Genomic DNA, 57,671 nt, shown 5'->3' on the forward strand with positions numbered 1-57,671 from the left:
TGCGGTAGGTCGGCGGGCTTCGCATGGCGCTTGGCAAAAGCGCCTGGGCGGAGTTGATGGCGGCCTGCACCTGGCGGGCGGCGTCATCGACGTTCTTGTCCAGATCGAACTGAAGAATGATTCGGGTCGAGCCCTGGGAGCTCGAGGAGGTCATCTGATCGATGCCGGCAATTTCACCAAGTGAGCGCTCAAGCGGCGTGGCCACCGTCGAGGCCATGGTTTCAGGGCTTGCACCGGAGAGGCTTGCGCTAACCAGAATGACCGGAAATGCCACGTTGGGCAGCGGCGCGACCGGCAGGCGAAAGTAGGCCAGCGTGCCGGCAAGGATAACGGCAAGCGACAGCAGCAGGGTGCCGATCGGACGCCGGATGAACGGCGATGACAGGCTCACCTTGCCACCTCATCGGTGGTGTCAGTGTGCTGCCTGCGCGCGGTAGGGTCGCCGCCGGAGAGTCGGTCGAAGAACAGATAGATCACAGGCGTCGTGAACAGGGTCAGCAGCTGGCTGACCAAAAGCCCGCCGACCATCGCGATGCCCAGCGGCTGGCGCAGTTCGGCGCCGTAGCCCGAGGCGAACATCAACGGCAGTGCCCCGAGAAGGGCGGCAAAGGTGGTCATCATGATCGGTCGAAAGCGCAGGCAGGCGGCCTTGTAGATGGCCTCGCTCGGGCTCAGGCCGTCACGGCGCTGCGCATCCAGCGCGAAGTCAATCATCATGATCGCGTTTTTCTTGACGATACCGATCAACAATATGATACCGACGATACCGACCATGCCCAGCTCGAATCCGGACAGCATCAGCGCCAGCAGGGCGCCGATGGCGGCAGACGGCAGGGTGGAAAGAATCGTCAGCGGGTGGATGTAGCTTTCATAAAGTATGCCCAGCACGATGTACATCGTGACCACCGCGGCAAGAATCAGCCACAGAGTGTTGGCCGTCGAACTCGAAAACGACAGCGCCGCGCCTCGGTACTCAAGCGTCGTTCCGCTATCGAGCCCGGCAGAGGTCTGGGCGGTGTCGATGGCCTCGAACGCCTCGGACAGAGAGTGCCCTGGGGCCACATCGAACGACATCAGTGCCGACGGGAACTGATTGGTGCGCTGAATGGACAGGGGGGTTGTCGTCTCATGGGCGGACACCACGGTGGTCAGCGCAATCCTCTCGCCATCGTCGTTGTTGATGTAGATGCGCGATAGGGCCGAGGGCCCCTGTTGATGAGCCTGGGTGGCGCTTAAAACGACCCGATACTGATTGGCCTGGGTGAAAATGGTGGAAATCAGACGCTGGCCGAAGGCGCTGTAAAGCGCGTTGTCGATGTCGGCCACGCTGATGCCGAGGCGGCTCGCCCGATCGCGGTCGATGGTGAGCATCAGCTTGCGCCCCTGGTTTTGCATGTCAGTCGAGACACTTGAGAAGGCGGGGCTTTTCTCGAGCGCGCCCATCACCCGGTCGACGTCACCTGCCAGTACGCTGCGGTCGCTGTTACTCAGTGTGAACTGGTATTGATTGCGGCTGACGCTGTCTTCAAGTGTCAGATCCTGCACGGGTTGCAGGTAGAGCGTGACGCCCGGTACGTCACGTACCGACTGCTCGAGCCGCGCGATGATGTCGCCGATCGAGGCGTCGCGGTCATGAATCGGGGTCAATTGAATCTGAAGCCGCCCGGTGTTCAGGGTGGTGTTGGTGCCGTCGATGCCTGAAAAGGCCGTGATGTTCTTGACGGCGGGGTCGCGGGCAAGCCGTGTGGCCAGCTGGTGCTGGCGGGCCTGCATGGCGTCAAACGAGGTGTTTTGGCTGGCCACCGCAATGCCCCGAATGACACCGGTGTCCTGAGTGGGAAAAAGTCCCTTGGCAATGGCCAGATACAAAAGCGCCGTGACGCCGAAGGTGGCCACGGCAACCAAAAGCGTGAGCCGTTGATGTCTGAGCACCACCGCGAGCGCGCGCTGATAGGCCTGGCTCAGGCGGTCGAACAGGGTCATGCGGTGACGGTCGTCGGGCGTGTCGTTTGCGACCTTTTCCGGGACGTGTTTCAGCATCTTCGAGCAGAGCATCGGCGTCAGCGTGAGCGAGATGAACGCTGAGATGACGATCGAGATGGCAAGCGTGAGTGCGAATTCCTGAAAGAGCCGCCCGACCACATCCCCCATGAACAGCAAGGGAATCAGCACGGCCAGGAGCGACACCGTGAGCGAGACAATGGTGAAGCCGATTTCCTTCGAGCCGATCAGCGCCGCCTCCCGTGGCCGCTTGCCCTGCTCGATGTGGCGCATGATGTTTTCAAGCACCACGATGGCATCATCAATGACGAACCCGGTGGCAATCGTTAGTGCCATCAGAGACAGGTTGTTCAGGCTAAAGCCCAGCAGATACATCACGCCGAAGGTGCCGATCAGCGACAGCGGAACGGCAAGGCTTGGAATGAGGGTGGCGGGAATATTGCGCAGAAACAGAAACGTCACCATCACCACCAGCGCCACTGCCAGCATCAGCTCGAACTGCACATCGCTGATCGAGGCGCGAATGGTCTGGGTGCGATCGGTCATGACCTGAACCTTGATGTTCGAAGGCAGCGTGTTTTCGAGTTTGGGCAGCAGCCGCTTGATGTTGTCGACCACCTCGATCACGTTGGCACCGGGCTGGCGGCGGACGTTCATGATGATCGCGGGCTCGCCGTTGGCCGAGGCGCCGAGATAGGCGTTTTCACTGCCTTCCTCGATCCGGGCGACGTCTGAGAGCCTGAGCGCAGCGCCATTGTCGTACTTGAGGATCAAATCGGCGTATTGCTCGGGAGAGGTCAACTGATCGTTGGCGTCAATGGTCAGCGTGCGGTAGGGGCCATAGAGGCTGCCCTTGGCCTGGTTGACGTTGGCGGCATTGATGGTGGTACGAACGTCTTCCATATCAAGGCCGTGGGCCGCGAGTTTTCGAGTGTCGACCCGAACACGCACGGCAGGCTGATGGCCGCCGACCACGGACACTTCACCCACGCCGCTGATCTGTGACAGCTTCTGCGCCATTCGGGTATCGACCAGATCAAAGACCCGGGTCAGCGGCAGAGCGCTTGATGTGATCGCAAGGGTTATCACCGGCGTGTCGGCGGGGTTGACCTTGCTGTAGGCCGGCGGCCGGGGCAGGTCCGTCGGCAGCAGGCTGTTGGCCTGATTGAGGGCGGCCTGAACGTCCTGTTCCGCCACACCGATATCGCTGTCGAGCCCGAAACGCAGTGTGATGATCGAGGCGCCGCCGGTGCTGGTCGAGGTCATGTTGTCGAGCCCGGAAATTTCTCCAAGCTCATCTTCAAGCGGCCCGGTCACGTTCGAGAGCATGACATCCGGGCCGGCGCCGGGATAAAGCGTCTTGACCTGAATGGTGGGGTAATCCACCTGCGGCAGCGAGGACACGCTCAAGAGTCGATAGGCCAGAAGCCCCGCGATCAGGATGGCGGCCATCACCAGCGACGTGGCGATGGGGCGCTGAATAAACAGTCGGGAAGGGTTCATGCGTCGGCTCGTTACTGGCTGTCGGACAGGATGGTGCCGTGCGCGTTACCATCGTCGCTGTCGTCACCGGGCAGCGCCTGGCTCACGACCTTGACGGCGGCGCCGTCGCTCAAGCGGTCGACGCCATCGACCACCACGGTATCGCCGGCCTTGATGCCGCTTGCGATGGCCGCCTGATGGTCATTGCTTGCACTGAGGGTGACGGGGCGGCGCTCGACCGTCGCATCCTCCTTGACCCGGTACACGAAGTTCTGGCCGTCCTTGGTCTGGATCGCTGTTGCCGGGACGATAACCGCGTTATCAAGGCGCTCGAGCGTCAGCGTGACGTCGACAAACTGATTGGGAAACAGTGCACCGTCCTCGTTTTGAAAAAGGGCTCGCAGACGAAGGGTGCCGGTATCGGTGTCGATGGCGCTGTCGAGGCTTGTGACCTGGCCTTTGGCGATCACCTCGCCATCCTCGCTCAAGGTCGCCATAAGCGGCCGCGCTTGATCAAAGGCCTCGGTCAGTTGGGTTCGGTACTTCGATGGCAGCGCAAATACCACCGAGATGGGGGCGCTTTGGGTGATGGTGGCAATGGGGTTTTCGTCCCCCAGCTGCACGATATTGCCGGGGTCGACGTTTCGAATACCGAGCCGGCCGCTGACGGGCGCTGTGATGGTGGTGTAACCGAGCTGAACCTCTGCATTCTCGATGCTTGCCCGGTCGGCGCGGACCGCGCCCTCATAGCGCTTTACGGTCTGACGCTGGGTGTCGAGATCCTGCTGGGACACGTAGCTGCCACCGGCCAGTTTCTGAAAGCGGGCAAGGTCCTTGCGGGCGGTGTCGAGCTGGGACTGGTCCTGAGCGAGCTGGCCTTTCGCCTCCTCAAGCTGTGCCTGATAGCTTCTGGGGTCGATGCGGGCGATCACGTCGCCCTTGGCCACTTTTTGACCTTCCTGAGCCTCGATCGACAGCAGCTCGCCTTCAACACGAGGGCGAACCTCGACCGTGTTGAGCGAGGTGACCGTACCGAGCGCGTCCACGGTCACCGGGAAGGTGCCCTGGATTGCGTCCTGTGCGGCGACCGAGGTGGCCGGGCGCGTGGGCGGTTGGTCGGAGTCCGAATCAGCGTCGCCGGGCCAGAGCCAGATGCCAAGCGCGATCAAAAGCAAGGCGACCGCAACGAGGGTGAACCAGAAGGCCGGTGAACGGCGGCGGGACGGCGATGACGGGTTGGACATGCGACTCTCTACCAATTGTAAAACACGGGACGTGCGCAGATAACGGCAGCAAGGCACGCTTTTTGCACTTGGATGCCCTCAAGGGTAAAGAATTGGCATGGAAGAAGGAAACGCGAACTGAGTAAATTCTGCGCAAATTGCCGAAAGCCGCGATAACCGGCCCCTTCAAACGGGGCCGGTGTGGCGCAGGTTACTGTTGAGGTGCGATTTACTGTTGAGTGGTGGTTGAGTGGGGCGAGGGGGTGCTCTTGTCGAGGGCGAAGCCGTCGAAGGCGAAATCGTCCACGGTCAGCATATCGAGCACTTCCGCTTCGAACGCGTGCATGAAGCTGCCTTCCTCGTCGGTCAAAAGGCCACTTGCGATGCCTGCTTCGATGCGCTCCTCGGGGTGCAGCTTGTTCATCGGCAGCTCGCCCTTGGCGTAGGCCTTTTGAAGCTTGCGGTAGATCGGCTCGGCGCGCGGCATCTCTTCGAGCAGCTTGTTGTAGCGCTGCAGCGGGTTATCCCGGTTGCCGTCTTCCCATGTGTCCCAGGTCAGCTCGGTCAATCGGCTGCGCAGTGGCGTATCACTTGAAATGGCCTGTGCGATGCTCCGGGCGTCGTCATCCTGCGGCGGGCGATGGCGACGGCCACGCGGGAAGATAATGACCTTGAGCGCGCGGGCCATGGTTCGGTTCGGCAGATTGGCGAGAAACTCGATCAGCGCCTTTTCGGCCAGATAGAACAGGCGCATGAGGCTGAAGTCCAGAAGCGTTCGCTCGCCGTCGACCAGCGTTCGTTCGTCAGCCTGTTTGATGACCATCGATGCCAGATAGAGATTCGACAGCACGTCGCCAAGCCGGGCCGAGAGCATCTCGCGGCGCTTGAGCTGGCTTCCAAGTGAACCCATGGCTGCATCGGCGCACAGGGCGAAGGCCGAGCTCAGGCGGTCGATGGCGCTGACGTGCGGGGCAAGTACAGCGTCGAATTCCCGATGCTTCCGTGAAATCCCAAGGCCCTGGATCAGGCTGCGAGCGGCGTTGCCGGCGACGAACCCGAGGTGGCTGAAGACGGCGCCATCGAAGCCGATCAGGTCGTCCTCATCCTTGGCGGCCAGTTCTTTCAGAACGTAGGGGTGGCAGCGGATGGCGCCCTGGCCAAAGATCATCAGACTTCGGCCCATGATGTTGGCGCCCTCGACCGTGATCAAGACCGGCGTGGCGGCAAAGGCAAGGCCGATGTAGTTGCGCGGGCCGAGCGTGACGGCGCGGCCGCCGTGGACGTCCATGGCGTCGATCATGATCTCACGCGCCATTTCGGTCAGATGGGTCTTGAGAATGACCGAGGGCACTGCCGGCTTTACGCCGTGATCGATCATGTTGGCGGTGTGCATCACCGCGGCCTGGGCGATGTAGGCGCGGCTGGCGATTCGGGCCAGCGCTTCCTGAACGCCTTCCATTTCCGCGACCGGCTGATTGAACTGACGGCGAATGCGGGTGTAGCCGCCGGCGAGGCCGACCATGTAGCGGCCTTCACCGCTGGAGCCTGAGGGCAGGGTAATGCAGCGTCCGATCGAGAGGCACTCGACCAGCATGCGCCAGCCCTGGCCGGCCATGTCCGGGCCGCCGATGATCCAGTCAAGCGGGATGAATACGTCCTTGCCGCGGATCGGACCATTCATGAAGGGGCTGCCGATGGGGTGGTGGCGCCGACCGATCGCCATACCCTCGGTTTCGCGAGGGATAAGGGCGCAGGTGATGCCGATGTCTTCCTGCTCACCGAGCAGGTGGTCGGGGTCAAACATTCGGAACGCGAGCCCGACGACTGTCGCGATCGGGGCAAGCGTGATCCAGCGCTTGTCGAAGGTAAGGCGAATGCCCAGGCGTTCTTCGCCGTCGAACAGTTGTCGGCAGACAACACCGACGTCCGGAATGGAGGTCGCATCACTGCCTGCACGGGGCCCGGTCAAGCCAAAGCAGGGAATTTCCCGGCCATCGGCCAGGCGGGGCAGGTAGTGATTTTTCTGCTCGTCGGTGCCGTACTTCATCAAGAGTTCGCCTGGACCGAGCGAGTTGGGCACGCCCACGGTCACCATCAGGGTCTCATCGATCGAGAGCTTTTGAAGCACCGCCGATTGCGCCCGCGCCGAAAAGCCGAGCCCGCCGTACTCCTTGGGAATAATCATGCCGAAAAAGCGTTCTTTTTTCAGGTACTCCCAGAGTTCGGGAGGGAGGTCGGCCCGTTCACGTGAAATTTCCCAGGCATTGCACATGCTGGCGGCAACCGAGCACTGATTATCCAGAAAAGCCTGCTCGTCATCGGTGAACTCGGGCAGACGCTGTTCGCGAAGCCGCTTCCAGTCGGGTTGTCCACTGAACAGCTCGCCGTCCCAGAATACGGTTCCAGCTTCGAGCGCAATACGCTCGGTGGGCGATACCCGCGGGGCGACCTGCTTGAACAGGCGGAAAAGGCGAGGGGTCAGCCAGTGCCGGCGCACGTTCTTGAGCCCGCACACGGCAAGCACCAGACCGATGATCAGCCAGAGCACACCGATGACCCAACAATGAAGGATCAGGGCAAGGGCACCTGCACCTAAGAAAAGCGCCATCTGGGGTTTGGCACCGAGCTCGCGGGCCATCATCCAGAGACTGAGGCCAAGCGTTGCCACGAAAATGAGGGCGGTTGTCATAGAGCACTCCTTGGATCGAATCAAACGACCGTTTGAATGCACTGTAGTCGAGGATAGACCGCGAAACCAGCCCTGCTAAAGATGTATAAAGTTTCTAATACGCGCAATCACGAGGCGTAAAAAAGCCCGCACATGGCGGGCTTGGTCGGCATGCTGACGGCATCAGCTTTGGCGCTTGGGCGTGCCGCGTGCCGGGCGGCCGTCGGCCTTGAAGTAGGGCGCGTCGGATTTCGGCAGCGGCTGGCGGCCACGCACCTTATCGGCGAGCTTTTCCGCCATCATGATTGTGGTGGCGTTCAGGTTGCCGGTCACGATCACGGGCATCAGCGAGGCGTCGATGACGCGCAGACCCTCCATGCCGTGCACCTGGCCATCGGCGTTGACGACGGCCATGTCGTCATCGCCCATTTTGCAGCTGCCACAGGGGTGATAGGCGGTCTCGGCGTGCTCGCGTACGAACGCATCGAGGGCCTCATCGCTTGTGACGTCGGCGCCCGGGGAAATTTCAGGGCCACGGAATTCATCCATCGCCGGCTGATTGATGATGTTCCGGGTCAGACGGATCGCGGCGCGAAACTCTTCCCAGTCGCGCTCTTCGGCCATGTAATTGAACAGAATGCTCGGCGCGGCGTGCAGGTCTCTTGAGCGCAGTTTGACGCGGCCACGGCTGTTGGAGCGCATTGAGCCTACGTGGGCCTGAAATCCGTGGGCTTCGACCGCGCTCTTGCCGTTGTAGCTGATGGCAATCGGCAGGAAGTGGTATTGCAGGTTCGGCCACTGTTCACTGTCATCGCTTCGAATGAACGCACCGGCTTCGAACTGGTTGCTGGCGCCGATGCCCTGGCCTTTTACCATCCACTCAAGCCCGATCTTTGGCTGGTTGTACCACTTGAGCGCCGGGTAGAGTGAAATCGGTTTCTTGCACTCGTACTGAATGTACATCTCCAGGTGGTCCTGAAGGTTCTTGCCAACGCCTGGCAGTGCATGAACGACATCGATGTCGAGTTCCTTGAGCCAGTCCGGGTCACCGACGCCTGAGCGCTGAAGAATCTGGGGCGAGGCAATGGCGCCGGCGCACAGGAGCACTTCCTTGCGGGCGCGCACTTCGTGCTTGTCGCCTTTTTGCTCATAGGCCACGCCAACGGCGCGTTTGCCCTCGAACAAAATGCGATCGGTCGTTGCGTGCACCTCAATGGTCAGGTTATCGCGGCCCTTGGCCTGATCGAGGTAACCGCGCGCGGTCGAGGCGCGCCGCCCGTTCGGCGTGGTGGTGCGGTCCATCGGGCCGAAGCCTTCCTGCTGCTGGCCGTTGAGGTCATCGGTTTCGGGATAGCCCGCGTCGACACCTGCCTGAACAAACGCGTGAAACAGCGGGTTATTGCCCGCTTTCGGTGTGGCAACACTTACCGGGCCATCGCCGCCGTGATAGTCGTTGGGGCCGATGTCGCGGCTTTCCGCCTTGCGGTAGTAGGGCAGGCAATCGGCGTAGGTCCAGTCGGCAAGGCCTGGCTTCTGGGCCCAGTTGTCCAGATCCATGGCGTTGCCACGGATGTAGCACATGCCGTTGATCAGCGAGGAGCCACCAAGGCCCTTGCCGCGACCACACTCCATCCGGCGATTGTCCATATGGGGTTCCGGGTCGGTCTCGAACGCCCAGTTATAGCGCTTGCCTTGCAGCGGGTAGGCGAGTGCTGCCGGCATCTGGGTGCGAAAATCGAACCGGTAGTCCGGGCCGCCGGCTTCGAGCAGCAGAACGGTCACGTCCTTGTCTTCGGTCAGCCGGGTGGCAAGCACGTTGCCGGCCGAGCCGGCCCCAATGATGATGTAATCGAATTCCTGGCGATCTGCCATAAAGGGATCCCTCTTTATCAGGTCGTCGGTTCGTTCAGACGAGTGTGGCCGGGGCAGCCGTGCTGCGCCGGCCTCATGGCGATGGGCTTAGAACGCGGATTCGAACGGGCCCATCTCGATCTGAACCGATTTGATGCGGGTGTAGTGGCCGAGGGTAACCAGTCCGTTCTCGCGTCCCACGCCGGACTGCTTGTAGCCGCCGACCGGCATCTCGGACGGAGAGTCACCCCAGGTGTTGACCCAGCAGATACCGGCTTCCATTTGGTGGATTACCCGGTGGGCGCGGTTGAGGCTTTCGGTGAAGACGCCTGCGGCCAGGCCGTACTCGGTGTCGTTGGCGCGGCGAATCACTTCGTCCTCGTCCTCAAAGCTCAGTACCGACATGACCGGGCCGAAAATCTCTTCACGCACGATGCGCATGTCGTCGGTGCAGTCGGTGAAGATGGTCGCCTCGACGTAGGCGCCCTTGGCGAAGTCGCCGTCGGTCATGCGGTTGCCGCCGGTCAGAAGACGCGCGCCTTCCTGCTTGCCGAGCTCCATATAGGACAGGACTTTTTCCATGTGCTCGAAGCTGACCAGCGGGCCGAAATTGGTCGTGGCGTCGAGCGGGTCGCCGGCCTTGATGTTCTTGACGCGCTCAAGCAGCTTTTCCTCGAACGCGTCCTTGATGCTGTGCTCGACAAACACGCGTGTGCCGTTGGTGCAGACCTGACCGGTCGAGTAGAAATTGGCCATCATGGCGCCATCGACCGCACGGTCGAGATCGGCGTCGGCAAACACCAGAAGCGGCGACTTGCCGCCAAGTTCCATGGTGACTTCCTTGAGCGAGGAGGACGCCGAGGACGACATGACCTTCTTGCCGGTGCCGACTTCGCCGGTAAAGGAGATCTTGTCGATGCCCTTGTGTTCGGTCAGCATCGCGCCGACGCGGCCATCCCCATGCACCACGTTGAAGACGCCCGCAGGTAGGCCGGCTTCTTCGAAGATATCGGCCAGTTTCATTGCGGTCAGCGGCGTGACTTCGCTGGGCTTGAAGATCATGGCGTTGCCGGTGGCAAGGGCAGGTGCCGATTTCCAGCAGGCGATCTGGATCGGGTAGTTCCAGGCGCCAATGCCTGCGCAGACGCCAAGCGGCTCGCGCCGGGTATAGACAAAGGAGTCTTCGCGCAGCGGAATCTGCTCGCCTTCGACCGCAGTGGCAAGACCTGCGTAGTACTCGAGCGCGTCGGCACCGGTGACGATGTCCACCGCGGTGGTCTCGCTCATGGCCTTGCCGGTATCGAGGGATTCGAGCTTGGCAAGCTCATCGTTTTGTTCGCGAAGCAGGGCGACGGCGCGACGAAGAATGCGTGAGCGCTCCATGCCGGTCATGGCACGCCAGACCTTCTGGCCTTCTCGGGCAGCGGCGACAGCGCGGTCGACGTCCTGCTGAGAGGCTTGCTGTACGGTCGCAAGCACTTCGCCGGTGGCCGGGTTGATCGTCTCGAAGGTTTCGCCGGATGTGGCGTCGACCCGTTCTCCGTTGATGTAGAGTTTCTGAGTCTCGAAAACGCTCATGAGATGCTCTCCTTTGAGGGATGTCGGTGGGCGGTCGCTGATGTGGGGCGAGTGCCCCTGTTGGCGGTCGACGCCGTTAGTTTTTCATCGATATAGTCGAAGGCTATGTGAATGGCGCGCTCGGCATTAAGCCCCTCTGGGGCAAGCGCACCTCTGAGCCACAGGCCGTCGATCAGGGCCGCAAGGCCACGAGCGGCCTCCTGGGCATCGCGCCGTGGCATATGTTTTCGGAACTGGCAGCAGAGGTTCGAATAAAGCCTGCGGTCGTTGACCCGCTGAAGACGCATCAGGTCGTCCCGGTGCATGCTGGTCGCCCAGAACGCGAGCCAGGTTTTCATGACCGAGCGGCTGACCTGGGTATCATCGAAGTTGGCCTCGACGATGGCGCGAAGATGCGCCTTGGCATCCGATGTGCCAAGCGCACGGCGGCGAGTGCTTACAGTGGCGCCGAGCTCTGCAAGAATAAACCGCATTGTGGCCTCAAGTAGGCCATCCTTGCCGCCGAAGTAGTGGCTGATGATGCCGGTCGACACGCCTGCGGTCCGGGCAATACGTGCGATGGTCGTATCGGCGAGCCCCGCTTCATCGATGGCCTGCATCGTGGCCTGGATGAGCTGGTGGCGCCGGATGGGTTCCATTCCAACCTTGGGCATGCGAACTCTCCTGAGCATCCTGCGGCTAAAAGGTGGTCGGGCTAAAGGATCAGTCTATCAATTTTTATTGAACATTCAATTAAAAAAGAGGCCTCCTTTCCGGCATACTAACGTCAAAACGGTCAGTGCAGTGGGGCACTTCGCCGTTCGTGTTTTCATCGCCTATTCGTTCGTATCTTCATCGCCTACTAGAAACCCTAGCAGACGCACGCCGTCTTTTTATGTGCGCTTATACATCGAGGGCTTGCACTATCGTATCAAGCGTGTAGAATGCGCGCCGTTGTTGGCTACGTAGCTCAGCTGGTTAGAGCACATCACTCATAATGATGGGGTCCCCTGTTCGAATCAGGGCGTAGCCACCACACTGACGTAGAAAAAAGGTTTCAAAAGCATAAGAGGGTTGACCTCTTCCTTGAAATCCTTATACTACGCCGCGTACTTAAAGGTTGTTCCCCGATAGCTCAGTTGGTAGAGCAAATGACTGTTAATCATTGGGTCACAGGTTCGAGTCCTGTTCGGGGAGCCATTTAACGTACACTGCACCAAGTTGTTCCCCGATAGCTCAGTTGGTAGAGCAAATGACTGTTAATCATTGGGTCACAGGTTCGAGTCCTGTTCGGGGAGCCACCTTCTAGATCGCATGATCTTTCTTGTTTTCACTGAGCCAACGTTTGTTGCGTCTCGGTTTTTTTGCGTTTGGTACTTTCCTCCTTTTCTATAACGTGCGGGTCATTTTCAATGACGCCGGGCGCGTGTTCTCTCGCCATTTTCATGGCTCATGACGCTTTCCTGATTCCTTTTGTCGCGAGACAGCTACGACCTTTGACTAAGTCGCTTCACGTAGCGTTTTCCGATTTGGTTATGATATAACGTTTTCGCGTTTTTCAGGGTTCATCGGGAGTCTTCTTTGACATCATCAGCATACGACTCGGTTCTCGAGGTCGAGGATCTTTGTATCCATCTGGGCGGTCGTATGGTGGTAGATCATCTGACCTTTCGGCTCGGGGTGGGGGAGCGCATGTGCCTGCTTGGCCCATCCGGGTCGGGAAAATCCCTTACCGCACGTGCGCTGCTTGGCCTTTCATCGCCTCGGGCGTCGGTTTCGGGCGCGATCCGAATCAACGGCATCGATGTCAGTGCGCGCAAGGCAATGCAGCGCCCTGAAACGGCTCGCGTCGGCATGGTGTTTCAAAACACCCAGGCGGCCCTGAACCCGCTGGTCACGGTGGGCGCTCAGCTGCGCGCCCCATTTATCCGTTTTCACGGCATGAGCCAGCGTGATGCCCAGCGGGCGGCGATTGAGCTGTTGGGGCGGATGAGGGTCGAGGCGCCCGACCAGGTCGTGCAACGAAGTTCCGGAGAGCTTTCCGGCGGGCAGCGTCAACGTGTTTGTCTCGCACTGGCGCTGGCCTGCCGACCCTCACTTCTGGTTGCCGATGAGCCGACCACTGCGCTCGATGTGCTCGCACAGGCGGACGTGTTGAGCCTGCTTTCCGAGTGCACCGGTACCGATGCCACGCCGTCACTGCTGTTCATTTCACATGACATGAGCGCCGCCGCAAGGCTTTGTGATCGTGCGGTCATTCTTGATGAAGGGCGTCTGGTCGAGGAGGGGGCGCTCGAAAAGATCATGGCTCGGCCTTCCCACCGGTTTTCGAAGTCATTGGTTGACGCGATCGAGCGTCACGCGGTGCCGGCCGCACGGAGCAATGGCCTCGAGGCGTTTTCGGGGTGTGCATGCCACATCTAGGCAGGCTTAACGATGACGGTTCGTTGCTCAAGGTCGAGGCGCTTGAGAAGCATGTCACGCTGCCGGGCCCGTTCTGGGCTAAAAAAGCGCGGCGGCGTACGCTCGATTCCGTCAGTTTCAGTATCTTTCAAGGCGAGCTCATCGGGCTGGCCGGGGTGTCCGGTGCCGGCAAGACCACGCTTTTGAACTTGATGCTGGGCCTTGACCGCGCCGATGCCGGGCACGTCATATGCGAAGGTCAGCTCATAAGGCCTGGCTCTGCGCGCGCGCTGCGCTGGTATCGACGCGCCGTTCAATACATCCCGCAAGACCCCGCGTCATCGCTTGACCCGCGCATGACGGTCAAGGCGTTGATTCGCGAACCGCTCAAACGGCTCAAGATCAAGGCCGATCATGCGGCCCGTATTGACGAGGCGCTCGAGCAGGTTGGCCTGTCACCGGAATTTTTGAGCCGCCGGCCTGATGAGCTCTCGGGCGGGCAGGCCCAGCGTGTGGCGATTGCCCGCGCCATCGTTGTGCGCCCGAAACTGTTATTGGCTGACGAGCCGTTAAGCGGGCTCGACCTGCCAATGCAGGCGCACATCACGGATGTATTGAAGCGCCTCAATCACGAGGCCGGCATCGGGCTTTTGCTCATTTCCCACGATCTATCGGTGGTATGCCGCTTGTGCCAGAGAACAATCATTCTTGATCGCGGCGCCATCATCGAAGACCGCCCGACGCCCGAGCTTTTTGATGCCCCGGGGCACGAGCGAACGATTGCACTGATCGATGCCGCAGCGGGGCACCGGTCAAGCGCAGTGAATGCCCAACCGTTTCCCTTTACGTGACGACTCTACAGGAGAGCAAGCCAAGATGTTTCGAGCCCATTCACTGTTTCGCAGTGCGTTGACCCTGCCTGCCATGGCGCTATCGGTTGCGATGCTTGCCGGCTGCCAGCAGGACGAGGCCGATGAGACTAAAACCGAGGCTCAGGCGGATCAGCGCATTCGGGTGGCCATGCTTCAGCCGCCGCGCTCCGGGCTCAACCCCTTGACCGACGATGCCTTCAAGCTCTCGCGCTGGAGTACAGCTGAAACGTTGGTGCGTCTTAACAAGCAGGGCGAGCCTCAGCCGTTTCTTGCAACGAACTGGACGCGGGTCGACCCGAACACCTGGCGGTTCGAGCTTCGAGACAATGTGCTATTTCACGATGGCACACCGTTGACCGCCAATCAGGTACGCGCTGCCTTGACCGCAGCCATTCACGCCTCGCCCAAGCCACGGATTCTCGATGGTGTATCGATGCAGGTCGAGGCTGACGGCGAGAACGCCGTGGTCGTTCGTACCGAGGACGCAGACCCGCTCGTGCCCAACCGGTTGTCCAGCCCGCAGCTCGCGATTCTGGCGGCCAAGGCTTATGGCGATGACGGGCGCGTCAACCCGATCGAGGCGGGCACGGGCCCGTTCGTACTGAAGGAAATCAATGGCACTCAAAGCGCTCGGCTCGACCGGTTCGACGGGTACTGGGGCGATAAGGCCAAGCTTTCTGGTATCGATGCCGATTACGTGCCGGACGGCACAGCGCGCGGTGCGGCGCTTCGCACCGGGGAAGCCGATGTGGTCGAGGCTGTGCCGGTCTCACAGGTGGCCTTGATCGATCAGGCGCTGGTGCACGAGGTGCCGATGCCGCGTACCAACACGCTTTATCTCAATACCCGCACCGGTGCGTTCATGTCACCGGAAATGCGTGCGGCAGCGCGGGAGGCGCTCGACCGGGCAGCAATCGTTCGCACTGTCTATGAAGGTCGCGCCGATGAGGCCAGGGGGCTGCTCGGCCCGGCGCTTGACTGGGCCGACGGCCTGCGCACGCCCATCGAGCGGCCACAGGCGGCGGACCCAGGCGGCGCGCAGATTACGCTTGGTACCTTTACCGACCGGGCAGAGCTTCCGGAAGTGGCGGTTCTTCTGGAGCAGCAGTTAGAGGCGGCCGGGTTCGAAGTGCAGCAGGAAGTGCGTCAGTACGCGCACATCGAATCGGACATGCTGGCCGGCAAGTTCGATGCGTTCATTCTCTCCCGCGCCACCATGCTCGATTCAGGCGACCCGGTAGCGTACATGTACAGTGATTTTGCCTGTAATGGGTCGTTCAATATTGCGCAGCTGTGTGATCCGCGTATCGATGCCGCGCTCGAACGCGCCGCTGACCTTGAGCCCGGCCCGGAACGGCGCCAGGCCATCATCGAGGCCGAGGCGGCAATCCTTGCAACCGATGCAGCGGTACCGATGCTGCATGAGCGGGTAATCCAGGGCGAGTCGACACGGGTGCGCGGTGCGGTGCGCGACCCGCGTGAGCGCGAGCTCATCAACGAGCACACCCGGTTTGTCGATAATGGCTCAGATTGAGCAACCCGCACTCGGTGTTGAACCGACAGCGCCCACGTCGCCCAAGGCGACGTGGCGGTTCGATGGCCGGGCATTGATTCCAGCGCTTTCAAGGTTTGTGACCCTGGGAGCTGTCATTGTGTTGGTTGGGCTGCTGCCATGGCTGTCCGGCCGTGATCCGGCGCTCAGTATCTTGCGTGCACGTGCGGGTGATCAGAACCCCACCGAGGAAGCGCTGGCCTCGATTCGGGCTCAGCTCGGACTTGATATGGGCCCCTTTGAAAAGCTTCAGAGTTGGCTGGTTGGCTTGATGCATGGCGATGCCGGGACGTCCTGGATTTCAGGCGGGCCTGTTCTACCCGGCATGCTGAGCGCCGCCCAGGTCTCTTTGGTGCTGATGGGGTCAGCGCTTGTGGTTGCGCTGGTAACGGCCGTGCTGATCTGTCTGCCGGCCATGAAGCGTGGGCTTGCGGGAGAGCCATCCTCCAGCTCGGGCGCCGTCGGTGCGGCCATTACGGCATTGCCTGAGTTTCTATTGGCCTCCCTGTTGCTCGTGGTGTTTGCGGCATGGCTTCAGTGGTTGCCGCCCTACGGCTGGGGTGAGGTTCGACATGCAGTGCTGCCGGCGCTTGCGCTTGGGCTGCCGGCCGGCGGATTATTGGGGCGGCTCTTCAGTGACGCGCTGACCGCGGCCTTTTCAGAGGCCTGGGTCGCGACCTGGCACACGGCCGGTTTCACTCGGCGCCAGATCGGCAGGGCTGCGCTCATGCGAACGCTTCCAAGTCTCATGCCGCAGATCGGGCTTGTCATTGTCGGGCTGACCGGTGGCGCCATTGCGGTGGAGCAGGTGTTTTCCATCCCGGGGCTTGGGCGGGCAACGCTTGGGGCGGCCTCGGCGCAGGATCTACCGGCGTTGCAAACGGGCATTCTGATTCTACTGGGCCTTGCGGTCATGCTTGGTGGCGCGGCCAATCTCGTTCGAACGCTTTTATTGGGGCGGGCGCTTCAAGCCGGTTCGATGCCGGTTGCCCCGGAGGCTGGCCTCGCTGGCCGCGGGCGCTGGGTCGTGCCGGCGCTTGCCGCTGCGCTCCTAGTGATTGTGGTGGTTGCCGGACTCGGGCGAGACCCGATGCTCTCGAATTACCTGCGCCTTCAGCCGCCAAGCCTTGCGTTGCCGCTCGGGGCTGACGGTACAGGCCGGGATATTTTAGCGCGCATCAGTCACGGGGCGGTGTCGACCATCGGCATGGCGCTGGTCACACTCTTGATCACATTCGTGGTCGGGGTGTTCATCGGGCTGATGCCGCGCGTTGCGGCCGGGCCGATCGAGGTCACCAATGCAACGCCACCAGTGATCGCCGGGCTGATCGTGGCCGGTATCATGGGGCCGAGCGCGAGCGGGGCGGTGCTCGCCGTGACCGCCGTGACCTGGGCGCCGCTGGCGGCGCATACGTCTGCGCTGGTGACAGAGGTGATGGGTCAGGCGCACGTTCGAATCACGCCCATGCTTGGGGTCGGCCGGTGTCGTCTCGTTAGTCGCTATCTGCTGCCGGCCATCATCGTGCCGGTGTTTCGCCATGCGATGCTTAGGCTTCCCGGTACGGCGCTTGCGCTGGCGGCGCTTGGCTTTCTCGGTCTCGGGCCGCGTCCGCCAGAGCCTGAATGGGGGCTTTTATTGTCGGAAAGCATGCCGTACCTGGAACGCGCGCCGTGGGCGGTTCTGGTGCCATCACTCGCGCTTGTGTTGATGTCGGTGTTGGCGGTGTCCCTCTCTCTTATCGGTCGTCGGCGCTAGTTTCAGTCGGCGTCAGGCGCCGAGCGCTGTTTTCTGCCTTTCTTATGCTGAAACCGTCACAGCGTTCTGGCGGCCTGTACTGTTTCAGCGTATAACGCCTCCATTGTGCCCCGTGCGCCTCAAGGCGAGGCGTATTCCGTCATACCGCGTCCTGCACGTTGAATGGATCGGCATCGTTTGATTCGCCATTGTGGCTATACTTGGATGATCCTCTCCTCGGTCTTTTCATTTCATCCTGGAAGGGTAAGCGTTATTGCATCGATCTTGGCGCCTGGCTTGAAGGGTGTGCCGCGTGGCCGGGGTATTGAGGGTGTGTGGTTATTTCAATGTTGTTTTAAAGAAGGTGGTCCAGGGGCGTATGTCTCGAGAACATACCTTGTCAGCCAAGGAAAAGTGGGCGCTGGACGCCCAGCTGGGTGAGCTGCTTCGAGGAATGGAGCGCACGCATGAGGCGTCGAAACAGGGGTTTCAACAGCGCCTTGAGGCGCTGATGGCCCACTACAAGCTGAGCCGAGATGATGTGCTTGGTATCGTGAAGTGGATCGAGTGTCATTGATCGGATGCCGATCAACGAAAAAAGCCGCTGACGTGTCAGCGGCTTTTTTGTGGCTCTACGCCAGACCGTTAGTGCTTGAGCATGGTGCTGTAGTCAAGCAGGATCGCGGCGCTTTCATTGAGCTCGGCCTGGTCGATCGGCGTGTCGTCCTCTTCCTGATCACGGCTGTCGGTCCAGTCGGCGATCTCTTCAAGGCCGAGTGCTCGGCGGCGCTGGTTCTCGAGTGAGAGCTGTTCTGCTTCGCGCGCGTTCATTTCCTTCTGCCGCTGTTCCTTGTTGAGGCTGACGGAGTTGGTCTGTTCGCGGAGTTTCGTGGCGAGCTTGGCTTCCTGTTCCAGATAGCGGAAGTTGGGGTTGGTGCTGACCCGCTCCTGGTGAGCCTTCTCAAGCGCGGTCAGATACTGGCCCGGGTCGCCGTAGCGGCGGTAGTTGACCGAGCGTACCGTATCCCAGGGCAGAGCGTTATCGAGTGCGCTTTCACCAATGTCGCTTTTGTCCACCAGACTCGGGAAGCTGATGTCCGGCATTACGCCCTTGAGCTGGGTGCTCTTGCCGGTGATGCGGTAGAACTTGGCGCGAGTCATCTTGAGCTCGCCGTGACTGAGATCCGACAGGGTCTGAACGGTGCCCTTGCCAAACGTCTGGGTGCCGATGATCAGCCCGCGGCCATAGTCCTGAATGGCGCCGGCAAAGATTTCAGACGCCGAGGCCGAGAGCCGGTTCACAAGCACGGCCAGCGGGCCGCTGTAGGCCACGCCCCGGTCGGTATCACCATAGAGGCTGATGCGCCCGCGTGCGTCACGGACCTGCACGGTGGGGCCGCGATCGATGAACAGGCCGATCATCGAGTTGGCTTCCTGCAGGGCGCCGCCACCGTCGTTTCGAAGGTCGAGCACGATGCCCTGAACGTTCTGGGCCTTCAGTTTGTCGATAAGCTTGTGCACATCGCGCGTGGTGCTGCGGTAATCCTTCTTGCCGGCTTGCCAGGCTTCGAAATCGACGTAGAAGGCGGGCACCTTGATCACGCCGATCTTGACCGGCTGACCGTCTCGCTCGAGTGTGATGACCTGGCTCTGGGCCGCCTGATCTTCCAGCTTGACCGTGTCACGCTTGATTTCGATCACATGCGTCTGCGTTACGTCCACGGCCTTGGCCGGGATGATTTCAAGGCGAACGGTCGACCCCTTGGCGCCGCGAATCAAATCGACGACGTCATCGAGGCGCATGCCGATCACGTTGGTCATGTCGCCGGTCTTGCCCTGGCCGACTGCAACGATGCGATCGGCGGGTTTGAGATCACCTGCCTTGTCGGCGGGGCCGCCCGGCACCAGGCTTGCCACCTTGACGTATTCGCCCTCGTTTTGAAGCAGGGCGCCGATGCCTTCCAGCGAGAGTTTCATCTGGATATCGAACGATTCGCCCTGGCTTGGCGAAAGATACTCGGTATGCGGATCGACCGAGCCGGTCGCGGCGCTCATGATGACGCTCAATACATCTTCTGAATTGGTCTGCTGCACCCGCTTCAGCTGGTTGGTGTAGCGTGACTTCAGCTGCTTCACGATATCATCATCGGCGGTTTTCGAAAGTGACATGGTCAAAGCCGAGTTCTTGAGCCGCTTGTCCCAGAGGTGATCAAGGGATTCGGTATCATGGGCCCAGTCACTGTCTTCGCGGTCGATCGCCATGCGCTCAGTGGTCGAGAAATCAAATGCGGGTTTGTCGTCGAGCGTCTTGATGATGTAGTCAAGGCGCGCCTCGAGCCGCGTCTGGAAGAGGTTGTAGAGCGCGTAGAGCTCATCGAGGTCGCCCGAATCGATGTCGTCGCCAAAGCTTTGAGCCAGGCCACTGAAACGATCGATGTCGCGCTGAAGCAGGTAGACGTGCTGCGGATCAAGAAGGGTCAGAAGGCGCTCGAAGGCCTTTTCCGACCAGGCCTGGTCAAGCGTGACGTCATCGTAGTGACCGTAGCGGAGCGCCTCGCTTACGTCGCGGGCGGCCTGCCTTTGATCCTCGTCAGGCGTCAATGCCTGCGAAGCGGCCATGCTTGGAATCGCAACGGCCAGCCAGAGTAGGGCAATAGCCATGTAGTGGGCGACTGCACGTGGGGTCATCAATGATGCTCTCCTGGTTTCATGTACACTCATTCCTCAGACGGTTCCTCTTGCTCAATGTCGGGCATCGGCTAATTCATGCAACGTTATGCAAAAGATAGAGGCGTTTTTTATGGTTTCAGTTTCCCAGGTACAAGATCAGCTGTGTGAGTTCTTGGACGCATCGCCGACCGCTTGGCACGCCACCCGCAACATGACTGACATGCTTGCGCGCTCAGGGTATCAGGCATTGGACGAGCGGTCAGCCTGGACACTAACACCGGGTGGCCGCTATTACGTGACGCGAAACGACAGCGCAGTGATTGCCTTCCAGGTACCGACGGGCGGGCTTGATGGCTTTCGCATGATGGGGGCGCATACGGACAGTCCTTGTCTGCGGCTCAAGTCAGACCCCGTTCAGCGTTCGCGCGACTGGCTGCAGTTCGGAGTCGAAGTCTATGGAGGTGTCTTGCTGGCACCGTGGTTCGATCGTGATCTGGGGCTTGCCGGACGCGTGCATGTGCGGCGCAGCAATGGAAAAGTTGAAGGTATCCTAATTAATACCAATAAGCCAATTGCCATCATACCTTCGCTGGCCATCCATATGGACCGAGAGGCCAACCAGAACCGCTCCTTCAATGCCCAGACGCAGATGGCTCCCGTGGTCTGGCAGGGCGCTTGCGCCGATGATAACCCCTTGCTGAGCCTGATAAAGACGCAAGCTGGCGCCGATATCGAGGCTATTCTCGGGCATGAGCTTTGCCTCTATGACACCCAGCCGGCCGGTCGGATCGGAGGTGAGGGTGGGCTGATCGCAAGTGCGCGCCTCGATAATCTGCTCTCATGCTTTTGTACGACGTCGGCGATGGCGGCGCTGGAGGGCGATCAGGCGGTGCTTCTGGTGGCCAACGATCATGAGGAAGTGGGCAGTGCCAGCGCCAGTGGTGCTCAGGGATCATTTCTGCGTGATGTGCTTTCGCGCATCAATGAGTCAAGCGTCGGGCTTGGCGGCAGTGAGGGGTTTGTCCGAATGATTCAGAGCTCATGCATGGTCTCCTGCGATAACGCGCATGCGCTGCATCCGAACTACCCGGACAAACACGACCGTAACCATGGGCCGGCGATCAACGGCGGGCCTGTGATCAAGGTCAATGCCAATCAACGGTATGCGACCAACAGCGCAACCGAGGCCCTATTCCGTGATGCCTGCGAACGCGCTGAAGTGCCAGTGCAGTCGTTCGTGACGCGAGCGGATATGGGGTGCGGCAGTACCATTGGGCCGATTACGGCAACAGAGCTTGGTATTCCAACACTGGACGTCGGGCTGTCTCAGTGGGCGATGCACTCGGTGCGTGAGACTACCGGCGCAAGAGATCCGGCGCACCTGATTGCTGCCCTGGGCGCGTTCTGCAAACCGAATGAATGATGAGCCAATCAGCAGGCAATAAAAAACCCGCCAGAAGGCGGGTTTTTTAAATTTGGTGGCTACGCCCTGATTCGAACAGGGGACCCCATCATTATGAGTGATGTGCTCTAACCAGCTGAGCTACGTAGCCGTAACGGGTGCAGACTATACGGACGCCCCCGTTTCAAGTCAAGTACTTAAACGTTGAACCGGAAGTGGATCACGTCGCCGTCCTTGACAATGTAGTCCTTGCCTTCAAGGCGCCATTTACCGGCTTCCTTGGCGCCGGCTTCGCCGTTGTAGGCGATGAAATCGGCGTAGGAGACAACTTCGGCGCGAATGAAGCCTTTCTGAAAATCGGTGTGAATCACACCGGCGCCCTGAGGCGCGGTAGAGCCTTTCGGGACCGTCCAGGCGCGCACTTCCTTGACGCCCGCGGTGAAGTAGGTCTCGAGCCCGAGCAGGTCATAGCCTGCACGAATGACGCGATCAAGGCCCGGCTCGCTCATGCCGAGTTCATCCAGAAACATGGCGCGCTCATCGTCTTCGAGTTCGGCGATTTCGGACTCGAGCTTATTGCAGACCGGCACCACGATAGCGCCTTCTTCTTCGGCAATGCCCCGCACGATGTCGAGGTAGGGGTTGTTGTCGAACCCGTCTTCATTGACGTTGGCGATGTACATGGTCGGCTTCAGGGTCATGAAGCCGTAGCTCTTGATGAGCTGAAGTTCATCGGCGGTCAGCGAGAAGCTTCGAAGCGGCTGACCTTCGGCCAGATGTGGCTGAATCTTTTCAAGCACGGCCTTGGTGGCGATGGCGTCCTTGTCGCCGCCCTTGGCGGTGCGCGCCAGGCGCGTAATGCTGCGCTCGACGCTGTCCAGATCCGCAAGCGCCAACTCGATGTTGATCGTTTCGATGTCGGCTTTCGGGTCGACCTGATTGGCCACGTGAATCACGTTGTCGTTGTCGAAGCAGCGTACGACATGGGCGATGGCGTCGGTTTCACGAATGTTGGCCAGAAACTGATTGCCAAGCCCTTCACCCTTGGACGCACCGGCGACCAGACCTGCGATGTCAACGAACTCCATGGTCGTCGGAACCACTTTTTCCGGCTTTACGATGGCGGCCAGAGCCTCCTGGCGCGGGTCCGGGACCGGGACGATGCCCGTATTGGGTTCGATGGTGCAAAAGGGGAAGTTTTCGGCGTCGATGCCGGATTTGGTCAGCGCGTTGAAAAGCGTCGACTTGCCGACGTTCGGTAGTCCGACAATGCCGCAGTTGAAACCCATGGTGTCATCCTGTCGTTCGAATCGCCTGATGCGATGTGCTGGATTATTTGATGCTGTGCAGCTGACTCATGGCGCGTGCCGAATCGCCCTGAAGCAGCAGGGGCAGGACATTGATCGACGCATCGATGGCGTCATCGATTGACTGTCGCTCGGCTTTTCCGGGGGCGCTGAGTACATGATTGGTGACCAGCTTGGCGTTGCCCGGATGATCGATGCCGAGCCGCAGGCGCATGAACTCGCGATCGTTGCCTTGGGCGCTGATGATGTCTCGAAGTCCGTTGTGCCCGCCATGGCCGCCACCTTGTTTCAGGCGCGCCTGACCCGATGGAATATCGAGCTCATCATGGGCGACAAGAAACGCAGATGTTGGAAACTTGAAGAACTTGGCCAGAGACGAGACCGCCTGGCCGCTGCGGTTCATGAACGTCGTGGGCACCAACAGGTGCAGCTCATGCCCTTGATAGGTGATCTTGGCGTACTGCCCGAAAAATTTCTTTTCAGGTCGCAAGGGCGTGTTGCACGCCCTTGCGAAAGCCTCGATAAACCAGGCACCTGCATTGTGGCGGGTATGCTCGTACTGTTGGCCCGGGTTGCCCAGGCCGATCAGGGCTCGAATAGCCGTCATGCAGGTGTCCTGTTGGTTTATCAGTCTTCGGTGGTGGTGCTTTCGGCGTCGTCGCCTTCGCCGTCACCTTCCGTGCCCTTGTCGGCATGGGTGATGCTGACGATGCCGTAGTCGGACTCTTCGCCATGGGACAGGGCGACCAGCGTCACGCCTTCCGGCAGCGGGATGTCGGACAGGTGCAGCGTTTCACCAAGGCCAAGACCGGCAACGTCGACTTCCAGGTATTCCGGCAGATTCTGCGGCAGGCAGCTGATTTCGACGTCGTTGTTCAGAACGTGCAGTACACCGCCTTCATCCTTGACGCCCTTGCAGGCTTCATCGTTGGCGAAGTGCAGCGGAACGGTCGTGGTCAGCTCATGCGTGTCGTCGACGCGCATGAAGTCGGCGTGAGTGATCAGCGGCTTGTACGGGTGACGCTGCAGGTCACGGATGACCACGCTTTCTTTCTGGCCGGCGATGTCGAGAACAACGACTGAAGAGAAGAACGACTCACTTTCGATGGCCTTGTAGAACGACGGCTTATCGATGGCGACCGGTTTCGGGGCAGTTTCACCACCGTAGATGATGGCCGGTACGACATCGCCCTGACGACGCAGGCGGCGGCTCGCACCTTTCCCCAGGTCGCTGCGATCTTGAGCTTTCAATGTGAACTGATTTGACATGGTGTAGTTACTCTTTAAGAGGTAATGAACACGAATACGGATGCCCGCGACCAGGTCATCCGTATTCGTCGCTTTGGCGCAAATGCGCCTATCGATCAGTGATCAATGAAACATGGCACTGACGGATTCTTCGTTGCTGACGCGACGGATCGCCTCGGCAATCAGCCCAGCCATGCTGAGCTGGCGAATCTTGCCGCTTCGGCGGGCGGCTTCGGACAGCGGGATAGTATCCCCAACGACCAGTTCGTCAAGCTTGGACTGGGTGATGTTATCGACCGCGGGGCCGGACAGGATCGGGTGGGTTGCATAGGCGACAACCCGGCGCGCCTGGTGCTCCTTGAGCGCCTCGGCGGCCTTGCAGAGTGTGCCTGCGGTATCGACCATGTCATCGACCAGAATGCAGGTCCGGTCCTTGATCTCGCCGATGATGTGCATGACCTGGGCCTGGTTGGCCTGCGGGCGACGCTTATCGATGATGGCGAGATCGGTATTCAACTGCTTGGCGATGGCGCGAGCGCGGACAACGCCACCGACATCGGGCGAGACCACGACGATGTCGTCGTAGTTCTGGCGTTCGATGTCGTCGAGGAGAATCGGCGAGCCGTAGACATTATCTACCGGGACATCGAAAAAGCCCTGGATCTGGTCGGCGTGAAGATCCATGGTCATGACGCGGTCGACGCCTGCCTTGACCATCATGTCGGCCACGACCTTGGCCGAGATCGGGACGCGCGCGGAGCGAACGCGGCGGTCCTGGCGGGCATAACCGAAGTAGGGAATGACCGCGGTGATGCGCGTGGCCGAGGCACGACGCAGGGCATCGACCATCAGGATCAGTTCCATGATGTTGTCGTTGGTCGGGGAGCAGGTCGACTGCAGAATGAAGACGTCCTTGCCGCGAACGTTTTCATTGATCTCGACGGCGATTTCTCCATCGCTGAACTGGCCGACTGTTGCATGGCCCAATCGGTTGTCGAGGCATTCTGCAACTTTGCGGGCGAGTTCGGGGTTGGCATTCCCCGCGAAAACCATCAGTTTAGACACGCGTGGCCACCTTTGGACGCTAGTGGAAATCGTAGAGAAATCAGAGCAAGAACGACTGAGTCAGACGCCATTGAAATGGCTGGGGTACCAGGACTCGAACCTGGGAATGCCGGTACCAGAAACCGGTGCCTTACCACTTGGCTATACCCCAACACGTCGTCTGCCAGTCACATTACCCAACCTTGTTTAAGGCAATGTGAAGGGGAGAAGTATTCAAGCCGTTAGCAATAAACGCCTGCCACTGCTGACGGTCACTGCGGGCGTCACGCTCCTGCTGAATACGGCGCAGAATGTTATCGGCCTCCTCATGCGACGTCAAGGGGCAGAACACGCATCCGCCGGTGCCGGTCAGTCGGGCGGGCCCGAAAGTTGAGAGCCAGGCAAGGGCGTCATCGATGGCCGGATAGTGCGCACAAACGATGGCCTCGCAGTCGTTGTCAGGGCGCAGGAGCGCCTCATCCATGGAAAGCATCGGGGTTGTCCGTGGCAGATCCGGAGCGCCGAATACGGTTTTGGTCGATACCTGAGGCCCTGGATGAAGCACGATGTAGGGCACTTCAGGAAGATCGATCGCGGTCAGACGCTCACCGACGCCTTCGGCAAAGGCGCTTCGGCCACGAACGAACACGGGCACGTCGGCCCCAAGTGTCGCGCCCAGTTCTGCAAGCGTTTCAAGAGAGAGGTCGAGTTGCCATAAGGCGTTCAGCCCGAGCAGGGTCGTTGCCGCGTTCGAACTGCCGCCGCCGATGCCGCCGCCCATCGGCAGGCGCTTTTCGAGCGAGATGCGTGCGCCCTGGGCGCAGCCGGTGTGCCTGCGCAGAAGCTCTGCAGCCCGAATGATCAGGTTGTCGTGCTCTGCAACCCCCTCAAGCGCCGGGGTGAGCGTAAGCTCAAAGCCGGATGCGGCCTCAAAGGTGAGCGTGTCGCCGTAATCGAGCAGTTGAAACACGGTCTGAAGCAGGTGGTAGCCGTCATCACGGCGACCTGTGATATGAAGCATCAGGTTGAGCTTGGCCGGGGCCGGCAGGGTGAGACTCATTTGCCGGCCTCGGGCTGCCATTTTGTCACGATCATGACCACGCGCAGCTCACCCTGAATCATGCTGATGCGTCCGGGCAGCCAAAGGCTGTCGACATTGGTCCATTTGCTGTAGGTGATCGTCCAGCCATCCTGTTCAAGCGTTTTGGGGAAGCCAAGTTCATCGCGCTCGATGTTGCTGTCCGAGTGTGGTGCCGGCTCGGCCTTGACCCAGTGATCGAGTGCCGAGACCGGCAGTGACCAGCCAAGCCGTGACTGCATCAGCGCCTCGGGCGAGGGCGCGCTGAAGGTGCCCTCACTGTTGCTCAGGCTGACGTTTCCGGGTTCACCGTCAAGCGTCGTACGGCCTGCACCGAAGGGGCCCGTCAGCAGCATTCGGTAGTGCGTGCCCGCTTGGGTCCAGTCCAGGTTGGCGCTTTGGTGGGTGTCGGGCGCGCTCAGCGCGACCTTACCCATCAGAGTCCAGGCATCAAGCGCCTCGATCTGGGTCTGCTGACTTTTCCAGTCACCGATGTGTCGGGTGCCGTTGGGCCCCGGGGCCTGGGTTGCACAGCCGGCGATCAGGGCAAAGGCGGCAATAACCATCAGTCGTCGCATGGGGAGGTCGCTTCTCATGAGTCAAGGTGATCTAGAGGGTAAGGTCGGGATAGCGTGACAGCAAGTCGTTTAACGCAGGCGTTTCATCAAAGCGCTGTAGGGCGTCGTCGAGCAGGCGTCGTGCCTGAGGCCGGTGATGATCAAGCCACAGGGCCTCGATGAGGTGTGAAGCGATCTCATCGTCTGGCGCGTCCATGTAGGCACGCTTCAAGAGCAAAATGCCATCCCGGTACCGTTCGGCCTTGATGTAGGCCCACCCTAGGCTGTCCTGGATCGCGGGGTGGTCCGGCGCCAGACGGTGGGCCTGCTCGAGCAGGGCTGTGCCTCTGGCTAGATGGGGCGTTCGAGTGACAAGCGTGTAGCCGTAGGCATTGAGCACCCGAGGGCTTTCGGGCGTGCGCTCAAGGAGCGCATCAAGTTCGGCAAGCGCTTTTTGAACCCGACCATGATCGAGTGCGTGCATGGCCTTTGTGTAGGCCAGTTCGTCTCGATGCTCGGGCATCTGCTCGATCAGTTCGTCGAGCCGACGATCGGCGGCCGAAAAGGGGGATAGCCGATCGAGCAGGTCCAGTTCGATGTCGACAAGGTCGAGCCAATAGTCGGGATGGGCCTGCTGTTGTTGCTGGATCAGAAGAATCGCCCGGTGAGGATTGGTGTGCTCAAGCAGCACGTCAATGCCTTGCCGGCGCGAGGCGAGAAACAGCGGGCCTTCCGGTACCGCTAAAAGCGCAGTCAGCGCACGTTCGGGTTCATCGCTTGCGATGTGGAGTCGAGCAGTCAGGACGTCAGTAATCCCCTGGTCGCGTTCGTTTCGCGCGGCGCGGGCCTCAACCACCTTGAACCCAGTCTCGATGGCGCGGTGTCGAATGGCTTCATCGATCAGGGCGGTGTGAAGTTCGGTGTCGTCGGGGCGAAGTGCCACCAGTCTCTGGGCTGCGGTAGAGGCTGTCGCGACGTCCTGCTGGGCGAGCGCGCTTTGCGTCAGCGCAAGCCAAAGGCGCGCGTCGCTTGCGTCGCGTTTGACGCCCTCTCGGGCAGCCTGCTCGGCGCGTCCGGTATCCCCCCGCGCCTGATGATACAGCGCACTGATCAGCCAGAATTCGGGCACCGGCCCCAGGCCGTGCGCGCGCATGAGTTCGGCCGCGGCGGCGTCAAGGCGCTCTGCGCGGACGTTGGCAAGGATGAGTGCAAGTCGTGCGTCGTGATCGTCCGGGTGCGTGCCGAGGTGGCGTGACAGTTCCGGAATCAGGGTCTCGGGCGGTGCGCCGCGCTGAATCAGGTAGTCGATGAAATCGACCAGCGCGTACTCCGGGGGCGGCGTCGGGCTTTCCCTCAAGTGAATCAGCGCATCGAGCGCTGCCGGCCAGTTTTCCTGCGTGCTGTAAAGGTCAGCGAGAATCTGCCAGGGGGTGCTTTTCTCTGGTGCGGCTTCGGACCATAGCTCTGCGCTTTGTAAAAGAAGCGTTTCATCGCTGCTCTGGCTTGCAAGTTCCGTGGCGCGCTCGAGCAGTGCGGCGGACGGCGTATGGCGGTTTTGGGTCAGATAGGCCTTCGACCCGCCGGTGAAGTCGCCGCGCCTTGCGGAGAGTTCGCCGGAAATAAGGGTCGCGAGGGCGTTGGCCCGGGGTGAGGCGTAAGTGTCGTCTGCGGGTTCGCGCGAGGTCGAAAGCGGGGCGCAGCCGCTCAGTGCAGCGCCCAGGCCAATAGCGATTATAGGAAAGAATAATGTGCGAGCCCGCATTTTCGCCCCGTATATTGAAAGATCAGAATGCTTTGGCGGTGGTGCGTCATCGCGTCAACATTACGGCATCCCAAGGACACGCACGCTATGGTAGAATGTCCGCTATTTTTCAAGAGCGGGGGCTTGACGTTGCTCCCGATGAGCCGATGATGAATATCTTTTCGAGGGCCGCCATTCCCGAGACCGGTGAGGAAATTTCTCGCAGTGAACGGTCTGACCGGGGTGAGGCTGGATCGTCTCCCACGACTCGGCGCTTTGAACGACAGGCTACTATGACGCTTCTCGCACTGGGGATCAATCACAGAACGGCAGCGGTGGATGTGCGCGAAAAGATCGCGTTTTCACCGGTCGAGCTGCAGGATGCATTCGTCGAGCTGGCCGCGCTCGAGGGCATCAAGAGCGCCGTGGTTCTGTCGACCTGCAACCGTACCGAAATCTACTGCATGCTCGCGCATCCCGATGGCGAAGGCGCGATCATCGACTGGCTGAGCGCCTACCACGGTGTACCTGCCAATGACATTCTCGAATGCAGCTACAGCTATGTCGGAAGCGACGCCGTTCGCCACCTGATGCGGGTGGCGTGTGGCCTCGACTCGATGGTGCTCGGCGAGCCCCAGATCCTCGGTCAGATCAAGGACGCCTATCAGAAGGCGCGCTACCACGAAGCCGTTCATGGGGAGCTCGACCGGCTCTTTCAGCATACCTTTTCGATCGCGAAGCAGGTGCGCACCGACACCGATATCGGTGAGCATCCGGTGTCGATCGCCTTTGCCGCGGTCAATCTGGCCAGTCGCATTTTCGACGACTTCACGCGCTCGCGGGCGCTGTTGATCGGTGCCGGTGAGACCATTGAGCTGGTCGCGCGCCATCTGCGCGAGGCGGGCATACAGGGCGTGATCGTTGCCAATCGCACCCAGGAGCGGGCGCAGACGCTTGCGGACGAAGTCGGTGGCGTCGCGATCAGCCTGGAAGAGATTCCGTCCGCGCTGACCTGTGCCGACATCGTGATTTCCTCCACCGCAAGCCCGCTGCCGATTCTCGGCAAGGGCATGGTCGAGGGGGCGCTCAAGGCGCGCAGGTATCGGCCCATGTTCATGGTCGACATTGCCGTGCCGCGAGACATCGAGTCTCAGGTCGGTGATCTCGATGACGTCTTTCTCTATAGCGTCGATGACCTTCATGAGGTGATCGAGGAAAACCGACGTCAGCGCCAGGCCGCCGCCGATCAGGCCGAGGCGATCATCGCGGACGGTGTGGATACCTGGCAGCACGAGCGCCGCGTTCGAAGCGCCGGCCAGATGATCAAGCAGTACCGACTTCAGGCCGAGAGCTTGCGCCGCACCTCCGAGGAGCAGGCGCTTCAGCAGCTGGCTCAGGGCCAGCCTGCCGAAGAAGTCATCCGACGTTTATCGCATCAACTCAGCAACAAGCTCTTGCACGGCACCACCAAACGGCTGCGCGACGCCTCGGGGGCCGAGCGACACGACCTCCTGCTGGCTGCCGAAGAGCTGCTGCTGGACCCGCTAGAGGCAGAACAGGACCCGTCATGAAAGCATCGCTGCGCCAGCGTCTCGATTCGTTCGATGAGCGCTTCGAGGAGCTGTCGGCTCTTCTCTCCGACCCCGATGTGATCGGTGATCAAAAATCGTTTCGAGCCTATTCCCGCGAGTACGCAGACCTCGAGTCTCTGGTCGAGGCCTGGAGCCGTTATCGCGGTCTTGAAAGTGACCGTTCGGCGGCCGAAGCCATGCGCCACGACGATGACGCCGACATGCGTGCCATGGCCGAAGACGAGCTTCACGAACTGGATGCAGCGCTTGATGCTCAGGAAACCACGCTCAAGAAGCTGCTGGTGCCGAAAGACCCCAACGATGAGCGGAGCGTGTTCCTCGAGGTGCGCGCCGGCACCGGCGGTGACGAAGCGGCGCTCTTCGCAGGCGATCTGTTTCGGATGTATTCGCGCTACGGCGAACTTCAGGGCTGGCGGGTCGAGATCATCAGCCAGAGTCTTGGCGAGCACGGGGGCTACAAGGAAGTCATCGCGCGGCTCTCCGGACAGGGGGTATACGGCCGGCTGAAGTTTGAGTCCGGCGCCCACCGGGTGCAGCGGGTACCGGCCACCGAGTCCCAGGGCCGTATCCATACCTCGGCCTGTACGGTTGCCGTCATGCCCGAAGCCGACAGCGTCGATGATGTGGAACTCAACGCATCCGACCTTCGCGTTGACACCTTTCGTTCGAGCGGCGCAGGCGGCCAGCACGTCAATACCACCGACTCGGCCATCCGCATTACGCACCTGCCGACCAACACGGTGGTTGAGTGCCAGGACGAGCGCTCCCAGCACAAGAACCGCGCAAAAGCGATGTCACTGCTGGCGGCGCGACTGAAGCAGTCGGCCGAGAGCGCCCAGCGCCAGCAGCAGGCCGATGAGCGACGCTCGCTGGTGGGTTCGGGCGATCGCAGCGAGCGCATTCGCACCTACAATTTTCCGCAGGGGCGCGTGACCGATCACCGCATCAACCTGACGCTCTACAAGCTCAATGACATCGTGGCCGGGACCGAACTCGGTGAAGTCATCGATGCACTGGTTCAGGAGCATCAGGCCGACCAGCTTCTGGCCATGCAGCAGGCGTCCTGAGGTGGCGTTGCTGAGAGTCGATGAGGCACTCGAATGCGCCGCGACCCGCCTGCGCGACCGCTCCGAGAGCGCCCGTCTTGACGTGGAAGTGCTGCTTGCCCATGTGCTGGGTAAAACGCGGACCTGGCTCTACACCTGGAACGACCATGTGCTGACCCAGGCCGAGTTTGAGACGTTCGAGGCGTTGATTCAGGCGCGGTCTAACGGCGAACCGGTGGCCTATCTCACCGGCCAGCGCGAATTCTGGGGCCTGATGCTCGACACCAACGCCAGCACCCTGATTCCAAGACCCGATACCGAAACGCTGGTTCAGTGCGCCCTGGATGTGATGCATGCGCCCACGGGCTGCGTGCTTGACCTGGGCACCGGCACCGGCGCCGTTGCACTGGCGCTCAAGAGCGAGCGCCCCGGCTGGCAGGTGAGCGCGGTGGACCGAGTCGATGGCGCAGTGGCGCTTGCCCACGAAAATGCCCGGCGCCTGGGGCTTGAGATTGCGGTCACGCAAAGTGATTGGTTCAAGGCGCTTGCAGGCGAGCGCTTCGACCTGATTGTCTCCAACCCCCCCTACATCGATGCAAACGATGCCCATCTCGAGCGCGGTGATGTGCGCTTCGAGCCCCATTCGGCCCTGATCGCGTCGAACGAGGGGTACCGGGATCTCGAGTATCTGATCGAGCACGCCCGGGCGCATTTGAACCCTCAAGGCTTTTTGATGCTCGAGCATGGGTTCGCGCAGGGTGAGCGCGTTCGAGGGGCGTTCGAGCGCATGGGCTACTCGGCCATTGAAACGCTCAAGGATCTTGCCGGTCAGCCGCGGGTCACGCGCGCGCTCTGGCCGGCGCGCAAGGAGGCGAGTGAATGAACGACCAGGAGCTTTTGCGTTACAGCCGCCACATCATGCTGCCTCAGGTCGATATCGACGGTCAGGATCGGCTGCTCGGCGCGCACGCGCTTATCATCGGCGTCGGCGGGCTGGGGTCGCCGGCAGCGCTTTATCTGGCGGCAAGCGGGGTGGGGCGGCTGACGCTGGTCGATGACGACGTCGTCGAGCTGACCAACCTTCAGCGTCAGATTGCTCATACCGAGGCTGCGCTGGGTGAGACCAAGGTGGCCTCTGCCTGTGCGCGCGCCAAGGCGCTGAACGGCCAGTGCCTCATCGAGACGGTGCAGGTGCGCCCCGATGCGGCGCGTCTTTCCGAGCTTGTTCGTGCAGCGGACGTGGTGCTTGATTGCACCGACCGGTTTTCAAGCCGCTACGCCATCAATCGTGCCTGCCTCGAGACTGACACGCCGTTGGTCTCCGGTGCGGCCATTCGCTTTTCGGGCCAGCTTGCAGTGTTTGATTTTCGCGCCCGCGAGACGCCCTGTTACGCCTGCCTTTACGGGGACGATGGCAGCGATGAGGCACTTAGTTGCGCGGAAAGCGGTGTGATCGCGCCACTGGTCGGCGTGATCGGCACCTTTCAGGCCCTCGAGGCGGTCAAGCTTCTTGCCGGCGCTGGCACGCCGGCAAAAGGGCTTTCAAGTTTCGATGGCCTGACCGGCGAGTGGCGTCAGTTCGACGTCCCGCGTGATCCTGAATGCCCGGTGTGCGCCGCGCGTCGACCTGCCTGATCGGGGCGCTGCCGGCCCTGATGTAAACGACATTTTCGCGTTTGCGCTCATCGCGCCCGCTACAAGGAGTGGTCTGCCATCATGTCTGTTGCACTCGATTCCTACTACGCAGATAGCGTGCGTGTGCCGTTCGAACCAACGCCTGCGTTTTCGGGCGAACTCGAGGTCGATGTCTGTGTGGTGGGCGGCGGCGTCAGTGGCTGTTCGACGGCGCTTCATCTGGCGCGTGCCGGCTTCCGCGTTGCGTTGATCGAGGCCTTTCGAATCGGTCATGGCGCCTCCGGGCGCAGCGGCGGTCAGATTCTTCCAGGCTTTGGTACGGACATGAGCGTGATCGAGGCGCAGGTCGGTCTTGAAGACGCGCGAACGCTCTGGGCGCTCAGCCGTGAGGCGCTTGCGCTGACCGAGTCCTTGATCGACACCCACGCCATCGACTGTGATTATCGCCGCGGCTACGTGCACACCGCGTTGAAACCGCGTCACGAGCGTGCGCTCAAACAGTGGCAGGCAACGCTTGCCGGGCGTTATGGCTATGAGGGGCTTGAGTGGCTCGATAAGGCGTCGCTTCAAGAGCGGGTCGTGACCGAGGCGTATACCGGCGGTCTGTTCGAGCCGGAAGCGGGGCACCTGCATCCGCTCAACTATACGCTTGGCCTTGCGCGGGCGGCGAAGGCGGCCGGGGTTCAGGTGTTCGAACACGCTCCGGCCGAGCGAATCGAACGCGGTGAGCCTTGCCGTGTGCATACCCCTTCAGGCACTATCCGCGCCCAGCGTACGGTGCTGACCGTGAACGCCTATCATGTAGGGCTGGTGCCGGAAGTGGCCTCAAAGATCATGCCGGTTGCCAACTACATCATCGCGACCGAGCCCTTGAGCGAGGCGCAGGTGGCAAACGTTCTGCCGCAAAACGATGCGGTGTCCGATGCCAATTTCGTGCTGGATTACTACCGACTCTCGGGCGACCGGCGTCTTCTTTATGGGGGGCAGGTCAGCTACGACGGACGTGAACCGAGGCAGTTGCTGCCCCGGATGCAGGCCAAGATGGCTGAGCTTTTTCCGGTGCTCAAGGGCGTTGCCATCGACTATCGGTGGGGCGGCGATGTGGCGATCACCCGAAACCGGGCACCGCATTTCGGTGTGATCGACCAGACGCTTTATTTTGCCCACGGCTATTCCGGGCACGGCATGGCGTTGGCGGGGCTTGCCGGCAAGCTGCTGGCCGAGGCCATCGAGGGTCGCTCCGAGCGGTTCGAGGCGTTCGCGCGCCTGACCCATCGCGATTTTCCCGGTGGCCGCCGTTTGCGAACGCCGCTACTGGTGCTGGCAACGTCGTTTTACAAGCTGAAGGATCGACTGTAGCGATTCGGTACGACGATGCCGGACGATCTGTTTTGAAACGAGGTATAACTGAGACATTGGCCAACGAATCAACCGCCCGAAAAGCGTCGTCCATCACGCTTGAAGGGGTCGAAAAATCCTTCAGTCGGGAGGCGATCGCGCTCGACGGGGTCGACCTGACCATCAAGGCCGGCGAGTTCTTTACGCTGCTCGGCCCCTCCGGCTGCGGCAAGACCACGCTTTTACGCATTCTGGCCGGGCTCGATACACCCAACGCCGGGGTGGTGTCGATCGGTGGGGTCGATGTGACCGCGGTGCCGCCGCACAAGCGAAGCGTCAATACGGTCTTTCAGTCCTACGCGCTTTTCCCCCACTTGAGCGTCGAGGACAACATCGGCTTCGGGCTCAAGATGCAGGGCGTCGACAAGGCCGAGCGCACCCGCCGGGTGCGGGAGATGGCCGAATTCATCAAGCTGAGCCCGCTGCTCTCCCGGCGCATTCACCAGCTTTCCGGCGGCCAGCGTCAGCGCATTGCGCTTGCCCGTGCACTGGTGTGCGAGCCGGATGTGCTCTTGCTTGACGAGCCACTGTCGGCGCTGGACGCCGGGCTTCGTGGCCAGCTTCAGGTCGAGCTTCAACGCATTCAGCGGCGTCTTGGCATGACGTTCGTGTTCGTGACCCACGATCAGCAGGAAGCGATGGTGATGTCCGATCGCATCGCGGTACTCAACGACGGCAAGATTCAGCAGCTCGATACGCCCAGAGCCGTGTTCGAGCGCCCGGCCAATGCGTTCGTTGCCCGCTTCATGGGGCATTCGAACCTGCTCGAGATCAAGCGCCGCGGTGCCGACCGGCTCGACACCGCGATCGGGCCGCTTACGCTTCCGGCCGACGCCGAGCACATGAACGACGGCGATCTGGTGCTGATTCGCCCGGAAACCATCGAACTCGGTGACGATGCGCTCGGCCAGCCCAATCGATTCGACGCCACTGTGGTCGAGAGTTTTTACCGCGGCAGCCACTTCGAATACCGGCTTCAGGTCGAGGATGTGGCGCTGACGGCGTTCAGCAGCAATCAGGGCCAGAAGCTCTTTGCAGCCGATGATCGCGTGCCGATCAGCATCTCGCCTTCGGATCTGATGACCGTACGCGGTGAGGGCGGCTGACGATGAGCAAACGGCCCTTTGAGCGCTCGGTTCGCCAGCTCCGCTTTCGTGAAACGCGCCATCTTTTACTGACCACGCTGCCGGGCGCGTTCTGGATCGTGCTCTTTCTGGTGCTGCCGAGCCTTTATCTGGTGAGCATGGCGTTTCTGACCAATGGCACCTACGGCCAGCCAAGCCTGCCGTTGACCTTCGATGCCTTTCGCCAGCTGGCAGGCTTCGGGTTTCTGGGCTGGAGCCCGGGCAATCTTTACACGCTGCTGCGCTCTCTCTGGCAGACAGTGGTCGCGACCGCGCTGGTGGTCGTGATCGCCTATCCGATCGCCTATTACATCACCCTGTGTCGGCAATCCCTTCGGCCGATCATGCTGCTTCTGGTTGTCGTGCCGTCCTGGACCAATCAGGTCATCCGGGCCTTTGGGTGGATGAACCTGCTGGCACCGGATACGCCGCTTTCAAACCTTGCGCAGTCGCTTGGGCTGATTGCCCCGCACATGGGGCTCTTTCCGTCGAGTTTTGCCGTCACCCTTGGCCTGATCTATAACTTCCTGCCGTTTATGGTGCTGCCGCTGTACGCTGCGTTCGAGAAGCTCGACACCACCCTGGTCGAGGCCGCCCGCGACCTCTACGCCTCGCCGCTCAAGGCGTTCTGGGTGGCGGTCTTCCCCCAGACGCTGCCTGGCCTTCTGGCCGGCATCGTGCTGGTGGCGGTACCGGCGTTCGGCATGTACGTGGTGCCGGAGCTTCTGGGCGGTGGGCGTTCACTGATGATCGGCAATCTGGTGGCCTCGCAGTTCGCCGGGGGCTCCAACTGGCCCTACGGGGCGGCGGCCTCGCTCCTGATGCTGGTGGCGACGCTTCTGGGAATATTTCTGCTGAGGCGGCTTGGCCGGCGCGCAGGTGGCGGTGAGGAGGTGGTCATATGACGTCGCCCTCACTGAAGCGCAGCCTGGCCTGTCTCTGGTGGGTATTGATGGCGTTTTTGTACCTGCCGCTTGCAGTGGTGGTGCTGTTTTCCTTCAACTCGATCAATAGCTCGGCGCTGTTCGAGTCGTTTTCGCTGCGCTGGTACGAGCGGCTCTGGGGCAACGAGCAGATCATGGCCTCGCTCGGCCACAGCCTGGTGCTTGCGATCATCTCGTCGGTCACTGCGGTCGTTATCGGCACGTTGATGGGCTACGGGCTCTATCGCCACCGGGCGCGCCGGCTAGGTTGGCTGATCGTTTTGATCTATCTGCCGATCGTGATGCCGGACATCGTGTTCGGCATTTCGAACATGACCTTCTTCGTGCGGATAAGTAGCCTGACCGGCTGGCTGTCGCCGGGGCTTGGGACCATGGTGCTCTCGCATGTGACGTTTCAGATTCCCTTCGTGGCGCTGATCGTCTACTCACGCTTTGTGGGGCTTGATGCCACGCTGTTCGATGCCGCAAAAGATCTCTACGCGTCGCCGTTTGATCGGGCGCGCCATTTCATCGTGCCCTCGATCAAGCCGGCGCTGGTGTCGGCCTTTTTTCTGTCGTTCACGCTTTCGATCGACGATTTCGTGATCAGCTTCTTTACGGCAGGTCCTGAAAGCTCGACGCTTCCGATCTACATTTGGGGCGCGATTCGAAAAGGGGTGACGCCCGAGATCAACGCCATTGCGTCCTTGATGATTGCAGCGGTCGCGGTCGCGGCGGTCATCAGCCTTGCCTTCACGCGCTCAAAAGGTTCAGACGCCTCCAGGTGAGGCCCTCAACATAACAATCACAGTATTCGATACAGGGAGCATTTCGATGAACCGACGCATGTCCTGGCCCGCGTTTCTCGCCGGCGGACTCTTGTTTTGCGGCTCCGCCTTCGGGGCGACGCAGAAGCTTTATCTGTTCAACTGGACCGAGTACATGGACCCGGACATCATCAAGGCGTTCGAGTCGAAGTACGACGTTGATGTGGTCGAAAGTCATTTTGGCTCGCTTGCCGAAATGTACGCCAAGCTTCAGGCCGGGGGCGACGCCCAGTACGACGTTATCGTGCCCTCGAACTACTTCGTGCCGCGCCTGATCAAGGCCGGGCTCGTGCAGCCGCTCGAGCTCGACAAGGTTCCGAACATGGCCAACGTGATGGACAAGTTCCAGCACCCAAGCTATGACCCGGGGCAGGCGTACTCTGCGCCGTATCAGTGGGGCACGACCGGCATCGTCTACAACACCAAGGCCTACCCCGATGCACCGGCAAGCTGGTCGTTGATCTTCGATCCCGAGCAGACGGGCGGTCAGCCGTTTTCGATGATGACCGACGGTCAGGTCATGATCGGTGCGGCGTGCGCCTATCTCGGCAAGGGCTATCAGTGCACCGACCGCAAGAGCTGGGCCGAGGCCGCCAAGCTGCTTTTAAAGACCAAGCATCGCGATAACTTTACAGGCTTTGTCGATGGCACGCCGGCGCTTCCGCAGATGGCCCGCGGCGTGACTCAGGCTGCGCTGACCTTCAACGGCGATTATCTGCTCGACAAGGCCGAAAACCCCGATGGGTTCAAGTACCTCGAGTACGTACTGCCGGAGGAAGGCAGTGAGCTTTGGGTCGATGTCATGATGATTCCCAAGCGCGCGCCGCACCCGGAGCTTGCCAACGCGTTCATCAATTTCATTCTGGACGCGAAGGTCGGGGCGCAGCTTTCGAACTACAACTACTATTCGACGCCGAACAAGGCCGCTGTGCCACACCTGGACCCCGAGCTTCAGGTGCCGCCGGCGATGCCGACCGACGAGCAGATGGCGAAGCTTTATTTCACACCGAGCCTGGACGGCGAGGCGCTTCAAACCTTCCAGCAGATCTGGAGCGAAGTGCAGTCGCGTTGAGTCGTCGAAGGGGCCGTTTGGCCCCGTTTTTTTGGTCGGATGGGCGGGGTTATGACGTTAAAACACACCACTGATTTGAAGGCCTGGTTCGAGCAGCACGGCATTACCGAAGTGGAATGCCTGGTCAGTGACATGACCGGTGTACTCAAGGGCAAGATCATGCCTGCGGGCAAATACCTGAATGCCGGGCGCCCGAGGCTTCCGGATTCGATTTTCATCCAGACCGTGACCGGCGGCTACCCGGACGACGACGCACTCAGGTTCTGGAACCCGGCCGAGCTCGACATGCAGCTGGTCGCAGACCCATCTGCGGTCTATCTGGTGCCGTGGGCAGCCGACCCCGTCGCCCAGATCATTCACGACTGTTACTACCTCGATGGCTCGCCGGTGGAGATCGCGCCGCGTTACGTGTTAAAGCGCGTGCTCGAGCTTTATGAGGCCAAGGGCTGGAAGCCCGTCGTGGCGCCCGAGGTCGAGTTCTATCTGGTCAAGAGCAATACCGACGCCGATTATCCTCTGGAGCCGCCGATCGGGCGCTCCGGGCGCCAGGAAAGCGGGCGTCAGTCCTACAGCATCGATGCAGTCAATGAGTTCGACCCGCTGTTCGAGGACATGTACGACTTCTGTGAGGCCGAAGGGCTCGACATCGACACCCTGATTCATGAGGAAGGCGCCGGGCAGATGGAAGTCAACTTCCAGCACGGCGACCCGTTGATGCTTGCCGATCAGGTGGTGATCTTCAAGCGCACCCTGCGAGAGACCGCGCTGCGCCACGGCATGTACGCAACCTTCATGGCCAAGCCCATGGCCAACGAGCCGGGCAGCGCGCTGCATCTGCACCAAAGCCTTTGGGACTTGAGTGGCACGCGCAACCTGTTTGCCGATGACACGGGAGAGCCGAGTGCGCTGTTTCTGAACCACGTGGCGGGGCTTCAGCGCTATCTGCCCGAGGCGCTGCCGCTTGTTGCCCCCAATATCAACTCCTACCGCCGGTTCATGCCCAGCGGCTTCAGTGGCTCGGCGCCGACCAACGTCGAGTGGGGATTTGACAACCGTACCGCGGGCCTTCGGGTGCCGGTCGGCTCGGCTCAGAGCATGCGGGTCGAAAACCGCTTGCCCGGCGCCGACGCCAATCCGTATCTGGCGATGGCGGTATCTCTGGCCTGCGGGTATCTGGGCATGGTCGAAAAACTCGAGCCGCGTGCGCCCTTGAGCGGGTCGGCGCTCGACAGCGAAAGCTCGGTGCTGCCCAACGATGTAGGCCCGGCGCTCGAGCGTCTGGAGCGCAGCAGTGAGCTGACCGAGGTGCTGGGCGAGCGCTTCATGAAAAACTATCTTGCGGTGAAGCGGGCCGAGCATCAGGCCTACTACCGAGTGATCAGTTCCTGGGAGCGCGAGCATTTGCTGCTTCGAGTGTGATCCGTGAGCGCGTCGAGCGGGCCCGGACCCCACTGCGACCACAACAATTTTCACGTTAACCACCAAAGCGACAACAACGAAAACGAAAACAACCACAAGGAACACGATGGTGATATCTCGATTCAAGGGTGTATTCATGTGCGCGGCACTGGCGATTTCCGTGCCGTCGATGGCCGCACCCAAGACACTGACCTTGTTCAACTGGACGGATTACCTGCCGCCGACGGTGCTCGATGAATTCGAGCAGCGCTTCGATGCGCGTGTCGTCCAGAATTACTATAACTCCAACGCCGAAATGTTTGCCAAACTGCAGGCTGGCGGCGACCGCCAGTACGACGTGGTGTTTCCATCCGGCTATTTTGTGGACCGGCTGAAGCAGGCCGACCTGGTTCAGCCCCTCGACGCTTCGAAACTACCGAACCGCACGCACCTGCTCGAGGAGTTCAAGGACCCAAGCTACGACCCGAGCGGACGCTACAGCATGCCGTATCAATGGGGCGTGACCGGTATTGCCTACGACGCCAGTGCGCTGCCCGAATTGCCGCACAGCTGGGGGGCGCTCTTTGATGCCGATGCCAACCCGGACCGACCGTTCGGCCTTCTAAAGGGCGACGGCCAGTTCACTCTCTCCTCGGCGTGCGCCTATCTGGGCAACGGCTTCGATTGTCCGGCGCGTCAGGCGTGGATCGATGCGGCTAAAGTGGTCCAGCCCACCATGAAACGGCCCAACTACGTCGGGTTTGTCGATGCGCTTGCCGCGCTCGATCAGCTGAGCCGTGGTGTAATCGATGTGGGCGTGGTCTATAACGGCGATTATGCCCGCAAAAAGGCCGAATCCCCCGAGGCGTTCAAGAACATCGCGTTTTTTGTGCCCAGCGAGGGCAGCCAGCGCTGGGTAGATACGATGGTCATCCCGAAGCACGCACCCAACCCGGAATTGGCTCATCAGTTCATCAATTTTTTAAGTGAACCGGGCGTTGCTGCCCAGATCTCCAACTGGACGTTTTACTCCTCCCCGAACAAGGATGCGCTCGACGCCCTCAAGCCGATTCTTCGCTCGGCGCCGGTGATGCCGGACGCGGCCGTGCGTGAGCGGCTCAAGTACACGGCCTCGCTTGACGCCGAGACCCTTCAGTTCGTACAGCAGCTCTGGACCGAGCTTCGCGCGCGCTGAGCCAAATGCGTACTGACGCTCAGGGCCGGTTGTTTGCCGTGAGCGTTCGTGCCGCGCTTTCAAGAAACGGCGCGAGCGGGAGGGCGGTCATGATGCGGACGACGTCAAGTGGTGTCGGGCGGCCTGCAAGAAAGCGGATCACCCGCTCGGCGGGCAATCGGTCGAAGAGTCGAACGTAGCAGTCCGGGCCGAGCGTCGGATGGCGCGAGAGCGCCGTCATGAAGGTGCGATCGAGCCACTCAAGGCCTTTTGAGCGCGCAGGAGGGCTCGGTGGTTGGCTGGCCTCCAGCGCTTCTCGGCACTCGCGGGCCCAGCGCTGAATGGCGTGAAAGGCGTAGCCGGTGGCCGGGCGCATGGCGCCGCCGGCGGTGCCGGCCGGGTGAATGCGTGCGCTGCCGCGCTGCCAGGCCGGGGCCATCGGAAGGCTCCCGCATTCGCGTCGGAGCACGTCAACCTCGCCGAACCGCTCGGCAACGTGCTGGGCGAGCGCCTGTTCCAGCTGGTCGAGCGGCACGGGCGTGCGTGCAAACGAGGTCCATTCGACCAGCGCCCGACGCTCATCGATGGGCAGGGTATAGACGAACGCCAGGGTGTCACGGGTCGGTGCGGGCGTGACGCTGAAATTCATCAGCTCAGCCTGCTCTAGGGCGCCTGTTCGAGGGGTGTCGATCACCCAGCCGGCAAAATCCTGCCACCGCCAGGGGGCATTCAGTCGCTTGGGCGTGGGCAGGGTGGTAATGACCTGACGCGCCAAAAGCGTCTCGCCGCTATCGAGTGTGATCGCGACGTGGTCATCGTATTCGACAAGAGCATCAACCCGGGCGCCGGTTCTGAGCGTTAGGCGTTCATGGGCGGCGATGGCGTTGAGGCAGGTGTCGTAGAACCGCCCGGCATCGATCATTTCGTAGGCAATGGATGAGCGCACGTTCGCGCGATGCTCGCCGTTTTCAAGCCCCCACCTTGACCAGCGGGCGACCACGCAGTCATCGAAGGCGTGGGGCTCCAGCGGCCAGCCGCACCAGGTACGATCCTCCCGGTAGGTCGATCGCGCCTCGATGATCAGCGTCGAGGGCGGGTTAGCGGCGCGGGTCGCCAACTGATGGGCAAGGCTTAGCCCGGCGCAGCCGCCGCCCAGAATGACAAGCTCTAGCATGGCGGGTTGGTGCCGGGAAGCCCTGTCAGATGGCGATGCAGTTCGCGGTCGTGTACCGGGCGGTGAGCCGGCGTGACGCCGCCACTGCCGGTCAGACTCTTGAACGCAAGGGCGAATTTGCCGCGAAGTGGCACGTACGCGCGGGCATGCCAGTACTGGCCATCTCGGGCGCGAAGCCGGGTGCCGATGCCGCGATAGACTTCGGCGGCGACCTGGATCGCACGGCGGTTGCGTTTGGGAATCTCGGTAAACCCATCGGCGCCGCTTTGGTAGTACCGCTCGGCCAGGTCAAGCAGGGCCAGGTCGGCGCGGGCGGCCGTGGGCGCAAGGGCCTCATCGGGGCTGATCAGCGCCTTTGGCGGCGCGTCGGCCACCCAGTCTCCCGGCACGTAGCGCCGCTTGAGCGCGCCATCTTCTGAAATGTCTCGAGCAATATTGGTCAGCTGCATTGCGATGCCAAGGTCGATCGCATGGGGCCAGGCCGAGCTTGGGGCACCAATCAGCGGCGCCATCATCACCCCGACCGTGCCGGCCGCGCCGTAGCAGTAGCGCAGAAGCTCGGTGTCATCTTGAAGACACAGGTTTTCATCAGCGTCCTGGGTGAGCGTGTCGATCAGGGCGCTGGCTGCATTCAGGTTGAGCCCCCGGCGGTGGGCGAGGTCTTTCAGGATGCGCACCACCGGGTCCGGGTCCTCTTTCAAGGAGTCGTGCAGTAGCCTGTTCTGAATGTGGCGCAACCGGTCGCGGGCCTGCTCGTTTTCCCTGGGCGTTGGCATGTCTTCATCGGCAAGATCGTCAAGGATGCGACAGGCCGCGTAGAGGCTGGCGGCGTCGTGTGCGTCTTCCTTGCGCAGCAGATGACTTGCAAACCAGAACGACTTGCCGTGCTTGGCCAGTAGCGTCTTCGCATCATCCATCGGGCGACTCCTCGGCCATCAGGCGCTCGACCACCTTGGCGCTTGAGACTACGCCGGGCAGCCCCGCACCCGGGTGGGTGCCTGCGCCAACCAGATAGAGCCTGTCGAGGGCCTCGCTCTTGTTGTGAAAGCGAAACCAGGCCGATTGCCTGAAAAGCGGTGCGATCGAGAAACCACTGCCGTGCTCGCTTAGATAGCGAGTGCCGAAATCGGCAGGGGTCATGTGGAACTGGGTGGCGATGTGGTGTTCAAGGCCGGGCAACAGCGTTTTGGAAAGTGAGGCGATGATTCGCTCGGCCAATCGAGTGCCTTCCTGGGCCCAGTCGATGTCGCCCTGCAGGTTCGGCACCGGCGCGAGAATGTAGAACGAGTCGCAGCCAGGGGGAGCGAAACTTTCATCGGTGGCGGTCGGGCGGTGAACGTAAAGCGAGACATCCTCGTTCAATACATGATGATCGAAGATGTCAGCCAGCAGCGTCTTGTACTGCTCACCGAACCAGATGGTGTGGTGGGCCACGTCCGAATAGCGTGCATCGACCCCCAGATACAACACGAACAGGCCCATGGAATACTTGGCTGCCTTGAGCTTCAATTTGGGCAGCGCCGGCAGGTTCGGCGTCATGTGCTTGTAGAGGTAGGCGGCGTCGGCGTTGGCGATGACCCGATCGGCCTGACGAGTGCTGCCGTCCTCGAGTACGACCCCGGTGACCCGTCGTCCTTGCGCTTGAAGCCGACCTACGCTTACCCCGGTTTCGATGTGGATGCCTTCCTCGCGCATGAGCTGCTCGAGCGCGCCGACCAGTGCGCCGGTGCCGCCCCGGGGAAACTGAACGCCCCATTTGCGCTCAAGGTACGGAATCAGCGCATAGATGCTGGTGGTCTTGAACGGGTTACCGCCCACCAGCAGCGGCGGAATTGAAAAGGCCTTTCGAAGTGAGGGATCTTCGAGGTAGTGGCTCACCATGCCCCAGACGGAACGGTGGCTCTTGAGCCGCACCAGCGCCGGAATCTGGCGCACCATGGTGCTGAATCGGTGGAAGGGCTTGTCGGCAAGCTCGGTGAAGCCGACGTCGAAAATGGCCTTCGAATGCTCAAGCAGACGCGTGTAGCCGTCGACATCACGCGGGTTGAAGCGGGCGATCTGCTCGAGCGTGTCGTCGAGGTCTGCCCCGTATCGAAAGCGACGGCCGTCCTGAAAGTAGAACTCGTACCAGGTGTCCAGGTCGATCATCTCGACGTAGTCGCTCAAGCGCTTGCCGAAGAGCTCAAACAGTTCCTCGAACATGAAGGCGGCCGTGATCACGGTCGGGCCGGCGTCGAATCGGTAGCCCTTGTCTTCAAACACCTGAGCGCGCCCGCCAAGGGCATGGCCACGCTCTAGAAGCGTGACGTCGTGGCCGAGCTTTCGGGCTCTGAGCGCAGCGGCCATGCCGCCGAAGCCGCCGCCGATAACCAGCGTGTGTGTCATGACGTGACGTTCTCCCAGACGGTCAGGCGGGTGTGAAGGCGCTCAATTTCACGGTGCAAGGGGTGTTCGGCGCCAAAGGGTAGTGTGTCGGTGATGGTCCGAGCGGTCTCAAGGGCGTCGAGCGCGAACATGAGGGTCGAGTGGTGGGGGCTCTGATCGTTTGCTCGGCGCAGACGATGCACCAGATTATCGCTGTAGCCGTGTTCCAGGTCGCTCTGATCGTCTTCCAGGTCGTCGGCGATCTGATAGGCCAGCGCGAAATGGTCGGCGGCCTGTCGGGCAGCTGCGAGGGCGGGGTCGTGACCGCTCAACAGCAGCGGGGCCGTAAGGGCAAGCTCGATCAACGGCGCAGTCTTTCCGATGGCAATGGCGCGATAGCTTTCAAAGTCGTCGTCGCTCGGCGCACTGAATTCTGCGGCCTGCCCGCGAATGGTGGCGCGCACGCACTGATGGATCATTGCGATCAACCGGGGCAGGCGAGGGGCGTGGTCGGCCAGCCGCTCGAGGCAGCCATAGGCGGCTGAAATGTGCAGGTCTCCCACACACAAAGCGACGTCCGGTGAGAAGGCGTACCAAAGGCTTGATTGGCCGCGACGCTCGCGGTCGCGATCCTGCACGTCGTCGTGGATCAGCGAGGCGTTGTGCAACAGCTCCGGAACCAGCGCAAGCGTGGTGGCCTGTTTCTGTGAAAAGCCGAGCTGGCGCGCACTTTCGAACCCGAGCCGGGCGCGCATCATGCCGCCGAGAGCGCTCAGGTGATGCGTGCAGGCGCGGTCGACCACGTTGTCGCGTGCGCGCTCGCCCAGCAGTTGCTCCCGCATGGCGCGAGACAGCAAGTCACTCGATGGTGATGGCTCGGCGGACATCGACGCATGAAGCGGCGGAGAAATCATGAACGAAACGGTCCCATCCTGCGGTAGTGTTATTGTCGACGCAGCAGTATAGACACCAAACGATGGCCCTGCCGGACCGAGAGGCTGACAGGGCCAGTTTCCAGGGCGCGGTGCCTAGAGCAGTGCGTCCAGCTTCTGTTTGAGAAGTTGGTTGACCTGCTGGGGGTTGGCGGTGCCCTTGGAGGCCTTCATGGCCTGACCGACGAAAAAGCCGATCATCTTGCCGCGCTTGTCCGGTTCGGCGTCCTTGTACTGGGTGACCTGAATCGGGTTGTCGGCGATGACCTGATCGACCACGGCCTCGATGGCAGCGGTGTCGGTGACCTGCTTGAGTCCCTTGGCCTCGATCACTTCATCGGCGGTCTCAAAGGTGCGCGACCACAGTTCGGCAAAGACCTGTTTGGCGGCCTTGCCGTTGATGGTGTCGTCCTTGAGCCGCAAAAGCAGATCGCCCAGCTGTTCGGCCGACACCGGGCTTTGGGTAATGTCGAGGTTTTCCTTGTTGAGTCGACCCGACAGCTCGCCCTGAACCCAGTTGGCGGCAAGTTTGGCATCGCTACAGCGCGTGTGAACCTGCTCGAAGTATTCCGCCATGGCGCGGGTCGCGGTCAGTACCGCTGCGTCATAGCTTGAAAGCCCGAGCACCTCCTTGAAACGCTGGCGCTTTTCCGCCGGCAGCTCCGGCAACAGCGTCCGCTGATGATCGACGTAGGCCTGATCGAGCATCAGCGGCAGCAGGTCCGGGCAGGGGAAGTAACGATAGTCGTTGGCTTCCTCCTTGGTGCGCATGCTGCGGGTTTCATCACGGTCGGGGTCGAAAAGCCGGGTTTCCTGAACCACGGTGCCGCCGTCTTCGAGCAGATCGATCTGGCGCTCGACCTCGACCTCGATCGCGCGCTCGATAAAGCGGAACGAGTTGACGTTCTTGACTTCGGCGCGGGTGCCGAAACTTTCCTGACCTTTCGGGCGCACCGAGACGTTGACGTCGCAGCGCATCGATCCTTCGTTCATGTTGCCGTCGGAAATACCCAGGTAAGTCACCAGCGTGTGCAGGGCGCGCACATAGGCAGAGGCTTCCTTGGGCGAGCGCATGTCGGGCTCGGAGACGATTTCAAGAAGCGGCGTGCCGGCCCGGTTCAAATCGATGCCGGTCTGGCTGTGAAAGTTTTCATGCACCGATTTACCGGCGTCTTCCTCGAGGTGGGCGTGGTGAATGCGCACGGTGTGCGTGCTGCTGTCCTCGAGGGTGATCTCGACTTCGCCGGCGCCCACGATGGGCTGACCCATCTGGCTTGTCTGATAGCCTTTCGGCAGGTCCGGGTAGAAGTAGTTCTTGCGATCAAACACCGAAATTTCAGGAATCTCGGCATCGATGGCAAGCCCGAAACGCACGGCCATGGCAACGGCATTTTCGTTGAGTACCGGCAACACGCCCGGCAGGCCCAAATCGACGGCGCAGGCCTGGGTGTTTGGCTCGGCGCCATAGGCGGTCGAGGCGCCTGAAAATATCTTGGACTGAGTGGCCAGCTGTACGTGGACTTCAAGCCCGATTACGGTTTCCCATTGCATTGATGATGCTCTCCTTCGCTCAGGGCAGGTCGGGCTGGCGGGTGTGCCAGTCGGTCGCTTGCTGGTATTGGTGCGCCACGTTCAAAAGGTGCGCCTCGCCGAAATGGGGGCCGAGAATCTGAAGCCCGACCGGGCTGCCTTCATGAAAGCCTGCCGGCACGCTGATGCCTGGAATGCCGGCCAGGTTAATGGCGATGGTGTAGATGTCCTGCAGATACATCTGTACCGGGTCGGCCTTGTTGCCGAGCGCGAATGCGGTGGTGGGCGCGGCCGGGCCCATCAGCACATCGACCTTCTCGAACGCGTCCAGGAAGTCCTGTCGAATCAGGCGGCGGACCTGCTGGGCCTTTTTGTAGTAGGCATCGAAAAAGCCTTCGGACAACGTGTGCGTGCCGATCAGGATACGACGCTTGACCTCTTCCCCGAACGCCTCGGCGCGCGAGCGCTTGTAAAGATCCATCAGATCCTGAGGGTCGTCACAGCGGTGACCGAAGCGGACGCCATCATAGCGAGACAGATTCGAGGAAGCCTCGGCCGGCGCGATGACGTAGTAGGCCGGTACCGCGTGCTGCGTGTGCGGAAGGCTTACATCGATCACACTGGCGCCGAGGGATTCGTAGACCGCGATCGCCTCGCGCACGGCGCGTTCGACGCCTTCATCAAGACCGTCACCGAAATACTCGCGGGGAAGACCGATCTTCAAGCCCTTGAGCGGTGCGTCAAGCGATTGGGTGTAGTCGGGAACCGCCCGTGAAACGCTGGTGGAGTCTCGGGGGTCGTGGCCGGCCATGGCGTTAAGCAATAGCGCGCAGTCTTCCGCGCTTCGAGCCATCGGCCCGCCCTGATCGAGGCTTGAGGCGTAGGCGATCATGCCGTAGCGCGAAACGCGCCCGTACGTCGGTTTTAGGCCGGTAATGCCACAAAACGCCGCGGGCTGGCGGATGGAGCCGCCTGTATCGGTGCCGAGTGCCGCCGGAGCAAGGCCCGCCGCGACAGCGGCGGCCGAGCCACCGGAAGAGCCACCGGGTACCAGGTCGGTGTTCCAGGGGTTTCTGACCGGGCCATAGAAGCTGGTTTCATTGGAAGAGCCCATCGCGAACTCATCCATGTTGGTCTTGCCGAGGTTGACAGTACCGGCAAGTTCGAGCTTTTCAACAACGGTTGCGTTGTAGGGCGCCTTGAAATTGTCGAGCATCTTCGAGCCGCAGCTGGTGCGGATGTCTTCGGTGCAGAAGATGTCCTTGTAGGCCAGCGGCACCCCCGAGAGGATACCGGCCTGCCCGGCGGCGCGCTGGGTATCGGCGGCGTCGGCCCGGGTGAGCGCGCGTTCGCCGGTGACGGTGATGAAACTGTTGAAGCGTGAGTCGTATTTCTCGATGCGCTCGAGAAAGTGCTGCGTCAATTCGCGGCTTGAAAACTCACCCTTGGCAAGCCCTTGGGCGATCTTGGCAAGCGTCAGGTCGTGCATGAGGGGAGCGAACTCCTTGGCAAAACGGCAGTGAAATGAAAGTTGTACGAGTGAGGCGGTGGTTACTCGACCACGCGCGGCACCAGGTAATAGCCCTGTGACACGCTCGGGGCGCACGCCTGGAACGCCTCGCGGCGGTCAGGCTCGATCGCCTCGTCGGCGCGAAGCGGCTGAGTGGCATCCAGCGGGTGGGCGAGCGGGGCAACGCCTTCGGTGTCGACGCCTTGCAGCGCGTCGACCATCTCGAGAATGCGGGACAGGTCGCCAACGTAGCGCGTGGCATCCGCATCGTCGATGCCGAGCCGGGCCAAATGCGCCGCGCGCAAAACATCAGCATGTTCGATCGCCATGAGGACTCCTGAATGGTTCTGGCAAGGATGGAAACTCTGAAATAGTCTAAGTCGATAAACGTGAACGGTTGAAAAAGGTACCATAACTGACGAGAGATGGCAGGCGTGCTTGCTTGCCGCATCGGGGTGGCGATGATACCGTTCGCATCTGCATAGGTTACGGTCTGGACTAGGTGAAAGACTTACATGTTTAAACGTTTACGGGGAATGTTTTCGAGCGATCTTTCCATCGACTTGGGAACAGCCAACACACTGATTTACGTGCGCGGTCGCGGTATCGTGCTGGACGAGCCCTCTGTCGTTGCGATCCGCCAGTCCGGCAACATGCGAAGCGTGGCGGCCGTCGGGCTTGACGCCAAGCGCATGCTGGGGCGTACCCCGGGAAACATCACAGCCATTCGACCCATGAAGGATGGTGTGATCGCGGATTTCACCGTGACCGAACAAATGCTTCAGTATTTCATACGAAAGGTGCACCAAAGTACGTTTCTAACACCTAGCCCTCGGGTTTTAGTATGTGTGCCGTGCATGTCGACTCAGGTTGAGCGTCGTGCGATCAAGGAATCCGCCGAAGGCGCGGGCGCCCGCGAAGTCTTTCTGATCGAGGAGCCCATGGCCGCTGCGATCGGTGCCGGACTTCCGGTCGAGGAAGCCCAGGGCTCGATGGTGGTCGATATTGGTGGCGGGACTACCGAGATCGCGATCATTTCACTGTCCGGGGTGGTCTATTCCGAGTCGGTGCGTGTCGGTGGCGACCGATTCGATGAGGCCATCACGTCCTACGTGCGACGCCACTACGGCAGCCTGATCGGTGAGGCAACCGCCGAGCGGATCAAGGAAGAGATCGGTACGGCCTATCCTGGTAGCGAAGTGCTCGAGATCGACGTGCGTGGCCGCAATCTGGCCGAGGGCGTACCGAGAAGCTTCACGCTGAATTCTCACGAGATCCTCGACGCGCTTCAAGAGCCTCTGACCTCGATTGTCGCCGCCGTCAAGAGCGCGCTCGAGCAGTCGCCACCCGAGCTTGCCTCCGACATTGCCGACCGCGGTCTTGTCTTGACTGGTGGTGGCGCGCTCTTGCGTGACATCGACAAGCTGCTGGCTGAAGAGAGCGGCCTGCCGGTCATCATCGCCGAAGACCCCTTGACCTGTGTGGCGCGCGGCGGTGGCAAGGCGCTTGAAATGATCGATCAGCACGCCTTCGAGCTACTGGCCTCCGACTGAGCATGACCGGCAGCCGATGCTGCCTGATAACGGGAGGATGGGGCGATCAAGCCGCTGTTTCTGGAAGGGCCAGTGCCTGGGTACCGCATGCTGCTGTGTGCGGTGCTCTCACTGGCGCTTATGTTTGCAGATCATCGATTCGAGTGGATGAGCCAGGTTCGCCAGGAAACGGCCACGCTTGTGTCTCCCATTCAGTGGGTGGTCAGCCAGCCCGCACAGGGGCTTACATGGCTTTCGACGGTGCTCAGCAGCAAGGACGCCCTGATCAATGAAAATCAGGCGCTTCGCAACAAGCTGCTGATCCTTTCCCAACGCAATCAGCGAACAAATAGCCTGGTCGAGGAAAATACGCGCCTGCGCGCACTGCTCAACGCCACGCCCCGCAGCAACATAAGCTACGTGACGGCCGAGCTCATGATGCTCGACAACGACCCGTTCGTGCAGCATATGATCGTCGACCGTGGTCAGGATGATGGTATCTATGCCGGGCAGCCCGTGGTGGACGCCTCCGGTCTTGCCGGCCAGGTTATTTCGGTGTCCCGCTTTACCAGCCGGGTGTTGCTGGTGACCGATGCCAACAGCGCCGTACCCGTGCAGGACAACCGCAACGGCCTACGCTTCATCATCCAGGGCAATGGCCAGGATGAGTGGCTCAACCTCCAGCACGTACCCAATAACGCAGACATCAAGGTCGGCGACCTGCTGGTAACGTCCGGGTTGGCGTCCAGGTTTCCCGAAGGGTATCCGGTTGCGCGAGTGAGTCGAGTTGAGCTCAACGATGGTGGGCCGTTCGCAACGGTCGAGGCGGCCCCGGTCGCGCAGCTCAATCGCAGCCGGCATTTCCTGATGCTGTTCGCCCGCGAAGCGCTTAAAGCCCAGACCGTCATACCGGATGCGTTGATCGATACCGCGCGTCGGGTCAGCGGGCTGGAGGTGCTTGGAAACGAGGCCGAGGACATCGATGCGCCTTAATCTCTTTATCTGGATTTCCATGCTGCTGGCCCTGGGGCTTCAGGTCATGCCGCTGCCCGATGCCTGGCTGATCTGGCGGCCGAGCTGGCTCGGGCTGATGCTGGCCTACTGGTGTCTGACCAAGCCTTCTCGGGTGGGGGTCTTCCATGGCTTTGTATTCGGGCTTTTGCTTGATCTGCTTGAAGGCACCACCTTTGGTCATAACGCCTTTTTGCTGTCGCTTTTGGCCTATCTGGTGCTGCTTTTGTATCAGCGGCTTCGTATCTATTCCGTCTGGCAGCGCGCCGGCATGCTCGTGGTCGTACTCGGGCTTATTCAACTGCTTGATCAGTGGCTGCGGCTGGTGTTCGGGGCGCAGGTTCTTCATATCGAATTCGTTTACTCGGCCATCATCGGCGGCGTACTCTGGCCGTGGTGGTATACGCTGATTCATCTGATTCAACGCCGATTTACCGTGGGGTAACCGTCATGACAACGATGCCACTCTGGCTGGCTTCAGGGTCGCCACGCCGCAAGGCGTTGCTTGCCGATATTGGCGTGCAATGTGAGGGGGAGGGCGTCGATATCGACGAAACTCCGCTCGAGGCCGAAGGCGGCTGCGCCTACGTGAGCCGACTGGCCGCTCAAAAGGCGTCAGTGGCCCACGAGCGCCACTCCGACCGAATCATTCTGGGGTCGGACACCGCGATCACACTGGATGGCGAGATCCTTGGCAAGCCTTGCGACCGTGCCGACGGGCTTGCCATGCTCAAGCGTCTGTCCGGTCGTCGCCATACGGTGATGACTGGGGTGGCTGTCATTGGGCCCGCAGGGCTTTTATGCGACGTGGTCAGTACCGAGGTCTTTTTCCGCCGCCTGACCGACGAGGAGTGCCAAGCTTACTGGGACACCGGCGAGCCGGTCGACAAGGCCGGAGGCTATGCGATTCAGGGGCTTGGCGCCGTGTTTGTCTCGCGCATCGAAGGCAGCTATTCCTCGGTGGTCGGGCTGCCGCTTTGTGAGACGGCAGCGCTTCTGGCCCAGCAGGGCGTGCCTGTCTGGCAGGGCGTCGATGAGTGAGCCAACGGAGCCTGGTATGAGCGGTGAAGTCCTGATCAACCTGACCCCGATGGAAACGCGGGTTGCCGTGGTTGAAAACGGCGTGCTCCAGGAAGCGTTCGTCGAACGCAGTCGCCGCCTCGGGATCGTGGGCAATATCTACAAGGGCACCGTGGTGCGGGTGCTTCCAGGCATGCAGGCGGCGTTCATCGACATCGGTCTTGAACGTGCGGCGTTCATTCACGCCCATGATGTCATGCCGCCCAATACGCCAAGCGACAAGCAGCAATCAATCAGCCAACTGCTCCACGAGGGGCAGCCGCTGGTTGTTCAGGTCAACAAGGACCCGATCGGCACCAAGGGCGCACGGCTGACCACTCACCTCTCGATTCCATCGCGGTACCTGGTCTACATGCCGGATTCGCATCACGTTGGCGTTTCTCAGCGCATCGAGGATACCGAGGAGCGGGACCGGCTGAAGGCGATCGTCGATCAGGTTCACCGTGAAGACGACGCGTCCGCGTACGGCGGGTTCATTATTCGAACCGCCGCCGAGGGAGCCAGTGCCGATGAGCTTCGAAACGACATCCTCTTTTTGAAACGCCTTTGGGCAAAGCTCGATGAGCGTCGTCACCGGGACTCAAAAGACGGCGGCGGCGTGATCTATGGCGATCTGCCGCTGTTCATGCGCACCCTTCGTGACGTGATGCGCGATGACATCGAGCGTGTTCGCATCGACTCCCGTGAAAACCATGTGCGCCTCATGGAATTCGCCGAGGAGTTCATGCCGGATCTGGTTCAAAAGATCGAGTATTACCCCGGTGAACGGCCGATCTTCGATCTGTTTTCGGTCGAGGACGAGCTGCAAAAGGCGCTTGAGCGCAAGGTTCAGCTCAAGTCCGGCGGCTATCTGATCATCGATCAAACCGAGGCCATGACCACGGTCGACGTCAATACCGGTGCGTTTGTCGGCCACCGCAACCTCGAAGAAACCCTGTTCAAGACCAATCTCGAAGCAGCGACGGCCATTGCCCGACAGCTGCGCCTTCGAAATCTTGGTGGCATCATCATCATCGATTTCATCGACATGGAAGACGTCGAGCATCGGCGTCAGGTGCAGCGGGTGCTTGAAAAGGCCCTTGAGCGTGACCGGGCCAAGACCAAGCTCACGGGCGTGACCGAACTCGGACTTATACAGCTCACGCGAAAACGCACGCGCGAAAGCCTCGAGCAGGTGCTGTGCGAACCCTGCCCGATCTGTCAGGGCAGAGGCTCGCTCAAGACGCCGGAAACCGTGTGCTATGAAATCTTTCGTGAAATTCTTCGCGAAGAACGCGCCTATGGGCCGGACACCTACATGGTGCTGGCCTCTCAGGGCGTGGTGGATCGCCTGCTTGACGAAGAATCCACCGCCGTCGCGGATCTTGAAGCGTTTATCAATAAACCCATTCGGTTTCAGGTCGAGCATCATTACAGCCAGGAGCAGTACGACATCGTGCTGATGTAGTTTATGGGAGCGATTCAGACCCTGGTTCGGATTCTCGGCGGGTTGACGGCGGCGGTGCTGGTGATCTGTGCGATCGGTATCTCCGCGCTTCGCCTCGGTGTCCTGGGCCTGCCGGTGATTCAGCCGATGGTGCTCAAGACCCTTGGCGTACCCGACGACACCTATCTAAGCGCGAAGGACATCTCCTTTCGGTTCGTGGGCTTTGACCCTCGGCTGGTGTTCGATGACCTGACGCTTGCACAGCCTGCCACCAAGACGCATCCGGCCCGCCCGCTGTTGACGATCGACAGCTTCACCGCGCGCATCGATTCGATGGCTTCCTTGCAGGAAGGCGCGCCGGTACTCGGGCGGCTCGATATCGCCTCACCCTCGGTGCATTTCTACCAGGACAGCCAGGGCCGTTGGCCCTGGCAGCGCTCCAGCGCGACATCCTCGACCAGCGGGTTTTCGATCGAGCGTCTCAATGCCTGGGCCACGCTCTTGTCCCGTCAGCGCTTCAATATCGATAACGCCCATGTGCATTTTCATGCCCCGACCGCAACCACGGAGCTGACGCTGCCGACCGTGGCGCTGCATCGCGCCGGTAATGACTATCAGCTCGAAGCGCTTGGTCATGTGGGCGATGCGACGAGTGACGGCGTACGGCTGGTGGCCCGCCTGCCGGACACCGGACGTCAGCTCGACGGCAAGCTTCAACTGACGGTTCAGGCCGAGCAGGCCCTCCCGTTATTGAATACCCTCTTTCCCGCAAGCCCGGTCACGCCGACCGACGGCCGGGGCAACATGACGCTTTGGGCGCAGTGGGCCAAGGGCGAGCTGGTCGGCGTTCAGGGCGTACTCGATGTGCCGCGGCTCTCACTCGATAACGATCAGGGTGTGTTCGATGTGAATGCCCTTGAAGCCAAGTGGGCCTTCACGCGCGAGGCGAGCCACTGGCAGGGAGCGCTGTTCGATCTTTCCGGCCACCTGGCCGGCAAGGAGGCGGCTGTGCTGCCGTCGCGGGTCGCGCTGAGCGCCTCCGAGGGCTTCGACGATCTCACGCTCCGGCTGCCCGGGTTTGCGCTGGATGGCCTGAACACGCTCTGGCCGATTCTGCCGGAAGGAACGTTGCGTCAGGCACTGACCACCATGGCGCCGCGGGGGCAGGTCACCGGACTCGAGCTTCATTACGACAAGACCTGGCACATCAAGGCCGGTGCACGCGATGTGCACCTGGACCCCTGGCAGGGCGGGCCGGGTGGCGGTCCGCTCGATCTGTGGGTGGCGGGGCGTCTGGACGCCGGGACCGTCGAGTTTGCGATGGACAAGGGGCGAATGATGCTCCCGAGCGTGTTCGAGCAGGCGATGACGCTCAATGAGGTGCGCGGGGCGATCGACTGGACGAACGCCGATCATCGCTGGCGCTTTCAAAGCACGCGCTTCAAGGCGCGTCGACAGGGCGCGGACGTGACCGGCACGCTCACGGCAACCGTTCCGGAGCGCGGGCCGCAAACGCTTGCGCTGTCGCTCGATGCCCGAGACATCGTGGCCAAAACGCCAGCACAGTGGCTGCCGCTCAACGCGCTGGACCCAGGCGTTTCGACCTGGTTCAGGGAGAATCTCAAGTACGGTGAGATCCCACGGGCCGCGCTCTCGATGGCGCTGACGTTTAACGACGATAAAAAGGACCGTGATCAGATCCATCTGGATATGGACATCAGGAATGCGCGGTTTGCCTACGTAAAGGGCTGGCCGGCGTTGACCGAGGTGGATGGCCACGTCGTGCTCGACAACGATCAGTTCGACGCAACGATTGCACACGCCAATCAAAATGGGCTTGAAACGACGAGCGGTGAGGCTCACTACCGTGACAACGTGTTGACGGCCAGCGCTCGTGTTTCCGGCAACGCCTCGAACGCGCTTTCGTTTTTGCAGCAGGCGCCGCTCGAGGCGTCACTGTCCCAGAGCCTTGCGCAGTGGCGCACCTCCGGCCCCATTCAGGGCGACATCACGGTACGCGTGCCGATGAGCGAGGAGGGCACCGCCGACATTCAGGTCAAGGGCGCCATCGCACGGGGGCGGTCTCTGTTTCTGCCCGCGGACATCACCACCACCGACATCGCCGGGTCGTTCAAGTATCACCACCATGATGACGTTGACGAACTGCTCGGCACATTCACGGGGCAGGTGTTCGAGGATCAGGTCAAGGTAAAGGTGGACCTGGCTCATAATCTGGTCACGTTTGACGGGCGCGCTCATGCCAATGGGGTGGCAGGCTGGCTCGGCCTCGATGGATTGACCAAGAGCATCGATGGTGCTTTCAACTACCGCGCCGCGTTGCACCTGAAAGACAGTGGCCCGGTGCTGACATTGAGCTCGCCGATGACCGGGCTTGTCGTCGACCTGCCGCCGCCCTTTGCCAAGCTGGTCGACCGCCCGGCGCCGCTTGATATGCAGATGGATTTTGGTAACGGCAGTGGCGAACTGACGTTCGAGGACCGTGTGCATGCGCGCTGGCGTCACAGCGATGCCCAGGGCCAGGTGTGGCTCGAGCATTGGCCGAGTGACCCGGAGTGGCCATCGTCGGATCACTGGTACGTGAACTGGGACGCCGATGCGCTGTCGCCGGGTGCCTGGGTGGAACCGCTGTCCCAGATTTCACTGACACCCCGCGCCGCAGCGTCTTCCGAGGCCGGCGATGATGCATTCGGCAGCAGCGTGCGCCCGTTCAACGAGCTTCTGGGCGCTGTGCGCCTCAACGCCGGGTGCCTTGAAATCAAGGGTGAGTGCCGGGGGCCTCTGGCCCTGATGGCGGTGCCGGATGGGGCGACCTGGGTCACCAAGCTGCGCTCCGAGCTTGCCACCGGGACCGTGCGCTGGTCGCCAAGTGGCTATCCAACGCCGGTGGATGCCCGACTTGATGTGCTGAACGTGGACCGAGTGCTCGACATTGGCACCGACGCCGCCGACAACGACTTTGCACCGCATTTGCCGCAGCGTGTGTACTCGCTTTTGGACCCCGATGGCAGCGCGGATACCGGTTCGACTACCGAGGCGCTGCCGTACTCCAAGGCGATGGCAGGCGTTCCGGCCGGCCAGCTTTTTGTCGATACCCTGATCTACAACGGTCACAAGGCCGGACCGTTGACCACTCGGTGGCAAAGTGACGCCTCGGAGTTGCGGCTTGACCCGCTCGAGGTGGTTCTGCCGGGCTCGACATTCAATGGCGCGCTGACCTGGGCCGATGTCGGTGAACGCAGCCTTACGCGAATGGAGGGGCGCATTACCAGCAAGGATCTTGCCGATACGGTGACCCTTTTTACTGAAAAGCCGGCGCTTCATACCGATTCAGCCACGTTCAACGCGCGCGTGGCGTGGCCTGGCGCGCCCTGGCAGGTCGAGCTCGGCCAGATGGGGGGGCACCTGCGTCTGGATACCGGGCCTGGCCGCTTGACGGCGGTCAACTCGACGTTTGCGAAGGTGCTGGGTGCCGTCAATCTCGACAATTTGATGCGCCGTCTGGCGCTCAATTTCTCGGATCTGACGCAAAAGGGGGTGGCCTTCAAGCGCATTCATGGTGCCGCCAGTCTCTTGAACGGCCGGCTTGTGACCGATTCCCCGGTGGTTATAGATGGTACAGCGACGTCGTTTACCGTCGATGGCCAACTCAGCTTTATTCAGCAGACCATCGATGCCCGGCTTGGCGTCACTGTGCCGGTCACGCAGAACCTGCCGCTGGCGGCGTTTGCCATCGGCGCGCCTCAGGTTGGTGGCGTGCTATGGTTATTTCATGAACTCTTCGAGGGATGGCTCAATGACGTCTCTCAAATTCATTACCGTGTGCGCGGGCCGTTCGGTGCGCCGCACCTTAGTTTGGAAAGTGCCGAATGAATGCGATGACGCAGGATTCACTCAGCCAGGCCACCGATATCTTGCTGACGCCCTATGGCCTGTCGCGTGAGACGCTTGACGAGGGGCTCGGCCATGCGATGGGCGCTGGCGTCGATTTCGCCGACGTCTTTCTGCAGCGCAGCTGGCGAGAGTCATGGACGCTCGAGGACGGCGAGGTCAAGGAAGCCGGTTTCAACATCGACGGCGGCATGGGGATTCGTGCCCAAAGTGGTGAAAAGACCGGTTTTGCCTACTCCGACCAGATCAGTAAAGACGCCTTCATGGACACCGGGCGTACGGCCAGCCGAATCTCACGCAGCGGTCAGTCAGCGCAGCTGGCGACTTCTCGACCGGTACAGGCCACCGCCTTTTATGGCCCGGCCAACCCACTTGAGGGGATGGGCCCCGATGAGAAAGTGGCCATGCTTCAGCGCGCCGATAAGATCGCACGGGCCTGCGATCCTGCCGTCAAGCAGGTGACAGTATCGCTTTCGGCGGTGTATGACGTGGTCATGGTGCGGGCAAGCGATGGCACACTCGCCGCCGATCTTCGTCCGTTGGTGCGCTTCAATGTATCTGTGATTGCCAGCCGAGGCGGCCGGCGCGAACGTGGCAGTGCCGGCGGCGGTGGCCGCTTCAGC

General features: G+C 61.3%; 46 protein-coding genes and 5 tRNA genes (2 of these 51 running past the window's edge). 27 read left to right on the forward strand and 24 right to left on the reverse strand.

Translation table 11 applies throughout. The features are described 5' to 3' along the window. The 7 genes from NAT49_RS00265 to betI all read right to left on the reverse strand — a co-directional run. Window positions 1-391, reverse strand: partial view of an efflux RND transporter permease subunit gene (locus tag NAT49_RS00265; RefSeq protein ID WP_251589448.1) — the beginning only. 2,687 nt of this gene lie to the left of the window's left edge; only the first 391 of its 3,078 coding nucleotides appear in the window; it begins with the start codon at window positions 389-391; its stop codon lies off the left edge, out of view. Continuing rightward, a complete protein-coding gene (locus tag NAT49_RS00270; protein ID WP_251589450.1) occupies window positions 388-3,504 on the reverse strand; it encodes a multidrug efflux RND transporter permease subunit in 3,117 nt (1,038 codons plus the stop codon). The genes NAT49_RS00265 and NAT49_RS00270 overlap by 4 nt, the downstream gene beginning before the upstream one ends. An 11-nt stretch (window positions 3,505-3,515) precedes the next feature. After that, complete coding sequence (locus NAT49_RS00275) at window positions 3,516-4,727, reverse strand: efflux RND transporter periplasmic adaptor subunit (protein ID WP_251589453.1); 1,212 nt, start codon at window positions 4,725-4,727, stop codon at window positions 3,516-3,518. 208 nt (window positions 4,728-4,935) lie between these two features. Further along, complete coding sequence (locus NAT49_RS00280) at window positions 4,936-7,395, reverse strand: acyl-CoA dehydrogenase (RefSeq protein ID WP_251589455.1); 2,460 nt, start codon at window positions 7,393-7,395, stop codon at window positions 4,936-4,938. Between the two features lie 162 nt (window positions 7,396-7,557). Further along, on the reverse strand, window positions 7,558-9,246 hold the full coding sequence (gene betA, locus NAT49_RS00285; protein ID WP_251589457.1) for a choline dehydrogenase: 1,689 nt from the start codon (window positions 9,244-9,246) through the stop codon (window positions 7,558-7,560). An 87-nt stretch (window positions 9,247-9,333) separates the two neighbouring features. Further along, a complete protein-coding gene (gene betB, locus NAT49_RS00290; protein WP_251589459.1) occupies window positions 9,334-10,803 on the reverse strand; it encodes a betaine-aldehyde dehydrogenase in 1,470 nt (489 codons plus the stop codon). Then, a complete protein-coding gene (gene betI, locus NAT49_RS00295) occupies window positions 10,800-11,456 on the reverse strand; it encodes a transcriptional regulator BetI (protein ID WP_251589461.1) in 657 nt (218 codons plus the stop codon). The genes betB and betI overlap by 4 nt, the downstream gene beginning before the upstream one ends. 285 nt (window positions 11,457-11,741) lie before the next feature. Here betI and NAT49_RS00300 point away from each other — a divergent pair. The 8 genes from NAT49_RS00300 (at window position 11,742) to NAT49_RS00335 (ending at window position 17,921) form a co-directional block, all read left to right on the forward strand. Further along, window positions 11,742-11,818 (forward strand) — tRNA-Met (locus tag NAT49_RS00300). An 88-nt stretch (window positions 11,819-11,906) separates the two neighbouring features. Continuing rightward, window positions 11,907-11,982, forward strand: a tRNA-Asn gene (locus tag NAT49_RS00305). A 25-nt stretch (window positions 11,983-12,007) separates the two neighbouring features. Beyond that, a tRNA-Asn gene (locus tag NAT49_RS00310) sits at window positions 12,008-12,083 on the forward strand. 280 nt (window positions 12,084-12,363) lie between these two features. Beyond that, entirely contained in the window at window positions 12,364-13,206 is an 843-nt protein-coding gene (locus NAT49_RS00315; RefSeq protein WP_251589463.1) for an ATP-binding cassette domain-containing protein, read from the forward strand. Then, window positions 13,194-14,036, forward strand: coding sequence for an ABC transporter ATP-binding protein (locus NAT49_RS00320; RefSeq protein ID WP_251589465.1), 843 nt, complete (start codon window positions 13,194-13,196; stop codon window positions 14,034-14,036). The genes NAT49_RS00315 and NAT49_RS00320 overlap by 13 nt, the downstream gene beginning before the upstream one ends. Before the next feature lie 25 nt (window positions 14,037-14,061). Beyond that, a complete protein-coding gene (locus NAT49_RS00325; RefSeq protein WP_251589467.1) occupies window positions 14,062-15,591 on the forward strand; it encodes an ABC transporter substrate-binding protein in 1,530 nt (509 codons plus the stop codon). Continuing rightward, complete coding sequence (locus NAT49_RS00330; protein WP_251589469.1) at window positions 15,578-17,365, forward strand: ABC transporter permease subunit; 1,788 nt, start codon at window positions 15,578-15,580, stop codon at window positions 17,363-17,365. The genes NAT49_RS00325 and NAT49_RS00330 overlap by 14 nt, the downstream gene beginning before the upstream one ends. Before the next feature lie 358 nt (window positions 17,366-17,723). Further along, on the forward strand, window positions 17,724-17,921 hold the full coding sequence (locus tag NAT49_RS00335; RefSeq protein ID WP_251589471.1) for a hypothetical protein: 198 nt from the start codon (window positions 17,724-17,726) through the stop codon (window positions 17,919-17,921). 68 nt (window positions 17,922-17,989) lie between these two features. Here the strand turns inward: NAT49_RS00335 and NAT49_RS00340 are convergent, their stop codons facing one another. Further along, a complete protein-coding gene (locus tag NAT49_RS00340) occupies window positions 17,990-20,032 on the reverse strand; it encodes a carboxy terminal-processing peptidase (protein WP_251589474.1) in 2,043 nt (680 codons plus the stop codon). A 112-nt stretch (window positions 20,033-20,144) separates the two neighbouring features. On the opposite strand from NAT49_RS00340, the gene NAT49_RS00345 reads away from it, so the two are divergent. Further along, window positions 20,145-21,437, forward strand: a complete 1,293-nt coding sequence (locus tag NAT49_RS00345; protein WP_251589477.1) for a M18 family aminopeptidase — start codon at window positions 20,145-20,147, stop codon at window positions 21,435-21,437. A 53-nt stretch (window positions 21,438-21,490) separates the two neighbouring features. Here NAT49_RS00345 and NAT49_RS00350 read toward each other — a convergent pair. The 9 genes from NAT49_RS00350 to NAT49_RS00390 all read right to left on the reverse strand — a co-directional run bounded on the left by NAT49_RS00350 (window position 21,491) and on the right by NAT49_RS00390 (window position 28,412). After that, window positions 21,491-21,567 (reverse strand) — tRNA-Met (locus tag NAT49_RS00350). 46 nt (window positions 21,568-21,613) lie between these two features. Continuing rightward, window positions 21,614-22,705: a redox-regulated ATPase YchF gene (ychF, locus tag NAT49_RS00355; protein ID WP_251589479.1), complete on the reverse strand. Its 1,092-nt coding sequence runs from the start codon at window positions 22,703-22,705 to the stop codon at window positions 21,614-21,616. A gap of 43 nt (window positions 22,706-22,748) precedes the next feature. Next, entirely contained in the window at window positions 22,749-23,330 is a 582-nt protein-coding gene (gene pth, locus NAT49_RS00360) for an aminoacyl-tRNA hydrolase (protein ID WP_251589481.1), read from the reverse strand. 20 nt (window positions 23,331-23,350) lie between these two features. Continuing rightward, window positions 23,351-23,992 carry a 50S ribosomal protein L25/general stress protein Ctc gene (locus NAT49_RS00365; protein ID WP_251589484.1) on the reverse strand — a complete coding sequence of 214 codons (642 nt, stop codon included), beginning with the start codon at window positions 23,990-23,992 and terminating at the stop codon, window positions 23,351-23,353. 102 nt (window positions 23,993-24,094) lie between these two features. Then, window positions 24,095-25,036, reverse strand: coding sequence for a ribose-phosphate pyrophosphokinase (locus tag NAT49_RS00370; RefSeq protein ID WP_251589486.1), 942 nt, complete (start codon window positions 25,034-25,036; stop codon window positions 24,095-24,097). A 76-nt stretch (window positions 25,037-25,112) separates the two neighbouring features. Continuing rightward, window positions 25,113-25,187 (reverse strand) — tRNA-Gln (locus tag NAT49_RS00375). 21 nt (window positions 25,188-25,208) lie between these two features. Continuing rightward, complete coding sequence (ispE, locus tag NAT49_RS00380) at window positions 25,209-26,075, reverse strand: 4-(cytidine 5'-diphospho)-2-C-methyl-D-erythritol kinase (RefSeq protein ID WP_251589488.1); 867 nt, start codon at window positions 26,073-26,075, stop codon at window positions 25,209-25,211. Next, window positions 26,072-26,671 (reverse strand): lipoprotein insertase outer membrane protein LolB, encoded by a 600-nt coding sequence (gene lolB, locus NAT49_RS00385; protein WP_251589490.1) that lies wholly within the window; start codon window positions 26,669-26,671, stop codon window positions 26,072-26,074. Before lolB ends, ispE begins: the two co-directional genes overlap by 4 nt. 31 nt (window positions 26,672-26,702) lie before the next feature. After that, window positions 26,703-28,412, reverse strand: coding sequence for a tetratricopeptide repeat protein (locus NAT49_RS00390; RefSeq protein ID WP_251589492.1), 1,710 nt, complete (start codon window positions 28,410-28,412; stop codon window positions 26,703-26,705). Window positions 28,413-28,684: 272 nt separating this feature from the next. Here NAT49_RS00390 and hemA point away from each other — a divergent pair, with 272 nt between their 5' ends. From hemA to NAT49_RS00445, 11 genes are all read left to right on the forward strand, one after another. Next, window positions 28,685-29,962: a glutamyl-tRNA reductase gene (gene hemA, locus NAT49_RS00395; RefSeq protein ID WP_251589493.1), complete on the forward strand. Its 1,278-nt coding sequence runs from the start codon at window positions 28,685-28,687 to the stop codon at window positions 29,960-29,962. Further along, window positions 29,959-31,050 carry a peptide chain release factor 1 gene (gene prfA, locus NAT49_RS00400; RefSeq protein ID WP_251589494.1) on the forward strand — a complete coding sequence of 364 codons (1,092 nt, stop codon included), beginning with the start codon at window positions 29,959-29,961 and terminating at the stop codon, window positions 31,048-31,050. Before hemA ends, prfA begins: the two co-directional genes overlap by 4 nt. Window position 31,051: 1 nt before the next feature. Beyond that, window positions 31,052-31,912, forward strand: a complete 861-nt coding sequence (gene prmC, locus NAT49_RS00405) for a peptide chain release factor N(5)-glutamine methyltransferase (protein ID WP_309619133.1) — start codon at window positions 31,052-31,054, stop codon at window positions 31,910-31,912. Next, a complete protein-coding gene (locus tag NAT49_RS00410; protein WP_251589495.1) occupies window positions 31,909-32,664 on the forward strand; it encodes a HesA/MoeB/ThiF family protein in 756 nt (251 codons plus the stop codon). Before prmC ends, NAT49_RS00410 begins: the two co-directional genes overlap by 4 nt. An 81-nt stretch (window positions 32,665-32,745) precedes the next feature. Beyond that, window positions 32,746-34,023, forward strand: a complete 1,278-nt coding sequence (locus NAT49_RS00415; RefSeq protein WP_251589496.1) for an NAD(P)/FAD-dependent oxidoreductase — start codon at window positions 32,746-32,748, stop codon at window positions 34,021-34,023. 56 nt (window positions 34,024-34,079) lie between these two features. Next, window positions 34,080-35,168: an ABC transporter ATP-binding protein gene (locus NAT49_RS00420; RefSeq protein WP_251589497.1), complete on the forward strand. Its 1,089-nt coding sequence runs from the start codon at window positions 34,080-34,082 to the stop codon at window positions 35,166-35,168. Between the two features lie 2 nt (window positions 35,169-35,170). Then, window positions 35,171-36,091, forward strand: a complete 921-nt coding sequence (locus NAT49_RS00425) for an ABC transporter permease (protein ID WP_251589498.1) — start codon at window positions 35,171-35,173, stop codon at window positions 36,089-36,091. Beyond that, window positions 36,088-36,897 (forward strand): ABC transporter permease, encoded by an 810-nt coding sequence (locus NAT49_RS00430; protein ID WP_251589499.1) that lies wholly within the window; start codon window positions 36,088-36,090, stop codon window positions 36,895-36,897. The genes NAT49_RS00425 and NAT49_RS00430 overlap by 4 nt, the downstream gene beginning before the upstream one ends. A 46-nt stretch (window positions 36,898-36,943) precedes the next feature. Further along, on the forward strand, window positions 36,944-38,008 hold the full coding sequence (locus NAT49_RS00435) for an ABC transporter substrate-binding protein (protein WP_251589501.1): 1,065 nt from the start codon (window positions 36,944-36,946) through the stop codon (window positions 38,006-38,008). A gap of 51 nt (window positions 38,009-38,059) precedes the next feature. Then, complete coding sequence (locus NAT49_RS00440) at window positions 38,060-39,427, forward strand: glutamine synthetase family protein (RefSeq protein WP_251589503.1); 1,368 nt, start codon at window positions 38,060-38,062, stop codon at window positions 39,425-39,427. 106 nt (window positions 39,428-39,533) lie between these two features. Next, window positions 39,534-40,601 carry an ABC transporter substrate-binding protein gene (locus NAT49_RS00445; RefSeq protein WP_251589505.1) on the forward strand — a complete coding sequence of 356 codons (1,068 nt, stop codon included), beginning with the start codon at window positions 39,534-39,536 and terminating at the stop codon, window positions 40,599-40,601. A 19-nt stretch (window positions 40,602-40,620) separates the two neighbouring features. Here NAT49_RS00445 and NAT49_RS00450 read toward each other — a convergent pair whose 3' ends face one another. From NAT49_RS00450 to gatC, 7 genes are all read right to left on the reverse strand, one after another. Beyond that, window positions 40,621-41,754 (reverse strand): lycopene cyclase family protein, encoded by a 1,134-nt coding sequence (locus NAT49_RS00450; RefSeq protein ID WP_251589506.1) that lies wholly within the window; start codon window positions 41,752-41,754, stop codon window positions 40,621-40,623. Then, on the reverse strand, window positions 41,748-42,671 hold the full coding sequence (locus NAT49_RS00455; RefSeq protein ID WP_251589507.1) for a phytoene/squalene synthase family protein: 924 nt from the start codon (window positions 42,669-42,671) through the stop codon (window positions 41,748-41,750). The genes NAT49_RS00450 and NAT49_RS00455 overlap by 7 nt, the downstream gene beginning before the upstream one ends. Next, window positions 42,664-44,139, reverse strand: a complete 1,476-nt coding sequence (gene crtI / locus NAT49_RS00460; protein WP_251589508.1) for a phytoene desaturase family protein — start codon at window positions 44,137-44,139, stop codon at window positions 42,664-42,666. The genes NAT49_RS00455 and crtI overlap by 8 nt, the downstream gene beginning before the upstream one ends. Beyond that, window positions 44,136-45,032, reverse strand: coding sequence for a polyprenyl synthetase family protein (locus NAT49_RS00465; protein WP_251589509.1), 897 nt, complete (start codon window positions 45,030-45,032; stop codon window positions 44,136-44,138). The genes crtI and NAT49_RS00465 overlap by 4 nt, the downstream gene beginning before the upstream one ends. A gap of 114 nt (window positions 45,033-45,146) precedes the next feature. Then, window positions 45,147-46,601: an Asp-tRNA(Asn)/Glu-tRNA(Gln) amidotransferase subunit GatB gene (gatB, locus tag NAT49_RS00470; RefSeq protein WP_251589510.1), complete on the reverse strand. Its 1,455-nt coding sequence runs from the start codon at window positions 46,599-46,601 to the stop codon at window positions 45,147-45,149. A 19-nt stretch (window positions 46,602-46,620) separates the two neighbouring features. Next, window positions 46,621-48,069, reverse strand: coding sequence for an Asp-tRNA(Asn)/Glu-tRNA(Gln) amidotransferase subunit GatA (gatA, locus tag NAT49_RS00475; RefSeq protein ID WP_251589511.1), 1,449 nt, complete (start codon window positions 48,067-48,069; stop codon window positions 46,621-46,623). 62 nt (window positions 48,070-48,131) lie between these two features. Further along, the gene (gene gatC / locus NAT49_RS00480; RefSeq protein WP_251589512.1) at window positions 48,132-48,419 is read right to left on the reverse strand and encodes an Asp-tRNA(Asn)/Glu-tRNA(Gln) amidotransferase subunit GatC; all 288 of its coding nucleotides are present in this window, start codon (window positions 48,417-48,419) and stop codon (window positions 48,132-48,134) included. A gap of 186 nt (window positions 48,420-48,605) precedes the next feature. Here gatC and NAT49_RS00485 point away from each other — a divergent pair, with 186 nt between their 5' ends. The 7 genes in view from NAT49_RS00485 to tldD are tightly spaced (at most 60 nt apart) and all read left to right on the forward strand, a layout consistent with a single transcriptional unit that may run on beyond the window. Then, window positions 48,606-49,643 (forward strand): rod shape-determining protein, encoded by a 1,038-nt coding sequence (locus NAT49_RS00485; protein ID WP_251589514.1) that lies wholly within the window; start codon window positions 48,606-48,608, stop codon window positions 49,641-49,643. A gap of 60 nt (window positions 49,644-49,703) precedes the next feature. Then, complete coding sequence (gene mreC / locus NAT49_RS00490) at window positions 49,704-50,615, forward strand: rod shape-determining protein MreC (RefSeq protein ID WP_285836004.1); 912 nt, start codon at window positions 49,704-49,706, stop codon at window positions 50,613-50,615. Beyond that, on the forward strand, window positions 50,605-51,078 hold the full coding sequence (gene mreD, locus NAT49_RS00495) for a rod shape-determining protein MreD (RefSeq protein WP_251589516.1): 474 nt from the start codon (window positions 50,605-50,607) through the stop codon (window positions 51,076-51,078). Before mreC ends, mreD begins: the two co-directional genes overlap by 11 nt. A gap of 5 nt (window positions 51,079-51,083) precedes the next feature. Next, window positions 51,084-51,674: a Maf family protein gene (locus tag NAT49_RS00500; protein ID WP_251589517.1), complete on the forward strand. Its 591-nt coding sequence runs from the start codon at window positions 51,084-51,086 to the stop codon at window positions 51,672-51,674. 16 nt (window positions 51,675-51,690) lie between these two features. Next, window positions 51,691-53,160, forward strand: coding sequence for a ribonuclease G (gene rng, locus NAT49_RS00505; protein WP_251589518.1), 1,470 nt, complete (start codon window positions 51,691-51,693; stop codon window positions 53,158-53,160). Between the two features lie 3 nt (window positions 53,161-53,163). Further along, window positions 53,164-57,030 carry a YhdP family phospholipid transporter gene (locus NAT49_RS00510; RefSeq protein ID WP_251589519.1) on the forward strand — a complete coding sequence of 1,289 codons (3,867 nt, stop codon included), beginning with the start codon at window positions 53,164-53,166 and terminating at the stop codon, window positions 57,028-57,030. Then, on the forward strand, window positions 57,027-57,671 hold the 5' portion of the coding sequence (gene tldD, locus NAT49_RS00515) for a metalloprotease TldD (RefSeq protein WP_251589520.1). Its footprint extends 810 nt past the window's final position; 645 of the gene's 1,455 nt are visible here — the first part of the coding sequence; the start codon lies at window positions 57,027-57,029; the stop codon falls past the right edge of the window. The genes NAT49_RS00510 and tldD overlap by 4 nt, the downstream gene beginning before the upstream one ends.

Source organism: Larsenimonas suaedae, assembly GCF_023712105.1.
Lineage (GTDB): Bacteria > Pseudomonadota > Gammaproteobacteria > Pseudomonadales > Halomonadaceae > Larsenimonas > Larsenimonas suaedae.

Coding starts and splice junctions, on each gene's coding strand:
- NAT49_RS00270 (WP_251589450.1), bottom strand. CDS start 3,504: ATGAACCCTTCCCGACTGTTTATTCAGCGCCCCATCGCCACGTCGCTG.
- NAT49_RS00275 (WP_251589453.1), bottom strand. CDS start 4,727: ATGTCCAACCCGTCATCGCCGTCCCGCCGCCGTTCACCGGCCTTCTGG.
- NAT49_RS00280 (WP_251589455.1), bottom strand. CDS start 7,395: ATGACAACCGCCCTCATTTTCGTGGCAACGCTTGGCCTCAGTCTCTGG.
- betA (WP_251589457.1), bottom strand. CDS start 9,246: ATGGCAGATCGCCAGGAATTCGATTACATCATCATTGGGGCCGGCTCG.
- betB (WP_251589459.1), bottom strand. CDS start 10,803: ATGAGCGTTTTCGAGACTCAGAAACTCTACATCAACGGAGAACGGGTC.
- betI (WP_251589461.1), bottom strand. CDS start 11,456: ATGCCCAAGGTTGGAATGGAACCCATCCGGCGCCACCAGCTCATCCAG.
- NAT49_RS00320 (WP_251589465.1), top strand. CDS start 13,194: ATGCCACATCTAGGCAGGCTTAACGATGACGGTTCGTTGCTCAAGGTC.
- NAT49_RS00325 (WP_251589467.1), top strand. CDS start 14,062: ATGTTTCGAGCCCATTCACTGTTTCGCAGTGCGTTGACCCTGCCTGCC.
- NAT49_RS00330 (WP_251589469.1), top strand. CDS start 15,578: ATGGCTCAGATTGAGCAACCCGCACTCGGTGTTGAACCGACAGCGCCC.
- NAT49_RS00335 (WP_251589471.1), top strand. CDS start 17,724: ATGTCTCGAGAACATACCTTGTCAGCCAAGGAAAAGTGGGCGCTGGAC.
- NAT49_RS00340 (WP_251589474.1), bottom strand. CDS start 20,032: ATGACCCCACGTGCAGTCGCCCACTACATGGCTATTGCCCTACTCTGG.
- NAT49_RS00345 (WP_251589477.1), top strand. CDS start 20,145: ATGGTTTCAGTTTCCCAGGTACAAGATCAGCTGTGTGAGTTCTTGGAC.
- ychF (WP_251589479.1), bottom strand. CDS start 22,705: ATGGGTTTCAACTGCGGCATTGTCGGACTACCGAACGTCGGCAAGTCG.
- pth (WP_251589481.1), bottom strand. CDS start 23,330: ATGACGGCTATTCGAGCCCTGATCGGCCTGGGCAACCCGGGCCAACAG.
- NAT49_RS00365 (WP_251589484.1), bottom strand. CDS start 23,992: ATGTCAAATCAGTTCACATTGAAAGCTCAAGATCGCAGCGACCTGGGG.
- ispE (WP_251589488.1), bottom strand. CDS start 26,075: ATGAGTCTCACCCTGCCGGCCCCGGCCAAGCTCAACCTGATGCTTCAT.
- lolB (WP_251589490.1), bottom strand. CDS start 26,671: ATGCGACGACTGATGGTTATTGCCGCCTTTGCCCTGATCGCCGGCTGT.
- NAT49_RS00390 (WP_251589492.1), bottom strand. CDS start 28,412: ATGCGGGCTCGCACATTATTCTTTCCTATAATCGCTATTGGCCTGGGC.
- hemA (WP_251589493.1), top strand. CDS start 28,685: ATGACGCTTCTCGCACTGGGGATCAATCACAGAACGGCAGCGGTGGAT.
- prfA (WP_251589494.1), top strand. CDS start 29,959: ATGAAAGCATCGCTGCGCCAGCGTCTCGATTCGTTCGATGAGCGCTTC.
- NAT49_RS00410 (WP_251589495.1), top strand. CDS start 31,909: ATGAACGACCAGGAGCTTTTGCGTTACAGCCGCCACATCATGCTGCCT.
- NAT49_RS00415 (WP_251589496.1), top strand. CDS start 32,746: ATGTCTGTTGCACTCGATTCCTACTACGCAGATAGCGTGCGTGTGCCG.
- NAT49_RS00425 (WP_251589498.1), top strand. CDS start 35,171: ATGAGCAAACGGCCCTTTGAGCGCTCGGTTCGCCAGCTCCGCTTTCGT.
- NAT49_RS00430 (WP_251589499.1), top strand. CDS start 36,088: ATGACGTCGCCCTCACTGAAGCGCAGCCTGGCCTGTCTCTGGTGGGTA.
- NAT49_RS00435 (WP_251589501.1), top strand. CDS start 36,944: ATGAACCGACGCATGTCCTGGCCCGCGTTTCTCGCCGGCGGACTCTTG.
- NAT49_RS00440 (WP_251589503.1), top strand. CDS start 38,060: ATGACGTTAAAACACACCACTGATTTGAAGGCCTGGTTCGAGCAGCAC.
- NAT49_RS00445 (WP_251589505.1), top strand. CDS start 39,534: ATGGTGATATCTCGATTCAAGGGTGTATTCATGTGCGCGGCACTGGCG.
- NAT49_RS00450 (WP_251589506.1), bottom strand. CDS start 41,754: ATGCTAGAGCTTGTCATTCTGGGCGGCGGCTGCGCCGGGCTAAGCCTT.
- NAT49_RS00455 (WP_251589507.1), bottom strand. CDS start 42,671: ATGGATGATGCGAAGACGCTACTGGCCAAGCACGGCAAGTCGTTCTGG.
- crtI (WP_251589508.1), bottom strand. CDS start 44,139: ATGACACACACGCTGGTTATCGGCGGCGGCTTCGGCGGCATGGCCGCT.
- NAT49_RS00465 (WP_251589509.1), bottom strand. CDS start 45,032: ATGATTTCTCCGCCGCTTCATGCGTCGATGTCCGCCGAGCCATCACCA.
- gatB (WP_251589510.1), bottom strand. CDS start 46,601: ATGCAATGGGAAACCGTAATCGGGCTTGAAGTCCACGTACAGCTGGCC.
- gatA (WP_251589511.1), bottom strand. CDS start 48,069: ATGCACGACCTGACGCTTGCCAAGATCGCCCAAGGGCTTGCCAAGGGT.
- gatC (WP_251589512.1), bottom strand. CDS start 48,419: ATGGCGATCGAACATGCTGATGTTTTGCGCGCGGCGCATTTGGCCCGG.
- NAT49_RS00485 (WP_251589514.1), top strand. CDS start 48,606: ATGTTTAAACGTTTACGGGGAATGTTTTCGAGCGATCTTTCCATCGAC.
- mreD (WP_251589516.1), top strand. CDS start 50,605: ATGCGCCTTAATCTCTTTATCTGGATTTCCATGCTGCTGGCCCTGGGG.
- NAT49_RS00500 (WP_251589517.1), top strand. CDS start 51,084: ATGACAACGATGCCACTCTGGCTGGCTTCAGGGTCGCCACGCCGCAAG.
- rng (WP_251589518.1), top strand. CDS start 51,691: ATGAGCGGTGAAGTCCTGATCAACCTGACCCCGATGGAAACGCGGGTT.
- NAT49_RS00510 (WP_251589519.1), top strand. CDS start 53,164: ATGGGAGCGATTCAGACCCTGGTTCGGATTCTCGGCGGGTTGACGGCG.